General features: G+C 65.9%; 55 protein-coding genes and 1 tRNA gene (2 of these 56 only partly in view). 37 read left to right on the forward strand and 19 right to left on the reverse strand.

Translation table 11 applies throughout. The annotated features are described in order from the left end of the window. Both purC and E3C22_RS17575 read right to left on the reverse strand, forming a co-directional pair. Positions 1-73, reverse strand: partial view of a phosphoribosylaminoimidazolesuccinocarboxamide synthase gene (gene purC, locus E3C22_RS17570; protein ID WP_134760837.1) — the beginning only. Its footprint begins 692 nt before the window's first position; only the first 73 of its 765 coding nucleotides appear in the window; it begins with the start codon at positions 71-73; its stop codon lies beyond the left edge, outside the window. Positions 74-362: 289 nt separating this feature from the next. Then, positions 363-436: transfer RNA gene (locus tag E3C22_RS17575), tRNA-Cys, on the reverse strand. Positions 437-770: 334 nt separating this feature from the next. Between E3C22_RS17575 and E3C22_RS17580 the strand changes: the two genes are divergently transcribed. From E3C22_RS17580 to E3C22_RS17620, 9 genes are all read left to right on the forward strand, one after another. After that, complete coding sequence (locus E3C22_RS17580) at positions 771-3,959, forward strand: beta strand repeat-containing protein (RefSeq protein ID WP_134759196.1); 3,189 nt, start codon at positions 771-773, stop codon at positions 3,957-3,959. A 193-nt stretch (positions 3,960-4,152) separates the two neighbouring features. Continuing rightward, positions 4,153-5,076 (forward strand): D-alanine--D-alanine ligase, encoded by a 924-nt coding sequence (locus tag E3C22_RS17585; RefSeq protein ID WP_134759199.1) that lies wholly within the window; start codon positions 4,153-4,155, stop codon positions 5,074-5,076. Next, a complete protein-coding gene (locus E3C22_RS17590; protein WP_245514691.1) occupies positions 5,064-5,972 on the forward strand; it encodes a cell division protein FtsQ/DivIB in 909 nt (302 codons plus the stop codon). Before E3C22_RS17585 ends, E3C22_RS17590 begins: the two co-directional genes overlap by 13 nt. Further along, positions 5,969-7,297, forward strand: coding sequence for a cell division protein FtsA (gene ftsA, locus E3C22_RS17595; RefSeq protein WP_134759201.1), 1,329 nt, complete (start codon positions 5,969-5,971; stop codon positions 7,295-7,297). The genes E3C22_RS17590 and ftsA overlap by 4 nt, the downstream gene beginning before the upstream one ends. A gap of 179 nt (positions 7,298-7,476) precedes the next feature. After that, positions 7,477-9,042, forward strand: coding sequence for a cell division protein FtsZ (gene ftsZ, locus E3C22_RS17600; protein ID WP_134759203.1), 1,566 nt, complete (start codon positions 7,477-7,479; stop codon positions 9,040-9,042). A 305-nt stretch (positions 9,043-9,347) separates the two neighbouring features. Then, positions 9,348-10,286 carry a UDP-3-O-acyl-N-acetylglucosamine deacetylase gene (gene lpxC / locus E3C22_RS17605; RefSeq protein ID WP_134760842.1) on the forward strand — a complete coding sequence of 313 codons (939 nt, stop codon included), beginning with the start codon at positions 9,348-9,350 and terminating at the stop codon, positions 10,284-10,286. A gap of 293 nt (positions 10,287-10,579) precedes the next feature. Then, on the forward strand, positions 10,580-11,464 hold the full coding sequence (locus E3C22_RS17610; RefSeq protein WP_425364945.1) for an outer membrane protein assembly factor BamD: 885 nt from the start codon (positions 10,580-10,582) through the stop codon (positions 11,462-11,464). 187 nt (positions 11,465-11,651) lie between these two features. Next, the gene (gene recN, locus E3C22_RS17615; RefSeq protein WP_134759205.1) at positions 11,652-13,331 is read left to right on the forward strand and encodes a DNA repair protein RecN; all 1,680 of its coding nucleotides are present in this window, start codon (positions 11,652-11,654) and stop codon (positions 13,329-13,331) included. Positions 13,332-13,396: 65 nt separating this feature from the next. After that, positions 13,397-14,509, forward strand: coding sequence for an FAD-dependent oxidoreductase (locus E3C22_RS17620; protein WP_134759208.1), 1,113 nt, complete (start codon positions 13,397-13,399; stop codon positions 14,507-14,509). On the opposite strand, the gene E3C22_RS17625 is transcribed toward E3C22_RS17620, so the two are convergent. Beyond that, positions 14,504-14,818: a type II toxin-antitoxin system RelE/ParE family toxin gene (locus E3C22_RS17625; RefSeq protein WP_134759210.1), complete on the reverse strand. Its 315-nt coding sequence runs from the start codon at positions 14,816-14,818 to the stop codon at positions 14,504-14,506. The two genes, E3C22_RS17620 and E3C22_RS17625, sit on opposite strands and share 6 nt — an antisense overlap. After that, positions 14,815-15,132, reverse strand: a complete 318-nt coding sequence (locus tag E3C22_RS17630; RefSeq protein ID WP_134759212.1) for a ribbon-helix-helix domain-containing protein — start codon at positions 15,130-15,132, stop codon at positions 14,815-14,817. Before E3C22_RS17630 ends, E3C22_RS17625 begins: the two co-directional genes overlap by 4 nt. An 80-nt stretch (positions 15,133-15,212) precedes the next feature. Here E3C22_RS17630 and ligA point away from each other — a divergent pair, with 80 nt between their 5' ends. From ligA to E3C22_RS17650, 4 genes are all read left to right on the forward strand, one after another. Beyond that, positions 15,213-17,333, forward strand: coding sequence for an NAD-dependent DNA ligase LigA (gene ligA / locus E3C22_RS17635; RefSeq protein WP_134759214.1), 2,121 nt, complete (start codon positions 15,213-15,215; stop codon positions 17,331-17,333). A gap of 127 nt (positions 17,334-17,460) precedes the next feature. Next, the gene (locus tag E3C22_RS17640; protein WP_134759216.1) at positions 17,461-17,970 is read left to right on the forward strand and encodes a YbjN domain-containing protein; all 510 of its coding nucleotides are present in this window, start codon (positions 17,461-17,463) and stop codon (positions 17,968-17,970) included. Between the two features lie 111 nt (positions 17,971-18,081). Continuing rightward, positions 18,082-18,834, forward strand: coding sequence for an AzlC family ABC transporter permease (locus tag E3C22_RS17645; RefSeq protein WP_245514692.1), 753 nt, complete (start codon positions 18,082-18,084; stop codon positions 18,832-18,834). Then, positions 18,831-19,166 carry an AzlD family protein gene (locus E3C22_RS17650; protein WP_245514693.1) on the forward strand — a complete coding sequence of 112 codons (336 nt, stop codon included), beginning with the start codon at positions 18,831-18,833 and terminating at the stop codon, positions 19,164-19,166. The genes E3C22_RS17645 and E3C22_RS17650 overlap by 4 nt, the downstream gene beginning before the upstream one ends. 12 nt (positions 19,167-19,178) lie before the next feature. Here the strand turns inward: E3C22_RS17650 and E3C22_RS17655 are convergent, their stop codons facing one another. From E3C22_RS17655 to E3C22_RS17665, 3 genes are all read right to left on the reverse strand, one after another. Continuing rightward, positions 19,179-19,712: a cytochrome b gene (locus tag E3C22_RS17655; RefSeq protein WP_134759218.1), complete on the reverse strand. Its 534-nt coding sequence runs from the start codon at positions 19,710-19,712 to the stop codon at positions 19,179-19,181. A 193-nt stretch (positions 19,713-19,905) separates the two neighbouring features. After that, on the reverse strand, positions 19,906-21,096 hold the full coding sequence (locus E3C22_RS17660) for a vWA domain-containing protein (protein WP_134759220.1): 1,191 nt from the start codon (positions 21,094-21,096) through the stop codon (positions 19,906-19,908). A 144-nt stretch (positions 21,097-21,240) separates the two neighbouring features. Then, positions 21,241-21,462, reverse strand: a complete 222-nt coding sequence (locus E3C22_RS17665; protein ID WP_134759222.1) for a hypothetical protein — start codon at positions 21,460-21,462, stop codon at positions 21,241-21,243. Positions 21,463-21,773: 311 nt separating this feature from the next. Between E3C22_RS17665 and E3C22_RS17670 the strand changes: the two genes are divergently transcribed. Further along, positions 21,774-23,747 carry a methyl-accepting chemotaxis protein gene (locus tag E3C22_RS17670; protein ID WP_167591579.1) on the forward strand — a complete coding sequence of 658 codons (1,974 nt, stop codon included), beginning with the start codon at positions 21,774-21,776 and terminating at the stop codon, positions 23,745-23,747. A 209-nt stretch (positions 23,748-23,956) separates the two neighbouring features. Here E3C22_RS17670 and E3C22_RS17675 read toward each other — a convergent pair whose 3' ends face one another. From E3C22_RS17675 to E3C22_RS17690, 4 genes are all read right to left on the reverse strand, one after another. Continuing rightward, positions 23,957-24,169, reverse strand: coding sequence for a hypothetical protein (locus tag E3C22_RS17675; protein ID WP_134759226.1), 213 nt, complete (start codon positions 24,167-24,169; stop codon positions 23,957-23,959). 229 nt (positions 24,170-24,398) lie between these two features. Then, positions 24,399-24,881: a 30S ribosomal protein S9 gene (rpsI, locus tag E3C22_RS17680; protein ID WP_134759228.1), complete on the reverse strand. Its 483-nt coding sequence runs from the start codon at positions 24,879-24,881 to the stop codon at positions 24,399-24,401. Then, complete coding sequence (gene rplM, locus E3C22_RS17685) at positions 24,881-25,345, reverse strand: 50S ribosomal protein L13 (RefSeq protein ID WP_134759230.1); 465 nt, start codon at positions 25,343-25,345, stop codon at positions 24,881-24,883. The genes rpsI and rplM overlap by 1 nt, the downstream gene beginning before the upstream one ends. Positions 25,346-25,531: 186 nt before the next feature. Continuing rightward, a complete protein-coding gene (locus E3C22_RS17690; protein WP_134759232.1) occupies positions 25,532-25,996 on the reverse strand; it encodes a PaaI family thioesterase in 465 nt (154 codons plus the stop codon). Between the two features lie 103 nt (positions 25,997-26,099). Here E3C22_RS17690 and E3C22_RS17695 point away from each other — a divergent pair, with 103 nt between their 5' ends. From E3C22_RS17695 to E3C22_RS17705, 3 genes are read left to right on the forward strand one after another with little or no spacing between them, the layout of a single operon-like run. Beyond that, entirely contained in the window at positions 26,100-26,357 is a 258-nt protein-coding gene (locus tag E3C22_RS17695) for a hypothetical protein (protein ID WP_134759234.1), read from the forward strand. Beyond that, entirely contained in the window at positions 26,336-27,151 is an 816-nt protein-coding gene (locus E3C22_RS17700) for an enoyl-CoA hydratase (protein WP_134759236.1), read from the forward strand. The genes E3C22_RS17695 and E3C22_RS17700 overlap by 22 nt, the downstream gene beginning before the upstream one ends. After that, positions 27,148-27,729, forward strand: coding sequence for a CoA-binding protein (locus E3C22_RS17705; RefSeq protein WP_134759238.1), 582 nt, complete (start codon positions 27,148-27,150; stop codon positions 27,727-27,729). Before E3C22_RS17700 ends, E3C22_RS17705 begins: the two co-directional genes overlap by 4 nt. Before the next feature lie 11 nt (positions 27,730-27,740). Here the strand turns inward: E3C22_RS17705 and E3C22_RS17710 are convergent, their stop codons facing one another. Then, entirely contained in the window at positions 27,741-28,898 is a 1,158-nt protein-coding gene (locus E3C22_RS17710) for a GGDEF domain-containing protein (protein WP_167591580.1), read from the reverse strand. A 480-nt stretch (positions 28,899-29,378) separates the two neighbouring features. Here E3C22_RS17710 and E3C22_RS17715 point away from each other — a divergent pair, with 480 nt between their 5' ends. Continuing rightward, on the forward strand, positions 29,379-30,107 hold the full coding sequence (locus E3C22_RS17715) for a sulfotransferase-like domain-containing protein (protein ID WP_134759242.1): 729 nt from the start codon (positions 29,379-29,381) through the stop codon (positions 30,105-30,107). Positions 30,108-30,207: 100 nt separating this feature from the next. Here the strand turns inward: E3C22_RS17715 and E3C22_RS17720 are convergent, their stop codons facing one another. Next, positions 30,208-31,311, reverse strand: a complete 1,104-nt coding sequence (locus E3C22_RS17720; RefSeq protein ID WP_134759244.1) for a Gfo/Idh/MocA family protein — start codon at positions 31,309-31,311, stop codon at positions 30,208-30,210. Between the two features lie 212 nt (positions 31,312-31,523). Between E3C22_RS17720 and E3C22_RS17725 the strand changes: the two genes are divergently transcribed. The 4 genes from E3C22_RS17725 (at position 31,524) to E3C22_RS17735 (ending at position 34,099) form a co-directional block, all read left to right on the forward strand. Next, positions 31,524-31,982, forward strand: coding sequence for a hypothetical protein (locus E3C22_RS17725; protein WP_134759246.1), 459 nt, complete (start codon positions 31,524-31,526; stop codon positions 31,980-31,982). 162 nt (positions 31,983-32,144) lie between these two features. Further along, positions 32,145-33,422, forward strand: coding sequence for an O-acetylhomoserine aminocarboxypropyltransferase (locus E3C22_RS17730; protein ID WP_134759248.1), 1,278 nt, complete (start codon positions 32,145-32,147; stop codon positions 33,420-33,422). Positions 33,423-33,524: 102 nt separating this feature from the next. Further along, positions 33,525-33,668 (forward strand): hypothetical protein, encoded by a 144-nt coding sequence (locus tag E3C22_RS24520; RefSeq protein WP_167591581.1) that lies wholly within the window; start codon positions 33,525-33,527, stop codon positions 33,666-33,668. A gap of 83 nt (positions 33,669-33,751) precedes the next feature. Next, entirely contained in the window at positions 33,752-34,099 is a 348-nt protein-coding gene (locus tag E3C22_RS17735; protein WP_134759250.1) for a cupin domain-containing protein, read from the forward strand. 513 nt (positions 34,100-34,612) lie between these two features. Here E3C22_RS17735 and E3C22_RS17740 read toward each other — a convergent pair. The 3 genes from E3C22_RS17740 to E3C22_RS17750 all read right to left on the reverse strand — a co-directional run bounded on the left by E3C22_RS17740 (position 34,613) and on the right by E3C22_RS17750 (position 37,972). Further along, positions 34,613-35,899 carry a cytochrome P450 gene (locus E3C22_RS17740; protein WP_134759251.1) on the reverse strand — a complete coding sequence of 429 codons (1,287 nt, stop codon included), beginning with the start codon at positions 35,897-35,899 and terminating at the stop codon, positions 34,613-34,615. A 236-nt stretch (positions 35,900-36,135) separates the two neighbouring features. After that, entirely contained in the window at positions 36,136-36,858 is a 723-nt protein-coding gene (locus tag E3C22_RS17745) for a hypothetical protein (RefSeq protein ID WP_134759253.1), read from the reverse strand. Positions 36,859-37,009: 151 nt separating this feature from the next. Next, complete coding sequence (locus tag E3C22_RS17750) at positions 37,010-37,972, reverse strand: formate/nitrite transporter family protein (RefSeq protein ID WP_134759255.1); 963 nt, start codon at positions 37,970-37,972, stop codon at positions 37,010-37,012. Positions 37,973-38,165: 193 nt separating this feature from the next. Between E3C22_RS17750 and E3C22_RS17755 the strand changes: the two genes are divergently transcribed. From E3C22_RS17755 to E3C22_RS17805, 11 genes are all read left to right on the forward strand, one after another. Next, positions 38,166-38,474, forward strand: coding sequence for an FtsB family cell division protein (locus E3C22_RS17755; protein WP_134759257.1), 309 nt, complete (start codon positions 38,166-38,168; stop codon positions 38,472-38,474). 389 nt (positions 38,475-38,863) lie between these two features. Beyond that, positions 38,864-39,973: a pyruvate dehydrogenase (acetyl-transferring) E1 component subunit alpha gene (pdhA, locus tag E3C22_RS17760; RefSeq protein ID WP_134759259.1), complete on the forward strand. Its 1,110-nt coding sequence runs from the start codon at positions 38,864-38,866 to the stop codon at positions 39,971-39,973. A 176-nt stretch (positions 39,974-40,149) separates the two neighbouring features. Then, entirely contained in the window at positions 40,150-41,598 is a 1,449-nt protein-coding gene (locus tag E3C22_RS17765; protein ID WP_134759261.1) for a pyruvate dehydrogenase complex E1 component subunit beta, read from the forward strand. Positions 41,599-41,630: 32 nt separating this feature from the next. Next, positions 41,631-42,134, forward strand: a complete 504-nt coding sequence (locus tag E3C22_RS17770; protein ID WP_134759263.1) for an SRPBCC family protein — start codon at positions 41,631-41,633, stop codon at positions 42,132-42,134. A gap of 14 nt (positions 42,135-42,148) precedes the next feature. After that, positions 42,149-42,754, forward strand: a complete 606-nt coding sequence (locus E3C22_RS17775) for a Uma2 family endonuclease (protein WP_134759265.1) — start codon at positions 42,149-42,151, stop codon at positions 42,752-42,754. Between the two features lie 21 nt (positions 42,755-42,775). Further along, positions 42,776-44,221, forward strand: coding sequence for a pyruvate dehydrogenase complex dihydrolipoamide acetyltransferase (locus E3C22_RS17780; protein WP_134759267.1), 1,446 nt, complete (start codon positions 42,776-42,778; stop codon positions 44,219-44,221). 10 nt (positions 44,222-44,231) lie between these two features. Next, positions 44,232-44,879, forward strand: coding sequence for an SGNH/GDSL hydrolase family protein (locus E3C22_RS17785; RefSeq protein WP_134759269.1), 648 nt, complete (start codon positions 44,232-44,234; stop codon positions 44,877-44,879). Positions 44,880-44,994: 115 nt separating this feature from the next. Continuing rightward, positions 44,995-46,449 (forward strand): dihydrolipoyl dehydrogenase, encoded by a 1,455-nt coding sequence (gene lpdA, locus E3C22_RS17790; protein ID WP_134759271.1) that lies wholly within the window; start codon positions 44,995-44,997, stop codon positions 46,447-46,449. A gap of 199 nt (positions 46,450-46,648) precedes the next feature. After that, on the forward strand, positions 46,649-46,897 hold the full coding sequence (locus E3C22_RS17795) for a GlsB/YeaQ/YmgE family stress response membrane protein (RefSeq protein WP_134759273.1): 249 nt from the start codon (positions 46,649-46,651) through the stop codon (positions 46,895-46,897). Between the two features lie 103 nt (positions 46,898-47,000). Next, positions 47,001-47,975 carry a lipoyl synthase gene (lipA, locus tag E3C22_RS17800; RefSeq protein ID WP_134759275.1) on the forward strand — a complete coding sequence of 325 codons (975 nt, stop codon included), beginning with the start codon at positions 47,001-47,003 and terminating at the stop codon, positions 47,973-47,975. Between the two features lie 11 nt (positions 47,976-47,986). Next, complete coding sequence (locus E3C22_RS17805; protein WP_134759276.1) at positions 47,987-48,433, forward strand: type II toxin-antitoxin system RatA family toxin; 447 nt, start codon at positions 47,987-47,989, stop codon at positions 48,431-48,433. A gap of 128 nt (positions 48,434-48,561) precedes the next feature. Here E3C22_RS17805 and E3C22_RS17810 read toward each other — a convergent pair whose 3' ends face one another. From E3C22_RS17810 to E3C22_RS17820, 3 genes are all read right to left on the reverse strand, one after another. Further along, complete coding sequence (locus E3C22_RS17810; RefSeq protein WP_245514694.1) at positions 48,562-49,248, reverse strand: gamma-glutamylcyclotransferase; 687 nt, start codon at positions 49,246-49,248, stop codon at positions 48,562-48,564. Positions 49,249-49,375: 127 nt separating this feature from the next. Continuing rightward, on the reverse strand, positions 49,376-49,885 hold the full coding sequence (locus E3C22_RS17815) for a CinA family protein (protein ID WP_425364946.1): 510 nt from the start codon (positions 49,883-49,885) through the stop codon (positions 49,376-49,378). Then, positions 49,882-51,081: a bifunctional 2-C-methyl-D-erythritol 4-phosphate cytidylyltransferase/2-C-methyl-D-erythritol 2,4-cyclodiphosphate synthase gene (locus tag E3C22_RS17820; RefSeq protein WP_134759278.1), complete on the reverse strand. Its 1,200-nt coding sequence runs from the start codon at positions 51,079-51,081 to the stop codon at positions 49,882-49,884. Before E3C22_RS17820 ends, E3C22_RS17815 begins: the two co-directional genes overlap by 4 nt. A 131-nt stretch (positions 51,082-51,212) precedes the next feature. On the opposite strand from E3C22_RS17820, the gene dusB reads away from it, so the two are divergent. From dusB to E3C22_RS17840, 4 genes are all read left to right on the forward strand, one after another. Then, on the forward strand, positions 51,213-52,283 hold the full coding sequence (gene dusB, locus E3C22_RS17825; protein ID WP_134759280.1) for a tRNA dihydrouridine synthase DusB: 1,071 nt from the start codon (positions 51,213-51,215) through the stop codon (positions 52,281-52,283). 2 nt (positions 52,284-52,285) lie between these two features. Next, on the forward strand, positions 52,286-53,431 hold the full coding sequence (locus E3C22_RS17830; RefSeq protein ID WP_134759282.1) for a two-component system sensor histidine kinase NtrB: 1,146 nt from the start codon (positions 52,286-52,288) through the stop codon (positions 53,429-53,431). A gap of 8 nt (positions 53,432-53,439) precedes the next feature. Further along, positions 53,440-54,885 (forward strand): nitrogen regulation protein NR(I), encoded by a 1,446-nt coding sequence (ntrC, locus tag E3C22_RS17835; protein ID WP_134759284.1) that lies wholly within the window; start codon positions 53,440-53,442, stop codon positions 54,883-54,885. Between the two features lie 80 nt (positions 54,886-54,965). Then, positions 54,966-55,399 carry the 5' end (the start) of a sensor histidine kinase NtrY-like gene (locus tag E3C22_RS17840; protein WP_134759286.1) on the forward strand. The gene runs 1,801 nt beyond the window's last position, so only the first 434 of its 2,235 coding nucleotides appear in the window; it begins with the start codon at positions 54,966-54,968; the stop codon falls past the right edge of the window.

Below are 55,399 nucleotides of genomic sequence, written 5' to 3' on the forward strand. Positions count from 1 at the left end.
CGAGGGTGCCGGGCTCCGGGCCCTCGTAAAGAATCTTGCCTTTGCCTTCGTAGATGCGGCGGCGACGTGTCATCATGAAAACTCTATCATGGTAAGGCTATGCCCCGGCGGGAATCGCCTGAGCAATGAGCACTGTCGAGCGGGTGAATAGACCAAAAGCCCCTGCATCACAATCGGCCCAGCCGTCGTGACATGCATGTGGTGTGTCGCCAGCCGAATGCCAGACGAGCCCGCTGCGTTCGGGCGCGCTTCCTGCCGCGACGGGCCAAACCGTCATCGGAACGTCGCAAGGGCCAGAGCATAAGCTCGGCCGTGCCCTGGCGGTCTTTTCAGCTGCCGGCGGCGAAACGCGCGGGGATGGCTGGAGGCCTCGGCCGGAATCGAACCGGCGTGCAAGGATTTGCAGTCCTCTGCGTAACCACTCCGCCACGAGGCCTCACCGGCGCTCTACCTACTGATACGGCTGTCGTTTCGCAAGGGGCGAAAACCGCCAAATGTCGATAAGCCGTTGCAGGCCGCCGAGGCGCCCGGACGGACGCCAGCGGACGCCGCCGAGCCGCCTGTTCTCCGCACACCAGACTGGCCGTGACCCATGGACGGAGTGTGGGCGGCTCACAAACTATTCTCCCAAGCCTTTGGAATTATGAAAGAAAGTTTTCCCATAAAGCTCCCTCGACAATTAGCGGGGCGGACGGAAGGCGGGTGCCTCGGATCGTTCGACCGGCCTTGACGAGGCCGGCCCCGACACGGCGGTTCGAGAGAGGAATTTCATGGCAGAGGTCATTTCAGCCAGTCAGGACACGACCCTGACGATCGACGAGGCACGTGTCGGGGACGGCACCTTCTACGGCCTTTCGAGTGTCTATGTCGCGTCGTCGGCAGGCCTTGATGCGGTGACGATCACCGCGTCGACGAATGTCACGCTGAACTGGACGGGGATGCTGATCGCCGATGCGGCGGGCCTGCGGCTGAACGGCGACGACAGCTTCCTGCTGACCTCCAGCGGCTCGATCTTCGCCGACGTCGGCGTTGCCGACGACGGTACCGCGGGCAACGAGGTGCAGATCCACGGCGACGTCTCGGCGGACCGGATCGGCCTCGACCTGACGGGCGCCAATGTCGTCGCGACGGTCGGCGGCAGGATCGACAGCCAGGGGATCGGCGTCGTCCTCGGCGGCGCGGGCGCGACGCTTCTCGTCGGCGGGGCGATCACTGCCGCAGAGACTGCCATCGTCGCTTCGGGCGACGGAACGACGATCACCGTCGGCGGCGGCGGCCAGGTCACCGGCGGTGACACCGATGCTTCAGCCCCCGGCCAGAGCGCCGCGATCCACACGGGAGCGGCCGGAACCGGTGCGACGAGCCTTTCGAACAGCGGCAGCATCACCGCCGAGATCGACGGCGACACCGGCCTGCGGGTGGCCGTCCTCGATGGCGACGCCTCAGATCTGAACGGCTCGACCTCGCAGCTGACCTTCGAGAATTCCGGCTCCGTCGAGGGCAGTGTCTGGCTCGGCGGTGGCGCCGACAGCTTCACCAATTCCGGCAGCGTCTTCGGCGACGTCGATCTTGGCGACGGCGACGACGTCTATGCCGCGAGCGGCAACGGTTCTGTTTCCGGCGCCGTTCTCGGCGGCGGCGGCGATGACGGTTTTGCCGGCGGCAATTCCGACGAGATCTTCAGCGGCGGCGAGGGCGACGACACCCTTGCTGGCGGCGGCGGCCAGGACGTGCTGCTCGGAGATGCCGGCAACGACCTCTTCGTCGCCGAGGCCGACCTTGCGACCGACCGCTATGTCGGCGGCGAAGGCTCCGACACCATCTCCTTTGCCGGCACGAGTTCCGGCGTCTACGTCAATCTCGGCTGGGGCCTTTCCTTCGGCTTTGAATCGGGCCTTGACATCCTGTCCGGCATCGAGAGCGTCGTCGGCTCGACCGGCGACGACATCCTGATGGGAAGCAGCTCGTCGATCGGTCTGGACGGCGGCGCCGGCAACGACCGGGTCCGTGGCGGTTCTGCCGGCGAGACGATCTCCGGGGGCATCGGCGACGACATTCTCGACGGCGGCGAGGGAGACGACAGCGTCGAAGGCGGCGACGGCAGTGACGGGCTCTTCGGCGGCGCCGGCAGCGATGTTCTCGACGGCGGGGCGGGCAACGACGTCCTCTTCGGTGGTGACGGCGCCGACGTCATGGACGGCGGCGACGGCATCGATACGGTCAATTATCGCGCCTCTGCCGCGGCGGTTGCCGTCAGCCTTGCCACCGGCACCGGCAGCGGCGGCGATGCCGAGGGGGACACTCTGACGGATGTCGAGCGGGTCTTCGGTTCGAGATTCGGCGATACCCTCGAAGGCGATGCAGGCGCCAACGTCCTCTTCGGCCTTGGCGGCGCCGACACGCTGCTGGGCCTTGGCGGCGACGACTGCCTGCTCGGCGGCACCGGTGACGATGTTCTCGACGGCGGCGAAGGCGACGACGCGCTGCTCGGCGGCGAGGGCGCCGACGTCATCGATGGCGGGGACGGCATCGACACGGTCAACTACCGCGCCTCCTCGGCCGGCGTGTCCGTTAGTCTCGCGACCGGCATCGGCAGTGGCGGCGAGGCCGAAGGCGACACGCTGGTAAATGTCGAGAGGATCGCAGGCTCGGCCCATGACGACGTGATCGAGGGCGACGGCAACGACAACGTCCTCTTCGGCCTCGACGGCGCCGACAGCCTGCAGGGGCTCGCCGGCAGCGACAGCCTCTATGGCGGCGCCGGCGAAGATCTCCTCGACGGCGGTGCCGGAGCCGACGCTCTCGACGGGGGCGATGGCTTCGACGTCGCGAGCTATCAGGATTCGGCAGCCGCCGTCACGGTCCGTCTGACATCCGGCACCGGCAGCGGCGGCGACGCCGAAGGCGACAGGCTGACGGCGATCGAAGGGCTGATCGGGTCGGCGCGCGGCGACGTTCTCGCCGGCGACGACGGCGCCAATACTCTCTCCGGCCTTGCCGGTGCCGACGTGCTGTGGGGGCTTGCCGGCGACGATACGCTCGAGGGTGGGGCCGGCAACGACGCGCTGCTCGGCGGCGCCGGAGCAGATATCCTCGACGGCGGCGACGGCATCGACACGGCGAACTACCGGAACTCCGACGCCGCCGTTTCCGTCAGCCTGGCGACCGGCACCGGCAGCGGCGGCGATGCCGAGGGCGACACGCTGACCGGCATCGAGCGGTTGGCGGGGTCGGCCCATGACGACGTGCTCGAGGGAGACGACAGCGCCAACGTCCTCTACGGCCTCGACGGTGCCGACACGCTCAGCGGCCTCGGCGGCAACGACAGCGTGCTCGCGGGAGCCGGCAACGACAGCCTCGACGGCGGCGAGGGCAATGATGTCCTGACCGGCGGCGATGGGGCCGACGCGCTTGTCGGTGGCGACGGCGCGGACGCGGCAAGCTACCGCAACTCCAGCGCCGCCGTGTGGGTGAGCCTGACGACCGGCACCGGCAGCGGTGGCGAGGCCGAGGGCGACACGCTGTCCGGCATCGAACGGATCATCGGCTCGGCGCATGGCGATACGCTCGAAGGCGACGCGACGGCCAACGTCTTGTCCGGGCTTGGCGGCGCCGACGCGCTGAGCGGCTTTGCCGGCAACGACCGTCTCTCCGGCGGCGGCGGTGACGACAGCCTTTCGGGCGGTGCCGGCAACGACATTCTGGAAGGCGGCAGCGGATCGGACGTCTTTGTCTTTGCCGACGGCTTCGGCAGCGACGTGATCACCGACTTCGACGCACGCGATGCCGCCGAGGCGATCAGCCTGTCGGCCGTCACCGGCATCAGCGACTTTGCCGATCTTTCGGCGAACCACCTGTCGCAGGTGGGCGACGACGCGGTCATCACCGTCGGCGGCGACACCATCACGCTCGTCGGCGTCGACGTCACCGATCTCGACGCGGGCGATTTCCTGTTCTGACGATCGCCTCTCGAGCCGGGAACATCAGGGGCTGCGCCGGGCGCGGCCCCTTTTTCATTGGTGCGGCAAAGTCGCCGCCAAAGCCCGACCCTTTCAAATTTCTTGCTTTCGCCACAGTCGGTTAACCGATGCTTAACCATCGATCTGCGAAAGATTGAATCAAACCCTTTGTTAATTTTGAGCGGCAGTCGCAATGGCAAAGCATGTGGCGGTCTTGATGGGCGGCTTCTCGTCGGAGAGACCGGTCAGCCTCTCCTCGGGCAATGCCTGCGCCGACGCCCTGGAGGCGGTCGGCCACACCGTCACGCGGCTCGATGTCGGCCGCGACGTCGCGGCACGGCTTGCCGAGATCGCCCCCGATGCAGCCTTCAACGCGCTGCACGGCCCCTATGGCGAAGACGGCACCATTCAGGGCATCCTCGAATATCTGCAGATCCCCTACACCCATTCGGGCGTCCTTGCCTCGGCCCTGTCGATGCACAAGGAGCGGGCGAAGATCGTCGCGAAGTCCGCCGGTGTTCCGGTGGCCGAGGCGCGCGTCCTGCACCGCCTCGATGCGGCGCCCGCCCATGTCCTGTCGCCGCCCTACGTCATCAAGCCCGTCGCCGAGGGGTCGAGCTTCGGCGTTCTGATCGTGCGCGAGGACCAGTCCAAGCCGCCGCAGGAACTCTACTCGGCCGACTGGCCCTATGGCGACCGGGTGATGGTCGAGCGCTACGTCCACGGCCGCGAACTGACCTGCGCGGTGATGGGCGACGTCGCCCTCGACGTCTGCGAGATCGTGCCGGAAGGCCACGCCTTCTACGACTACGAATCGAAATACGCCGCCGGCGGCTCGCGCCACGTCGTGCCGGCGGAGATACCGAAGAGCGTCGCCCGCCGCGTCCAGGAGCACTCGCTCGCCGCCCACAAGGCGATGGGCTGCCGCGGCGTGACGCGCTCCGACTTCCGCTATGACGACCGCTTCGGCGAAGGCGGCGAACTGATCTGGCTGGAGATCAACACCCAGCCTGGCATGACGCCGACCTCGCTGGTTCCGGATATCGCGCGGGTCGCGGGCCACAGCTTCGAGGAACTCGTCGGCTGGATGGTGGAGGACGCCTCGTGCGACCGCTGAACCCCAACCATATCCCCGCCGATCCGCACGGCCCCGGCCGGCTTGCTCGTGCGAGGGCCAAGGCGACCCGGCGCATCGTCGGCCTCGTTGCGACGGCCTCCGATCTGCCGCTTCCCGGCTTCGGCCAGATGGCCTTTGCCGTCGTCGCCGGCAGCGTGATCTACGGCATCGCCGTCGGCGGCCACACGGGCGAAGTGCTCGACGGCGTCGGCCAGCCCCTCGGCTTCTCGATCGACAAGGTCGCGGTGCATGGCAACAGCGAGACCTCGGAGATCGACGTTCTCCAGGCGCTCTGGCAGACCGGCTCGCAGACGCTTTTGTCGCTCGATCCGACGGATGCCCGCCAGACGCTGGAATCCATGCCGTGGATCGACCGCGCCTCGGTCTCGAAGATCTTCCCCGACCGGGTGGAGATCGATCTCGAGGAGCATCGGCCCTACGCCGTCTGGCAGACCGGTCAGTCGTTCTTCGTGGTCAATCGCGAGGGCAAGAAGATCGTCCCCTACATGCCGGGCCGGTTCGACGCCCTGCCGGTCGTGGTCGGCGAGGGCGCCGGCAGCGCCGCGGCGAGCATCATCGATGACATGGAAAGTTTTCCTGAGCTTCGCGCAAGGGTGAAGGCGTATGTCCGGGTTGGCGGCCGTCGCTGGGACCTCGAGCTGAACAACGGGGTCATCGTCCGGCTGCCGGAAGTCAAACCGATGGAGGCGGTGGCGGAAGTCGTGCGTTTGGATCGGCAGAACACTTTGCTCGAACGCGAGATCGCGGCGGTGGACCTGCGGCTTTCCGATCGCGTCGTGGTCAGGCTGACGGACGGTTCCTTCACGCGGCGCAAGGAGCGTCTCGAAGAGCGGGCCAAGCTGATCAAGCGCCTTGGCAAGGATAAGCCGGTATGAGTCTGTTCGGTTTCGGCAAATCCGATCTGCCGAGGATCAAGGGCCTGTCGCCTCGCAAGGCGCGGGTGATCTCCGTCCTCGACGTCGGTTCGGAAAAGATTTCCTGTCTGATCGCCAGGCTGCGTCCGCGCATCGCCGGCGAGATGCTGCCCGATCGCACCCACACGATCGAGGTGATCGGCGTCGGCCATCACCGCTCCCGCGGCATCCGGTCGGGCGCCGTCGTCGATATCGCGGCTGCCGAACTGGCGATCCGCCAGTGCGTCGATGCGGCCGAGCGCATGGCTGGCCTCTCCGTCGAGTCGCTGATCGTCTCGGTTACCGCCGGCCGGCTGAAGAGTGTCCGGCGCCGGGCCGAGACCGAGGTGGTCGGCGAAGTCTCCCAGGCCGATCTGTCGCGTGTCACCGGCAATGCCGCCAAGATGCCGCTCGACGACGAGCGCGTGGCGCTGCATTCGACGGTCTACGACCTGCAGCTCGACGACGATGCCGGCCTGGAAAATCCGGTCGGCATGACCGGCGACCGCCTCTCGGCGAATCTCCATATGCTGACCGCCGAGGTCGCGCCGCTGCGCAACCTCGAAGCCGCGATCAACCGGGCGCAGCTGGTCGTCGAGGCCTTCGTCGCCACCCCTTACGCCAGCGCGCTCTCGACCATGGTCGAGGACGAGGCGGCGATGGGCTCGGCCTGCATCGACATGGGCTCCGGCGCAACGACCATCGCGATCTTCCAGAACGGCCGCTTCGTCTATGCCGACCAGATCGCCATCGGCGGCGCCAACATCACCATGGATCTCGCCCGCGGCCTGTCGATCAGCCCGGCCGACGCCGAGCGGATCAAGGTCATGCACGGCTCGACCCTCGCCGAGCTTCTCGACGACACCGGTGAGCCGCTCAGCGTCGCCCCGCTCGGCGACAGCGGCGACGCCCATCCGATCGTCGTCAAGCGCTCGCTGGTCACCAAGATCATCCGGCCGCGCGTCGAGGAGACGCTGGAGCTGGTACGCGACCGGCTGAACGCCTCCGGCCTCGGCCACGTCATCGGCAAGCGCGTTGTGCTCACCGGCGGCGCGAGCCAGCTGGCCGGCCTCGCCGACACCGCCCGCATGGTGCTGCAGCGCAACGTCAGGCTCGGGCGACCGCTGGGTGTTACGGGACTCAATCCATCGAGCAAGGGGCCGGGGTTTTCGACCTCCGTCGGTCTCTTGATCTATCCGCAGGTCGCTCACCGCGAATACGTCGCGGAGCGTTCGCTCGCCGTCCAGGCGATCGACAAGGCGATGGAGGGAGGCCGTTTCGGCTCCTGGCTGCGCCGGGCGCTGTGAGGAAAGGAATTCCGGCGGGACGATGATCGAGCTTCGGATCGTCACGCCAGACCGGGATCAGGCGCCGCGGGGGCGCTGCGCCAGGGACGGGAAAACGGTGCGCGCCGCGCGCCTTTGAGAATTGCAACAAACGGCCGCGCGGCGAGACGGCCTGAGCGAATTGGAAGAGGAATGAGGGCATGAGTGTTACCTTGAAGAAGCCGGACATCACCGAACTGAAGCCCCGCATCACCGTCTTCGGTGTCGGCGGAGGTGGCTGCAACGCCGTCAACAACATGATCAGCGCCGGCCTCGAAGGGGTCGACTTCGTGATCGCCAACACCGACGCCCAGGCGCTGCGTTCCTCGCGCGCCGAGCGCATCATCCAGATGGGCGTCGCCGTGACCGAGGGTCTCGGCGCCGGTTCGCAGCCCGAGGTCGGCCGCGCGGCCGCCGAGGAATCGATCGACGAGATCTGCGATCACCTTCTCGGCTCGCACATGTGCTTCGTCACCGCCGGCATGGGCGGCGGCACCGGCACCGGCGCTGCCCCGGTGGTCGCCCGCGCCGCGCGCGAAAAGGGCATCCTGACCGTCGGCGTCGTCACCAAGCCGTTCCACTTCGAGGGTCAGCGCCGGCTGCGGATCGCCGAGCAGGGCATCGAGGAACTGCAGAAGAACGTCGACACGCTGATCGTCATTCCGAACCAGAACCTCTTCCGCATCGCCAACGACAAGACCACCTTCGCCGACGCCTTCGCGATGGCCGACCAGGTGCTCTATTCGGGCGTCGCCTGCATCACCGACCTGATGGTCAAGGAAGGCCTGATCAACCTCGACTTCGCCGACGTCCGTTCGGTGATGCGCGAGATGGGCAAGGCGATGATGGGTACCGGCGAGGCCTCGGGCGAGGGCCGTGCCATGGCCGCCGCAGAAGCGGCAATCGCCAACCCGCTGCTCGACGAAACCTCGATGAAGGGCGCCAAGGGCCTGCTCATCTCGATCACCGGCGGCCGCGACCTCACGCTTTTCGAAGTCGACGAAGCGGCGACCCGCATCCGCGAGGAAGTCGACCAGGACGCCAACATCATCCTCGGCGCCACCTTCGACGAGAATCTGGAAGGCGTGATTCGCGTCTCGGTCGTCGCCACCGGCATCGACAAGAGCGACGTCGAGATGGCCCAGCGCTCGTCGATGGCCAGCCACACGGCTGCCGTGGCGCAGCACCGCGCCGCCCAGCCGGCCGCTGCCTTCGTTCAGGCCGCGCCGCAGCAGCCCGTTGCCGCGACGATGCATGAGGCTCCGGCCGAGGCCGAGGAAGACGACGCCGAGATCGAGGACGCCTTCACCGTCGCACTCGCCGCCGAGATCGCCCAGGTGGCTCCGCAGCCGGCGGCCCGTCCGAGCGTCTCCAGCGCCGAAACGGCGATGGAGCCGATCCAGCCGGCGCGCATGCCGCGGGTCGAGGACTTCCCGCCGGTGGTGCGCGGCGAGATGGAGCAGCGCCAGGCCGCCAACCACGAGCAGGCTGCCGACGAGCGCGGCGCCATGGGCCTTCTGCGGCGGCTGACCACCGGTCTGTCGCGCCGCGAGGAGGACGAGCAGCAGGCCGCCGAGCCGGCGCGCCGCGCCCATGTCGAGCCGAATCCCTACGCCCCGCGTCGCTCCGCGGCGGAATCGGCTGCCCGTCCGGCGACCGCCTCCCGCCCGGTCAGCGAAGAGGAACAGCTGGAGATTCCTGCGTTCCTCAGGCGTCAGGCCAACTGATCTCGCGTCATTGTTGCGGTTTCGCGACACTGCCCGTCGGAGCAATCCGGCGGGCATTTGCGTTTAAGTCACTGAATTTATGGGCTTGCAGCCATTCGTTCACGGATTGTTGGTAACAGTGGGTAAGAAAGCGTGATTTTGCCAAAACCGCTTGCCGATTTACCAACGATCGCAACGAAAGGGGAACCATTGCGGATTCCCCGGCCGGTCTCAACCGGGTGAATCAGTCGACTGGATGTGTGTGTAGGCGGCCGCGGCGCGGGGGTGCCGAAGGCTGGACGGGGAAAGGTAATCCTGACGTGTTGATGTTTCAGCAGACGATAGCATCGCGTATCGATTTCGACGGCGTGGGTGTGCACAGTGGTCTGCCGGTGCGACTCGCACTGCTTCCGGCCGAGGTCGACACCGGCATCGTCTTCCATCTCGTCCGTCCCGACGGCAGCATTCGTCAGATCCCCGCCGTTTCGGCGAATTCCTCGCTGACCGATCTTTCCACCGTCGTCGGCGATCTTGCCGGTGCGCATGTCTCGACCATCGAGCATCTGATGGCCGCGCTCTACGCCATGGGCGTCGACAACGTCGCGGTGCGGATCGATGCCCGCGAGACGCCGATCCTCGACGGCTGCTCGGCGGAATATGTCCGCGGCATCAACGAGGCCGGCGTCGTCAGCCAGGGTGCCAAGCGCCGCTATCTGCGGATCCTGAAGCCGGTGGCGATCGAGATGGGCAAGGCGAGGGCGGAATACCGGCCCTATGCCGGCACCCGCTTCGAGATCGAGATCGATTTCGCCAATGCGGCGATCGGCCGGCAGACCTACCGGGCCGACCTCACGGCCGCCCGTTTCACCCGGGATCTCGCCCGGGCGCGCACCTTCGGCTTCATGGCCGATGTCGAACAGCTCTGGGCGGCCGGCTATGCGCTGGGCTCCTCGCTCGACAATTCGGTGGTGCTCTCCGACGACGGCCGTGTGGTCAATCCGGAAGGGCTGCGCTTCGAGGACGAATTCGTTCGCCACAAGGCGCTCGACGCCGTCGGCGACCAGGCTCTCGCGGGCCTGCGCATCCTCGGCTGCTACAGCTCCTATCGCGGCGGCCACCGGCTGAACGCCATGGCGCTGCAGGCGCTCTTCGCCGATCCGACGGCCTACGAGATCGTCGAGATGCCGGCCCGCCGCGTCGACCCGGTGCGCCATGCGCCGCTGGTCGCGGTTGCCGCGCCGGCCTTTGGTCCGCAGATCCTCTGAGGTCCGACATCTGCGTCGCATCCGCTCGACAAGGCGGCGAGCCTGTCCGGTGTCCGGACGGGCTCGTTTCTGCGTCACTTGCCCGCTTTCGGCCGACGATCCACCCTCACGCCGAGTGCGGGTCAGATGGTGACGCTGCGGCAACAGGCGGTGGGTGAATGATGGCGTGCAAGGGGTTTCACGTCGCCCGGCCACAAAAAAGGCACCTTACTCGGGCTTCGGCATTGTTCGAGCCTCGCTCGGGGGGTAGTGATGCCGGCCGGAGGCTGAATGGGGTAGGGGACCCGCAGAACATGATCGAAGCGACAAGGCAGTCCGCCGGACCAACGAAATGGGCGCAGCGCATGGCGCTGACCGGCGCGGTCCTTGGTGCCGCACTCGGACTTGGCGGGTGCATGTCGGGGGGCGACAACGACGTCGACGTCCTGGCGCTCGCCGCCGAGACCGATCCGCCGGACGTTCTCTACAATCAGGGCCTCGCCAATCTCGAAGGCGGACGGCTCGGCGAGGCGGCCAAGAAGTTCCAGGCGATCGACCGCCAGCATCCCTATTCGGAATGGGCCCGCAAGGCGCTGATCATGCAGGCCTTCGCCAGCTATCGCGGCGGCGACTACGAGGAAGCGACGACGGCGGCCAAGCGCTACATCTCGCTCTATCCGAATTCCGAAGATGCGGCCTATGCCGAGTACATCATTGGCCTGTCGCACTTCCGCCAGATCCCCGACGTCACCCGCGACCAGAAGCAGGCGGCCTACACCGCGACGGCGATGCGGGCGCTGATGGAGCGCTTCCCCGACACCGCCTATGCCGAGGACGCCAAGGGCAAGCTGCGCATTGCCCGCGACCAGCTGGCCGGCAAGGAGATGCTGGTCGGCCGCTACTATCTCGAGCGGCGCGACTATCTCGCCGCCATCAACCGCTTCAAGAACGTCGTCGACGTCTATCCCGACACCCGCCAGGTCGAAGAGGCGCTGGCCCGCCTGACCGAGGCCTATTACGCCATGGGGCTCATCCGCGAGGCGCAGGCCTCCGCCTCGGTGCTCGGCCAGAACTATCCCGACTCGCCCTGGTATCGCGACTCCTACGCTCTGCTGAAGGGCCACGGGCTGGAGCCGCAGGCCGGCGCGTCGGACTCCTGGTTCGCCGCGGCGACGAAGAAGATCACCGGCGCGTCCTGAGGCCGGGAGATCGGCTGAAGGCGGCGGCCATCCCGGCCGCATCGGCAAGACAAGGCGGCGCGCAAGCGCCGCTTTTTGCAAGAAGCGACGCGCCGCCGCCCGCATTGTCCGCCGAGCCGGCTTGCGAAACCACTGCCAGCGACCGACATTGTCTGCGCCGCATCCTGCCCTGACCGACGAACCGGACATGCTGGTCCATCTTTCCATTCGCGACATCGTCCTCATCGAACGCCTCGACCTGACGCTCGGGGCGGGTCTCTCGGTGCTGACCGGCGAGACCGGCGCCGGCAAGTCGATCCTGCTCGATTCGCTCTCCCTGGCCCTCGGCGGCCGCGGCGACGGTTCGCTGGTCCGTCACGGCGCGAAGCAGGGCGAGGTGATCGCCGCCTTCGACGTCGCCGCCGATCATCCGGCGAGGCAGCTTCTTACCGACAATGGTTTCGACGACGACGGCGACGTCGTGCTGCGGCGTGTCCAGACCGCCGATGGGCGCAGCCGCGTTTTCGTCAATGACCGGCCCTCCAGCGTCGCGCTGATGCGCCAGATCGGCCTGTCGCTGGTCGAGATCCATGGCCAGCATGACGACCGGGCGCTGGTCGATGCCGCCAGCCATCGCATGCTCCTCGACGAGTTCGGCGGGCTGGAGCACGAAGCCGAATCGCTCGCAAGGCTCCATGGCGAGTGGCGCGGCGCTCGCGAGGCCCTCTCGGCGCATCGCGCCAAGGTGGAGGCGGCGGCGCGCGAGGCGGATTTTCTGAGGAGCGCGGTCGAGGAGCTTTCCGAACTCCAGCCGCTCGCCGGCGAGGAAGAGGAACTCGCCGAAAGGCGTCAGGTGATGATGCGATCGGAAAAGATCGCCACCGACGTCAACGACGCCAATGAGGAACTCTCCGGCCCGACCTCACCGATCCCGGGGCTGGCGAATCTCCTGAAGCGGCTCGACCGCAAGCGCGACGAACTCCCCGGTCTGCTCGACGAGGCGATCGAACGGCTCGATACCGCCCTCGATGCCTTGTCCGATGCCCAGACCAGCCTTGAAGCAGCGCTCCGCAGCCTCGAATTCGATCCGCGTGCCCTGGAGGCGACCGAGGAGCGGCTTTTCGCGCTGCGCGCCGCCGGCCGCAAGTTCAACCTTCCCGTCGACGATCTGCCGGAACTGACGGCACGGATGATCGGCGATCTTGCCGATCTCGACGCCGGCGAGGAGAGGCTCGTCGCCCTTCAGGCGGAGGTCGAGGCAAAGCGCGAGCGCTATGATGCCGAGGCGGCCGTCCTGTCGGAAAGGCGCGCCGTGGCGGCCCGCATGCTGGAAGCTGCGGTGATGGCCGAACTCCCGGATCTGAAGCTCGAGCGGGCGAGCTTCATGGTGGAGATCGCGAGCGACGCCGAGCGGCGCGATCCCTCCGGCATTGATACAGCCGAGTTCCATGTCCGCACCAATCCCGGCACCCGAGCCGGGCCGATGATGAAGGTCGCTTCGGGCGGCGAGCTGTCGCGCTTTCTGCTGGCCCTGAAGGTGGCGCTCGCCGATCGCGGCTCGGCGCCGACGCTGGTCTTCGATGAGATCGACACCGGCGTCGGCGGCGCCGTCGCCGATGCGATCGGGCGGCGTCTGGCGCGTCTCGCCGGCTCCGTGCAGGTCCTGGCGGTGACCCACGCGCCGCAGGTCGCGGCAAGGGCCGCGACGCATCTCCTGATCTCCAAGGCGAGCGTCGGCAGCGAGGTCGAGGACCGTGTGGCGACCCGCGTTGCGACCATCGACGTCGAGGGTCGGCGCGAGGAGATCGCCCGTATGCTGGCCGGCGAGAGCGTCACGGAAGAGGCAAGAGCGGCCGCCGCCCGGCTGATCGGGGCGGGGCGCTCCTGAGGACCGGTCGGCAAGGCCGCGCCGGCGCCCTATAATCGTCCCCGTCGGACAGGATGGGGGTGAACATGGCGCGCGACGGGATCGTATTGATTGCCGGGGCCGGGCCCGTCGGGCTTGCGGCGGCGGTGGAACTCACGCGGCGCGGTGTTGCCGTCCGCATCGTCGATGCCGGCGAGGGGCCGACGCCCGCCGACCAGTCCCGCGCGCTCGCCGTCCTGCCGACGACGCTGCGGATCTTCGAAGCCTCGGGGATCACGACGAAGCTTCTGGCGGCCGGAACGAAGATCACCGGTGCCGACATCGCGCTCGACGACAAGCCGGCCTTCGCCTTCGATTTCTCCGACGCCGACACGCCCTATCCCTTCATCCTCGCCTTCCCGCAAGGCGGCACCGAACGGCTGATGATCGAATGGCTGGCGGCGCATTCGGTGCCGGTGGAATGGTCCGTCGGCCTCGACACCGTCGGCGAGACCCATCGCCCGACGGCGATGCTGTCCAACGGCGAACGCGTCGAGGCGGCGGCGATCCTCGGCTGCGACGGCAGCCATTCGCGGGTTCGCCAGGAGCTCGGCGTGCCCTGGAGCGGCGAGGGCTATCCCGGCGCCTTCGCGCTTGCCGACGTCGTCTTCGACGAGCCGATCGACGCCCACCGGGGCAAGCTCTCGATCGGCTCGTCGCGGGAGAAGTCCCACGCCCTTTTGCCGATGGGCGAGAACCGGGCGCGGCTGATCGGCTTTCACGATTCGCCCGAGGCGCTCGTCGAGGCGTTTCGCGCCAGCATCGCCGAGGTTACCTGGAAGTCGACCTTCCACGTCTCGTTCCGCCATGCCGAGCGGATGTCCCGCGGCAAGGTGTTCCTCGCTGGCGACGCGGCCCATGTTCATTCGCCGGTCGGCGGGCGGGGCATGAATCTCGGCATCTGGGATGTCGCGGCATTCGCCCATCTCTATTGCGAGCACCGCGAAACCGAATATGAAACGCAGCGGCTGCCGGTGGCGAGAGCCGTCATCGACCAGACGCGCGAGATGACCGACCGGCTCGGCCGTCCGCCGGCCTATCTCGGCTCGATGCTGAAATACGCCATGCCGATGGCGACGATGCTGGCGCCGGTGCGGCGCAAGATTGCCGAACGCGTTCTGGCGCTCGACCTGCCACAGCCAGAGTGGCTCCATTCATGATTTTCGAAGCATGATCGCATTGTAGTCGCGGCCGCCATAGATGACGTCGATGATTTCGACGTGATCTTCCAACGTCCGATACAGGATCACCGCCGACCGCTCGAACGGAACAAGGCGGACATCGTCCCCAAGATCAGCGCGCGGAGAGCCGCCATTCGGCGCCCTGCCGATCTTCGTACAACGCCGTTCGATGCGATCGGTGAATGATAGTGCGACATCGAGTGATCCAGTCGACGTCGCGATGTAGGTCGCAAGGTCCGCAAGGGAGGATATTGCCGCTTCCGATAGTCGGACCGGCAGAACTTTCACGACGAGCGATGCCGTCGTGAAACTTCCCGTCGGACCCTTTCGAATGCCTCCTTAACGGGTACGGAGGGGCGCGGGTCTCTCCGTGCCGCGTCCACTCGTGCCCGCACAGCTTCGATGCGCGCCGCTCGGTCCATCTCGAAATAGGTTGCCAGCGCCTGGCGTATCAATTCGTCAGGCGTCGGAACGGCGCCGGATTCGACCTCGGCGGCGATTTCCTGCATCAGGTCTTCCGGCAGTGTGACTTGGAGGGGCTCGGCCATATCTGGTTCTGTCCACGCGGTCATCTTCATGAAAAATGCGGTATCGGTCACCATAGAGCAAGCTCGCGCCGAGTCTTGAGCAATCAGTCCGCGCCGAGCCGCCGGTCGCCGAGCGAGACGGAGCAAGTTTTGACATGGCCGACAGACCGGTCGAAGAGCTGAACGAAGCCGAAGCCGCCGAGGAGCTGGAGCGGCTCGCCGGCGAAATCGCCGAGCATGACGCCCGCTACTACCGCGAGGACGCGCCGAGCGTCTCCGACGCCGAATACGATGCGCTGCGGCGGCGCAACAGCCAGATCGAGGCAAGGTTTCCTGCCCTGATCCGCGAGGATTCGCCCTCCGTCAGGGTGGGCTCGGAGGTTTCGGAAAAGTTCGGCAAGATCCGCCATGCGCTGCCGATGCTCTCGCTGGACAACGCCTTTTCCGACGAGGATGTCGCGGATTTCGCCAAACGCGTGCGCCGCTTTCTCAAGCTTGCCGAGGACGCGCCGCTGGCGATCACCGCCGAGCCGAAGATCGACGGACTGTCGCTGTCCCTGCGCTACGAGGCCGGAGAGCTCGTCTCTGCCGCGACGCGCGGCGACGGCACGACGGGCGAGGACGTCACCCGTAATGCGCGGACGATCGGCGACATCCCGAACAAGCTGAAGGGCAAGGCGCCCGAAGTCTTCGAGGTACGCGGCGAGGTCTATATGAGCCACGAGGCGTTCCAGGCCCTCAACGCCCGCCAGGCAGAAACCGGCGGCCCGGTCTATGCCAATCCGCGCAACGCTGCGGCCGGCTCGCTGCGCCAGCTCGATGCCGGCATCACCCGCTCGCGGAAGCTGCAATTCTTCGCCTATGCCTGGGGCGAGACGAGCGATGTGCCGGGCGCCACCCAGACGGAGGTGGTCGCCGCGCTCGGCAAGATGGGCTTCTCGGTCAATCCGCTGATGCAGCGCTTCGAGACGATCGACGCGTTGATCGAGCACTACCATAAGATCGAAGAGCAGCGATCGAGTCTTGGCTACGACATCGACGGCGTCGTCTACAAGGTCGACGATCTGGAGCTGCAGAAGCGGCTCGGCTTCGTCTCGCGCTCGCCCCGCTGGGCGATCGCCCACAAATTTCCCGCCGAGAAGGCGACGACGCTCCTTCACGACATCGAGATCCAGGTCGGTCGCACCGGCGCGCTGACGCCGGTCGCCAAGCTCGAACCGGTTACCGTCGGCGGCGTCGTCGTCACCAATGCGACGCTTCACAATGCCGACGAGATCGCGAGGCTCGATGTCAGGATCGGCGACACAGTGGAGATCCAGCGGGCCGGCGACGTCATTCCCCAGGTGCTCGGCGTCGTCGAAGCGAAGCGGCCGAAAGGAGCCGAGCCCTTCGCCTTCCCGGCGGTCTGTCCCTGCGAGCTCTCGACCGAAGTGGTGCAGGAGGAAACGGCCTCGGGCGCGAAAAGCGTCGTCAGGCGCTGCACCGGCGAGTTCGCCTGCCCGTTTCAGCGCCGCGAGCACCTGAAGCTCTTCGTTTCGCGCAAGGCCTTCGACATCGACGGCCTCGGCGACAAGCAGATCGACTTCTTCTATGACGACCCGGACTTCCCGGTCCGCACCCCTGCCGACATCTTCACCCTGAAGCGCCGCAACGATGCCGGCATGAAGAAGCTGAAGGACAAGGAGGGCTTCGGCGAGCTCTCGGCGAAGAACCTCTTCGAGGCGATCGAGGCACGGCGGCCGATCGGCCTCGACCGGCTGATCTTCTCCTTCGGTATCCGCCATGTCGGCGAGGCGACGGCGCGGGTGCTGGCAAGGGCCTATGGCAGCTTCGAAGCCTTTCACGAGGCGGGCCTGAAGATTGCCGCCGGCGACGAGGAAGCCGCCACCGAGATGGATGCGCTGGAGGATATCGGCGGAGCGGTGATCACCGCCGTCACGCGGTTCTTCTCCGAGGAGCACAATCTGAAACTCGTCGAGGCGCTGGTCGCCGAGCTTCAGGTGGAGGAAGTGGAAAAGCCCGCCGAGACCTCGCCGGTCGCCGGCAAGACGGTGGTCTTCACCGGTTCTCTCGAAAAGATGACCCGCGACGAGGCGAAGGCCATGGCCGAGGGGCTGGGCGCGAAGACCGCCGGATCGGTATCGAAGAAGACCGATCTCGTCGTTGCCGGCCCCGGTGCCGGCTCGAAGCTGAAGAAGGCCGAGGAACTCGGCATCGAGGTGGTCGACGAGGATGGCTGGTTCACGCTGATCGGCCGCGAACCCACCGTAACGTAAGGCGTTTTTGCCGCGGTGCAGAACCGCCACGGCGGCCGGCGAAAGCTTCTACCTCGTCCGGCCGGCTCTTGCGTCGGCGAGGCGCGGGCGGCAGCGTCGCGCGAAACGACGACACACGGGACTGCCCATGACCGACCGACCGGCGCGCGGCCTGCGCTCAGCCATTCTTCTCGCGGCGCTCCTGTCGCTCTTTGCCGGCCCGGCGCCCGCCACCGAGGCGAGGGCCGCCGCCGAGACCATCGACCGCAACGATTTTCCGGCGATGCTGGACCTTGCGAGGGGCTATGGCGAGGCGGAACTGACCAAGACCGAGACCGGCGATCCGGTGATCGCCGGCGACATCAACGGCACCGCCTATCAGCTGTTCTTCCTCGACTGCCGGAACAATCGCGACTGCCGCACCCTGAACTTCTACGCCATATGGGACGGCGCCGGCGTGTCGCTCGATCTCGTCAATCACTGGAATTCCCTTGGCGCCTACAACAAGTCCTACCTCACCGAAACGGGAATGCCAGTCGTCGAGCTCAACGCCTCCTCATTCGACCTGACCAGGCGGCGGCTCGCCGATCTCTTCGACCGCTGGACGGTCACGCTGGCCGAATTTCCCCGCGAAGTGCTCGACAAGGCCGATCAGTAGGGCTTGCGGCCCGCACCGCAGGAAAGCGGTTGGGGCTCGCCCGACTTGCTGTATCGTCACCGAACGGTCGAATCGGTCGCCTTGCCCCATCACCCTTTCCGGCAGTCCCCATTGAACATCGACGCCCCATCGAGCGACAGGCCGGCGGATGCCGCGAGCGAGCGCAGGGATGCCTTGCGGGCGCTGCTGCCGGTGCTGCTCGCGGTCCTGCCCTTCGGCATGGTCTATGGCGCAGTCGCGGTGCAGAAGGGGCTGACGACCGCCGAGGCGCTCGGCTTTTCCGGCGCGATCTTCGCCGGCGCCTCGCAGCTCGCGGCGCTCGAACTGATGGGCATCGGCGCGCCGATCTGGTCGATCCTTTTGACGGTCTTCGCGCTGAACTTCCGCCATGTGCTCTATTCGGCGTCGATCAGCCGGCATCTGGGCGGGTTTTCCCCGGTGCAGAAGGCGCTCGCCTTCTTTCTGCTGGTGGATCCGCTGTTCGGATCGGCGGAGGTACGCGCGGCACAGCGGCGGCTGACGCCGACATTCTACTTCACCTACGGCGTCACGCTCTATTGCAGCTGGCTGCTGGCGACCCTTGCCGGGGCGAGTTTCGGGCGGCTGATCGAGGACCCCGACGCCTTCGGTCTCGATTTCGTGCTGCCGGTCTATTTCCTCGGCCTCGTCATGAGCTTTCGCCGGCGGGCATCCTTCTATCCCGTTGCCGGCACCAGCCTCGTCGTCTCGGTCATCGCCTACTGGCTGGCCGGGCCGCCCTGGCATGTCAGCCTCGGCGGGCTCGCCGGCATTGCCGTCGCCGCGGTCATCGGCCCGCCCAAACGCCAGGCCGGGCGCGAGACGCGGCGGGGAGTGGCGTCGTGAACGGCGAACCTCTGCTCTCCGAGGGCGCCTGGTCGGTCGGCTCGATCTGGTTCATCATCCTCGCCGCCGGCGCTCTGACCTATGTGACGCGCTTCGGCGGCCACATCCTGATCCAGCTTCTCGGCACCATCCCGCCCCGCGCCTCGGCAGCGCTCGACGCTGTCCCTGCGGCGGTGATGACGGCGATCGTCGCACCGGTGCTCGTCTCCGGCGACTGGGCCGAGCGGGTCGCCATCGTCGTCTGCACGGTCCTGTCCTTCCGGTTGCCGCTGATCGTCGTCGTCGTCATCGGCACCGTCATGGTCGCTGCGGCGCGGGCGCTGTTGACGTGAGCTGACGGCCATTCACACCGTGCCCGGCACGAAGATCCGCTTCAGGACGTTGGTCTTGAACCAGAACTGCTGGGCCAGCGCGCCCACCACATGCAGCCCGATCAGAATCAGGAGCGGCGTCCACATGAGTTCGTGGACCTCGCCTGCCTCGCCGATGACAAGGAACCAGGCAACCAGACCGGCGATCGGCATGAGGATCAGGATCGCGTAGATCAGGCCGTGGGTGATCCTGGCGAGCCAGGACGCCCAGGTCGGTTCTTCGGCGGGGTAGGGCGGCCGGCCGTGGGCGAAGCGGTCCCACAGCCGGACCAGCGCCGCGACGAGCACCAGCGTTCCGGCAATGATGTGCACCCAGCCCCAGGTCTCGGTCGCCGCGTCGATCTCGGTGCCGCGACGCGTGGCGCGCCACATGTCGACCATCCATTCGTGGTCGATGAACTGGACGATGATCAGCACGACGATCGTCCAGTGCAGCGCCACGCTGAGAGAGGACCAGCCCGTCGAACGCGGGGCTGAGACGGGAGTGGGGTTGGCTGAAGCAGTCATTCGCCGGCGATCCTGTAGAGACAGTTCTGGAGGAGGCCGCGGCTGCGGATGCTGACGGCCTGTCGATAGCGCCGCACTATCTGTGCAGCGAGCTCATCAGGCAAAATAAGAATCGTTACAATCTGCACCAGTGGCAAGGTGCCGCGCCTTGCGTCCCGGCGATCTGCCCGAAAAGCGGCGGTGCGCCTGGCTTTCAGCGCGCGAGTTCGCGCGTCGCCGCCTCGATGCCGGCAAGCGTCAGCGGAAACATCCGTCCGTCCATCGCCTCGCGGATCATGCCGACCGACTGGGTGTAGTCCCAGTAGCGCTGGTTCGACGGGTTGAGCCAGGCGGCCTTCGACCACTTGGCCGTCAGCCTGTCCAGCCAGACGCCGCCAGGCTCGGCGTTCCAGTGCTCGACCGAGCCTCCGGGCATGGCGATCTCATAGGGGCTCATCGCCGCGTCGCCGACGAACAGCGCCTTGTAGTCCGGGCCATAGGTGCGGATCACCTCCTCGGTCGGGGTGACCTCGGCGTGTCTGCGGCGATTGTCCTTCCACAGCCGCTCATAGGGGCAGTTGTGGAAATAGAAGAAGTCGAGGTGCTTGAACTCGGCCCGTGCCGCGGAAAACAGCTGCTCGACCTCGCGCACGTGATCGTCCATCGAGCCGCCAACATCGAGGAAGAGCAGGAGCTTCACGGCGTTGTGGCGCTCGGGGCGGGTCTTCACGTCGAGATAGCCCTTGCGGGCGGTGGAATCGATCGTCGCGTCGAGCGCGAATTCCTCTTGCGAGCCCTGGCGAACCCAGCGTCGCAAGCGCTTCATCGCGATGCGGATGTTGCGGGTGCCGAGCTCGACGTCGTCGTCGAAATCCCGGAATTCGCGCTTGTCCCAGACCTTGACGGCGCGGCGGTGCCGGCTTTCGTTCTGGCCGATGCGCACTCCCTCGGGATTGTAGCCATAGGCGCCGAAAGGCGAAGTGCCGCCTGTGCCGACCCATTTGTTGCCGCCCTGATGGCGGCCTTTCTGCTCTTCCAGCCGCTGCCTCAGCGTCTCCATCAGCTTGTCGAAGCCGCCGAGGCCCTCGACCAGCTTTTTCTCCTCCTCGGTGAGATGCTTCTCGGCGAGCCGGCGCAGCCACTCTTCGGGAAGCTCACGCGCGGCGATCTCGCCCTCCGCCGCCCCCGAGACGGCCTCGACGCCCTTGAAGACATCGGCGAACACCCGGTCGAACCGGTCGACGAAGCGCTCGTCCTTCACCAGGCACGCGCGGGCAAGGAAATAGAAGGCCTCGACGTCATAGGCGACGAGATCGGCCTGCATCGCTTCGAGCAGCTGCAGGTGCTCGCGCAGCGTCACCGGGACGCCGACGGCCTTGAGCTTGAGGAAGAAGGTCAGGAACATGGCGCCGATGGTAGTGCGTTCGTTGTCCCAAGGCGAGCGACGAAAGACCGGATCGAAAAGGCCTTGATTCAGAAAGGCCGGGCCACCTTCTCGGTTGGCCCGGCCCATCGGATTGTAGTCAAGAGGTATGCCCGCAAACGGATCTTACCTCGATGGTTCGTCCGCTTCCTCATCGCCATCGACAGCCTCGGCCGGCCGTCGCTCTGGCTCGCCGCCAAGGCGGTCGATGCTGCCCGGCCGGTCGAAGGCGTTGTCCTCGCTCGGCCGCGCCTTGGGTGCGTCGCGGCGGTAGCCGAGATCCTGGTCGCGATCCTGCGCGTCGGGATTGTTCTGCTGGTTGTCGAATTTGTCCGGCGCGTTGCTCATCGTCCGGTCCTTTCCCTGCCACTGGTTGCCGCACCGTCGCAGATTCCTGCGGCCCGGTGCCTCAGCGCTAACCAACGGCTGCAGCCTTCGTTCCGCTCCCTTATATGCGCACCAGCGTAAGAATGTCATTTTAACTTATAAATTGCGCGTACTTTACGTAAATGCAACTATTGCCGATGACACCAAATCTTAAATCACGCCGATTTATTGCCTTGGCTAAAGTTGGACTGAACGCAAGTGAAATCCCGGTAAGGCTTCAGATATATTGGAGCCTCGAATTTCTGTTTCGCCAAAGAGACGAGGGACGACGCATGAGCGCCAGATCGAAGCGCCTTCAGAAGACCATCTCGATCGCCATCGTTTCGGCGATCGCCGCAATTCTCTGCGGCGAAATCGTCGTCGACCGGATGCATGAAGCGAACATCGCCCGCCTGCGGGAGACGACGGCTTCCGAGCTCGCATTCGCGCGCAAGTCTCTCGATCTCGCGGTCCTGCAGAAGGAAATTCAGATCGACGTCGTCCAGGTGCAGCAGTTCCTGACCGACGTTTCGGCGACGCGCGGCCTCGACGGTCTGGCGGACGGTTTCGATCTGGCCAAGGAACATGCCGAATCCTTTGCCGGCAATCTCGCCGCCGCACGCGATCTCGCGACGGGCCTCGACGCCAGGGAGACGCTGGCGACCCTCGACGAACTTCAGACGGCGTTCCCGCCATTCTACGCCCTCGGCCAGAAGATGGCACAGGCCTATGTCGCCGAGGGCCCGGCCGGCGGAAACCTGCTGATGGGCGACTTCGACGAAACGGCGCAGCGTCTCGGCGAGGCGGTCGACAAGTCGAAGGCCAGCATCGACGCTCTCCTCGAAAGGCTCGCCTCCCAGCAGAACGACGTTGCGTCCGACGCTGCGGTGAAGGCCGAAATCGCCTCCGCGCTGTCGATCGCCATGGGCGTGATGACGATCGTCGCCGGCCTTGCGCTCATCCTGTTCACGCGCCGCCGCCTGATGGCGCCCCTCGACCATGTCACCGACGCCCTCGACCGGCTCGCCCGCGGTGAGCAAGTGGACGATCTGGGCGAGGCCGGGCGCCGCGACGAGGTCGGTGATCTCGCCCGGGCCTTCCAGGCTTTCAAGCGCGCCGCCGAAGAGAAGGCACGGCTCGAGAGCGAGGCCAATGCCCGCCGGGACGAGGCCGATGCCGAGCGCGGCCGCGCGGCCGAGTTCCAGGCCGTGACCGCCCGGGAACAGGCGATGGTCGTCGCGGAGATCGGGCAGGGGCTCTCGGCAGTCTCGGCGGGCCGGTTGGCCTACCGGATCGAGGCGACGTTCCCGGCCGCATACGAAGGCCTCAAGGCCGATTTCAACTCGGCCGTCGCGACGCTCGACCGGACCATGGCGACGATTTCGCTCAGCGGCGAACAGATCCGCGTCGGCTCGCGCGAGATGTCCCAGGCGACCGACGACCTGTCGCGACGGACCGAACAGCAGGCGGCGAGCCTCGAGGAGACCGCTGCAGCGCTCGGCGAGGTGACGGACGGCATTCGGCGCACGGCCGAAAGCGTCGGCAACGCGCGCAACGCCGTCGCCCGCGCGAAGCAGGAGGCCGAGCAGTCCGGCAGCGTCGTCGACGGGGCGATCGCGGCGATGGGCAACATCGAGAATTCGTCGCAGCAGATCTCGCAGATCATCGGCGTCATCGACGAGATCGCCTTCCAGACCAACCTCCTGGCGCTGAATGCCGGCGTCGAGGCGGCGAGGGCCGGCGAGGCCGGCAAGGGTTTTGCCGTCGTCGCCCAGGAAGTCCGGGCGCTCGCCCAGCGCTCCGCCGAGGCCGCCAAGGAGATCAAGGCGCTCATCAGCCGTTCGGCGGATCAGGTGGCGGACGGGGTTCACCTCGTCGGCGAAGCCGGCGAGTCGCTGAAGGCGATCGCCGACCACGTTGCGACGATCAACGGCATCGTCCGCGAAATCGCCGCCTCGTCGGAGGAGCAGGCTGCGAGCCTTTCCGAGGTCAATACCGCGGTCACCAACATGGACCAGATGACCCAGCAGAACGCCGCGATGGTCGAGGAATCGACGGCTGCGGCCAACCATCTGTTGAGCGAGGCCGATGAACTGGCACGGCTGATCGGCCAGTTCGAACTCGCCTCTGCGCCCCGCCGGGCCGCGGTCGCGACGTCGCCGCGCAAGTCGAAGCCGGCCGCCGCCCCCCGGCTGCAGTCGGTCGGGAGCGCCGCGCTGAAGCCGGTGGCCGAGGCGAGCGAGGCCGCCGACTGGCAGGACTTCTGAGCGGCTTGGCGGCGGTTTTTGCCGCCGCTCGTTCAAGATTGCCCGAACTGTCGAGGGAGCCGACGAAAAAAGACCCGTCGCGGACCACCCCCGCGCCGGGTCTCGTCGTTTCGGGAGCGGCGTTCCCACTTGCGTCGCCGCGCCGACGGGAGGAAGGCAAGCGGCCGTGCCGACGCTGCGCGGTCCCGTCGGCGAGTTGCCTATGGCCGTCAGGCGAAGCGGCGGCGGACGAGTTCCTCCAGCACATTCGGGTCGACCTTGTCGCAGGCCATGAGCAGGCGGGCGATCGGCTCGTCAAGCAGTTCATCGAGGCTTGGCTCGCCTTTCAGGCAGTCCGCGGAGAGGGATTGCCGATTGCCGCCGCGCTCTTTGATCCAAGTGAAGAAACTTTCAAAAGTTTCTGAACTCGATAGGGAATCCATCGTCTTCGTCCTCGTTGATGGCAGCCGATATGTGCCAGATTCGAACGGCGGGAAGATGACAATCGCAATATATCGGCTGCCCTCACCGAAGGGTGACGGGAGCCTTGCCGGGAGGAACCGCCCAGCCGACGGCGGGGTCCGCAACCGGACCGGCGGGGCATGAAAAAAGCCGCCGGACGATTGCCCGGCGGCCGCTGCAATGGCGATCGCTTCGACCGGACGGTCGCGATCAGCGCTTGGAGAACTGGAAGGACCGGCGGGCCTTCGCCTTGCCGTACTTCTTGCGCTCGACCGTACGCGAGTCGCGTGTCAGGAAGCCGCCCTTCTTCAGAACCGAGCGAAGGCCCGGCTCGTAATAGGTCAGCGCCTTGGAGATGCCGTGGCGCACCGCGCCGGCCTGGCCGGAGAGACCACCGCCGGCGACCGTCGCGACGATGTCGAACTGGCCGTCACGATCGGTCGCAACGATCGGCTGGCGCAGCACCATCTGCAGGACCGGCCGCGCGAAATAGGCGGTGAAGTCCTTGTCGTTGACGATGATCTTGCCGGAGCCGGGCTTCACCCAGACGCGGGCGACGGCGTCCTTGCGCTTGCCGGTGGCATAGGCGCGGCCGAACTTGTCGAGCTTCTGGACATGGACCGGGGCGTCGGCCTGCGGGGCAGGGACGTTCGCGGCGGTGCCGAGGTCTTCGAGTGACGAGAGCTGGGACATCAGGCTGCCCTCACATTCTTGGAGTTCATCGCCCGGACATCGAGCGTTTCGGGAGACTGCGCCTCGTGCGGATGGTTCGGTCCGGCATAGACGCGGAGATTCTTCAGCTGGCGACGGCCGAGCGGTCCGCGCGGCAGCATGCGCTCGACGGCCTTCTCGACGACGCGCTCGGGAAAGCGCCCCTCGAGGATCTCGCGCGCCTTGCGCTCCTTGATGCCGCCGGCATAGCCGGTGTGCCAGTAATAGGTCTTGTCCCAGTATTTCTTACCGGTCAGGACCACCTTGTCGGCATTGACGATGATGATGTTGTCGCCATCGTCGACATGCGGCGTGAAAGTGGCCTTGTGCTTGCCCCTGAGGCGAAGCGCGACGAGGGAAGCCAGGCGACCGACGACGAGCCCTTCGGCGTCGATGACGATCCACTTCTTCACCACCGTCTCGGTCTTCTGCGAGAAGGTTTTCATGGGTTGCCCCTGGATGTTGGTCTTGTTCTCGAGGCAAGCCTTCGGGGCCGCCATACGAAAAGGGCGGCCGACGGGCCGCTCTTCGTGGGGGCTTCCATACGGGCAGCCGATCACCGTGTCAACGCCGAATGGCTGCGGTGGCCGGGCGCAATCCTCTGACATGCAGGGGATTGGGCGATAGTGGTATTATTTTACCGCAATATTCCCGGCGCCGTCCTTGGCCTCTCGCGTCGGCGGGATCGAGTAGGTCGCGACGGCATGGCAGACGGTGGTGCCGTCGTCTTCGCCGGAAATCGCCACCTCCACCACTGCCAGCCGTTTGCCGAGCTTCAGGATCGAGGCTCTTGCCTCCAGCGTCCCCGGCGGCGGCTTGATCAGGAAGTTGATCGACATGTTGGTGGTGACCGCCAGTGCCACCGGTCCGATATGGGCGAGGATCGCGACATAGGCCGAGACGTCGGCGAGGGTGAAGAGCGTCGGTCCGGAGACGGTGCCGCCCGGGCGCAGATGCCGCTCGGCGGCGACCAGCTTCATGGTGACGAAGCCTTCGCCGATCGCTTCGACGGAAAAGCCGCTCTCCGGCCCCATCACCTGGGGAAACCCCTCGCTGAGAAACCTGCGCAGTTCCTCGACATGCATGACCGGTTTCATGCGACGCCCTCCCACAATCCCCGGACCGCGATGCATTGGCTCGGGCCGGTCTCCCGACTATGTTCAGATCAGGAACCGCCGGCTGCGGCAAGGAGGCACGCGCATGGCGCCGATGATGAGTTCACTCACCGACGCTCTCAGTCAGGCCAGTCTCGACGACGAGAAGGCGCGCAAGGCTGCTGAGGAAGCTGCCGACTGCGCAGAGAAGCTGAACCAAAGCGACGAGGGGTTCACCGCCCTCGACCGCCGCTTAAAATCTCTTCCAGTGAATGGTCGTTTTCAGTCTCGGGAAGACGCTGGCGGTCCTGTTCCATCACCCGACAAAAAGCTGAAAGCCGCATGGCCGAAATTCTCGAAATGACCCCCGCGCCACATCCGATCGAGGTGCAGAAGGCTCCCGGCATCACCCGGATCGCTCTGTCCAGCCCGCCGGCGAATGCGCTGTCGATCGCCACGATGGATGCACTGTCCAAGGCATTGACTGCAGCAGCGAAGGACACCGACTGCCGCGTCGTGGTGCTCGCCGCCAACGGCAAGGTGTTTTCCGCCGGCCACGACCTCAAGGAACTCACCGCCCATCGGGCGGACGAGGACCGCGGCCGGGCCTTTTTCGAAAAGACGATGCGCCAGTGCTCGGCGCTGATGCAGCAGATCGTCCGCCATCGCTGCCCGGTGATCGCCGAGGTGAACGGTCTTGCGACCGCCGCCGGTTGCCAGCTCGTCGCCTCCTGCGATCTCGCCATCGCCTCGGAAGAGGCGCAGTTCCAGACGCCAGGCGTCAATATCGGGCTGTTCTGCTCAACGCCGATGGTGGCGCTGTCGCGCAATCTCACCCGCAAGCACGCCATGGAGATGCTGCTCACCGGCGAGCGGATCGACGCGCGGACCGCCCGCGAGTTCGGCCTGGTCAATCGCGTCGTGCCGCCGGAATATCTCGGCACCGTCGTCGGAAAATACGCGACCACCATCGCCTCAAAATCGGCGGCGACTGTCCGGATCGGCAAGGAGGCCTTCTACGCCCAGGCCGAAATGGGCCTCGCCGAGGCCTACGACCATGCCGCCGCGGTGATGGTGGAAAACATGCTGGCCCGCGATGCGGAAGAAGGGATCGGCGCCTTCCTCGACAAGCGCCAGCCGGAATGGACCGGACGATGAACGATCTGACCGCCAGCGATCAGGTGGCAGCCGGCGATGCCACATCGAAAGACGCGGCGCCGCTCTCCTATCCGGATGCGCTGATCCAAAATATCCTTTCCGAGACGAAGACCATCGCCATGGTCGGCGCCAGCGCCAAGGAAATCCGGCCGTCTTTTTTCGTTCTGAAATATCTCCTCGCCAAGGGCTTCGAGGTCATTCCGGTCAATCCGGGTTTGGCCGGCAAGACAATCCTCGGCCAGACCGTCTATCCGGATCTCAAATCGATCCCGGTTGCGATTGACATGGTCGACGTCTTTCGCGGCTCCGATGCCGTCCCCGGCATCGTCGAGGAGGCGCTCAGCCTCGCCCCGCTGCCGAAGGTGATCTGGATGCAGCTCACCGTCCGCCACGACGAGGCTGCGGCGGAGGCGGAGGCCGCCGGCATCACGGTGATCATGGATCGCTGCCCGAAGATCGAATATGCCCGGCTGTCCGGCGAGATCGGCTGGAACGGCGTCAATTCGCGGGTGCTGTCGTCGAAAAAGCCCAAGCTTGGCAAGGGCTATCAGAGCTTCGGCCTCAACACCCGCCGCTGACGGGCGCCCGTTCACGCGGCATGCGGCGCCGTGTTGGGGACGATGAGGCCGCTCGGATGGATCGCGACGCGGTCTCGGCCGGCATTCTTGGCGCGGGAAAGCGCCTCTTCCGCCGCCGAAAGGGCGTCGCGGATTGGCTCCTGCGGCGAGAAGGCTGCGACGCCGAAGCTTGCGGTCAGCCGATGCTTGGCGTCGAGGCCCGGATGATCCACGGAGCCGATGGCGGTGCGGATCGTCACCGCCAGCGACACGCCCTCGGCGACCGAGGTGGATGGCAAAAGCAGCGCGAATTCGCCGCGGCCGAGCCGGGCTGCCGATACGTGCGCATCGAGCAGGATCCTGCCAGCCGCCTGGATCACCGCATCGCCGACGTCGCGGCCGTAGCGATCGTTGATCCGCCTGAAGTGGTCGATGTCGCAGAGCACCACGACACCGCTCTGCTGGCGCATTCCCGCTGCCATCCGGTCGAAGGCGCGGCGGTTGAAGAGGCCCGTCAGCGGATCGTGTTCGGAGCGGTCGTGATAGCTCGCAATGACGCCGCCGAGAACCTTCGCGACGATGAGGAAGGCCGCGATCGGTGCCAGGAACGCGGTGATCGCGACGAGCAGGCGCTCGATTTCGAGACGCGTGAGACCGTAGACCGACAGCTCCTGCGGCTCCATTGCCGGATAGACCGGGATCCGCAGGATAAAGACGACTGCCAGCATGACGATTGCCGCAAGCAGCGCGTAGTCGAGAGGGCTCTTGCGGTGCAGCCGGCCGAGGCAGAGCAGCATGTCGATGAGCGCCAGGGCGGCGGCCGTCTTGAACGGCAGCGTCTGATAGACCGTCTCGATGCCCATTCCGGCGATGACCAGCGAGACACAGACCAGAACGGCGATCGTCGCGACGAAGGGAACGCTCGAGGGACTGCGTCCGATGGCGAGCCGGATCGTCTGGCTGGCGCAGAGATATTTCAGCGGCATGAGGACGGTGGCGCCGGTGATCTGCAGCCAGGTCTCGTAGCCGAAGGTGAGCACGACAATTTCGAGGCCGGAACAGAGCAGCGTCGCGGCGAGCCAGAGGAGCGAGGACTGGCTGCGCATTCCGCAATAGATCAGGGCACACAGCAGCGCGAGGGCGATGACCAGCCCGAAGACCGCACCGAAGATGCCGACAGTTTCGCCCACCTCAAGTCCTCGCCGCCCGTCTGGCGTTGCCTTACGACCGCGTGGCCATCGAGGTTGCCGGCGCGCCGTCAGCTGTTCGGCGCAACCGGACCCGCAGCCTTCCGACGGCCTCATTCCCATCTGATCGCCGGCCCGCCTGAGAATGCCGTCCGTCTCTTCGGCGGTGCCGCTTGCCCGGTCGTCACCCCCGCCAGATTGGAAGGCTGCTCCGGGCCGCGCCGGTTAGCGCGATACGATCAGGGAATCCCAAGCGCCGATGATTTGCAATATAATTTTCGGTAGAGAAACCAACCGTTTTGTCTCGCCTTCTGAAAAGCGTTGAGAATCCCGTCGGCTAGGAGAGCTGGGGACGACAGCCGATTTTCGGATCTGGCGCTTGAGCTTGCCTGGCCGAGGGCGAAGACTCGGCCATCCTCGCTGGCGGCTGCAGCTGAAACCCCCAGCGTCCGCTGCCTTGAGTCGATCGACAGGAGAATACCGATGACGGTTCGCATCGCCATGTGGTCCGGGCCCCGCAACATCTCGACGGCGATGATGCGCTCCTTCGGCGCGAGACCCGACGCGGCCGTTTCGGACGAGCCGTTCTTCGGCGCCTATCTCAGGCTGACGGGCGCGCCGCATCCGATGTCGGCGGAAACCATGGCTTCCATGGACTGCGACTACCGCTCTGTTCTCGCCGCGATCAGTGGCCCGGTGCCAGGCGGCGCGGACGTCTGGTATCAGAAGCATATGGCCCATCACATGGTTTCTGACGTCGGCATTGCTGACATGCCGGGCCACCGCCACGCCTTTCTCATCCGCACACCGGAGCGGGTCGCGGCGAGCTACGCCGCCAAGAACGCGCTCGATCGGCCCGAACTGCTCGGCTACGGCATCCTGCGGCGATATTTCGAATGGGAGGCGGAAAGGCTCGGCCGGGCGCCGGCGGTGATCGATGCCGACGACCTCTTGGCCCGGCCGGCCGAGACGCTGCAGGCGCTCTGTGAGGCACTGGAGATCCCCTGGAGCGAGGCGATGCTCTCCTGGGAGAAGGGGCCACACCCGGAAGACGGCGTCTGGGGCGCCCACTGGTACGCCAGCGTCAACCAGTCGACCACTTTCGCGCCGCCGCCGACCGCCATGCCGCGGCTGTCGCCTGCCCATCAGGCCATCGGCGACGCCTGCCGTGCCGATTACGAGGCGCTTCATCGCTACCGGCTGGGAGGGTAACGGACGAGGCGGCCGCGAACAGGCCCTCGCGTCCCTCGGCGACGACCGGTTGCGGATACTTTCGCCAGACCGGCCGTGATCACCATGCCACTGGTCGCGACTATTCCATCGGCACATCGATGCCGACGAGATCCGGGCTTTTTGCCAGTTTCAGCTCGCGCGTCTGGTCGGGGCCGATGCGGCGCTGGCGCGAGCGAGGCTCGAGTTTCTGCGCCTCGCCCGTCTCGATCGCCCGTTCGATCGCGGCCAGCACGATCATGTCGAGCACGCCTTCCTCGCCGTTCGGCTCGGGATCGCGACCTTCGAGGATGCAGTCGGAGAAATACTCCGTCTCGCCGGCGAACTGATCGACGACCGGCGCTTCGTGATGGGTCGTCTCGCCGTTCGTGATGAGGTCGTAGGTGATCGCGGTGCCGGCGCCGAAGCCGAAGGCCGGGGCGATGTTCATCGCGCCTTCCGTGCCGACCAGATAGGCCTGGTCGACGCCTTCCGACGAATAGGAGAGGGTGAAGCTCGCTTGCCGCGCTTCGGTGAATTTCAGGATGACGCTGACGGTGTCGTCGCAGCCGAGGCCGCGGTCGGTGCGCGAGGCGAAGGCCATGACCTCGACCGGCTCGGCCTCGAAGAGGTTGCGCACGGCATTGATCGGATAGGTGCCCATGTCCGGCACCGGCCCCGCCCAGTAGCCGCTGGTGGCGCGATGGTTCGACGCCTTGACCGTCTGCGAGAAGGTCGAGGTGAAGAAGCGCGGCTTGCCGATCTCACCCTTCCTTACTGCCTCGACCATGGCGACGGTGCCGGGTTCGCAGTGCAGCCGGTAGGCGATCATCAGCCTCGCGCCGGAAGCCTTTGTCGCCGCCTCGATGGCCTCTGCGTCCTCGACGCTGACCTCCATCGGCTTTTCGAGAAGCACATGGATGCCCGCCTTCAGGGCCGGCTCGGCGAATTCCCGATGACGGAAGTTCGGCGTCGCGACATAGACCGCGTCGACCTTGCCGCTTTTCAGCATCGCCTCGTAGTCGTCATAGCCGTAGACGTCGAGGCCGTAGTGCTTGCCGAGTTCCTCGCCCTTGGCCCTGTCGCCCGTGACGATCGCCGTCATCAGCGAATTGGAGGTCTGCCCGACGCCCGGCATGAAGGCGGCCTGCGAGATCCAGCCGCCGCCGACGACGCCGTAGCGGATTTTTCCTTCGAGGCTCGCCATGGCAATTCCCGCGTCTCGGACTGAAGTGACTGTTCGTCGGCGAAGTAGCACCGTCCCGAAATTCGTCGAGATCGGAGGATTTCGGATGGGCGGCGTCGTTGTCGTCTTTAGGTTGTGTATAATTGATGATACAATCAAAATCTCAAGCGGTACGCGCGCACAGCCTTCGGCGAGACCGGGCGTCGCGGGTGATCAAGACGGAGTTGACGACAATGGAATTCGTCGAAGAGCGCGTGCGCACCGCAAAGGCGTATGCCGAAGCATTCGGCGGAGTATCGCGGGTTTTCGCCAATAAGGCGGCCGTCCACGCGCTGAACGAGAGAATCAAGGCGAATTGGTTTCAGTCGGCGCTCCGAGAAAAACGTTCGAAGCTCAAACTCGGAGACGGCATTTTGATCGTCGTTTCATTTCATCAGCGTGAAACATTTGTCGGAACGGTGATCAAGGATGCTTGGCCTGACGTCGGACCTATAGCGTCCAATCCCGCTTTGGCCATCCACTGGTATAGGCAAAGTCCGAAGCTATACGCTGCCCCGAGTGGGGGATTTCGGCGAGAGGAAAGTTATCACTGGGACCGTGGGGGTTCGGCCGGCCAGTCCATCGACGACTTCCCGCAGCTGATCGGCGCGGAGCCACGCGCAGACCGCTGTTATATGCCGCAACATCCCTGAGACTTCGCCGTCGCGGCTGGGGCTTTGTCCGTTGAGTGGCAACGCCTTTGGCAAGACCGAATTCACCGCCATGTGAGATGCCGATACGGGCTTGCCAGATGTATCCACTGGGTGGTGCACGTGTTACTTCCTCCCTGAATTCGAGCATCAGGGAGGTACACAATGAGCGAACCGAAATTCGAGACGCTGGCGATCCATGCGGGCGCCCAGCCGGACCCCGCGACCGGGGCGCGTGCGACGCCGATCTACCAGACCACGTCCTTCGTCTTCGACGACGTCGACCACGCCGCCTCGCTGTTCGGGCTCCAGCAGTTCGGCAACATCTACACCCGCATCATGAATCCCACCCAGGCGGTGCTGGAGGAGCGGGTCGCGGCGCTGGAAGGCGGCACTGCGGCGCTGGCTGTCGCCTCCGGCCATGCCGCTCAGATGATCGTCTTTCAGGCGCTGATGCGGCCGGGCGAGGAGTTCGTTGCCTCGCGCAAGCTCTATGGCGGCTCGATCAACCAGTTCGGCCACGCCTTCAAATCCTTCGACTGGCGGGTGAAATGGGCCGATCCCTTCGATCTCGCCGACATCGAGGCGCAGATCACCGAGAAGACCAAGGCGATCTTCATCGAGTCCATCGCCAATCCGGGCGGCGTCGTCCTCGACATCGCTGCGATCGCTAAGATCGCCCATCGCCACAAGCTGCCGCTGATCGTCGACAACACCATGGCGACGCCGTATCTCTGCCGGCCGCTCGAGCATGGGGCCGACATCGTCGTCCATTCGCTGACGAAGTTCATGGGCGGCCATGGCAACTCGATGGGTGGCGTTATCGTCGACGGCGGCAGCTTCGACTGGTCGGCCGACGACCGCTATCCGATGCTGTCGGAGCCGCGGCCGGAATATAACGGCATCGTCCTCCACGAGACCTTCGGCAACTTCGCCTTCGCCATCGCCTGCCGGGTGCTCGGCCTGCGCGATCTCGGCCCGGCCATCTCGCCGTTCAACGCCTTCATGATCCTCACCGGCATCGAGACGCTGCCGCTGCGCATGCAGCGGCACTGCGACAACGCCTTGACGGTCGCCGAGCACCTGCAGGGCCACGAGCAGGTCGCCTGGGTCTCCTATGCCGGGCTGCCGGGCGATCTCTCCCACGAGCGGATGCAGACCTACTGCCCGAAGGGCGCGGGCGCCGTCTTCACCTTCGGTCTCAAGGGCGGCTACGAAGCGGGCGTCAAGTTCGTCGAGGCGCTGGAGCTGTTCTCCCACCTTGCCAATATCGGCGACACCCGCTCGCTGGTGATCCACCCGGCCTCGACCACCCACCGCCAGCTTGCCGACGACCAGAAGACCGCCGCCGGCGCCGGGCCGGACGTCGTGCGCCTGTCGATCGGCATCGAGGAGGTCTCCGATATCATCGCCGATCTCGACCAAGCGCTGGCGAAGATCTGACGGTGTGAGCGGCCCGGTGCATCACCTTCGATGCGCCGGGCGCTGCCTGCGGCAACGGCCGGTCCCAAAGGCGTCGCGATGGCGCTCCGACGGCCGCCAACGATGCGCCGCGACAAGCTTCCCCGGCCAGGCAGGGCTGCCATGCGGGAACGGCTGCGCCGGCTGCGCATTCCCGCCCGTCTGCCGATCGTCAAAAGCATCGGCCCGAAAATCGGAACCGATTTTCTCGAAAGCACGATGCGGTGATTCAATGACTGAGAGCGTTCTCCGTGCGTCCATTCGGACGCGCGGCGCTCCAGCGGCGAGCGGCACCGGACCAAGGAGCGACCATGACCGACCATCTGATCCGTTTCGACAAGGCGGGCGTCGAGCCCGAAACGGCATCGCCGGACAAGGAGAAGGTGAAGAGCGGACGGCCGACCAACAGGACCTGGAACCTCGAGGACGACGGCAACGGGCTCTATGCCGGCATCTGGGAATCCACCGCTGGCGAGTGGGATGTCGACTATACCGAGTGGGAGTTCTTCCACATTCTCGAAGGCGTCTCGATCCTGACCGAGGAGGGCGGCGAGCCGCTCAAGCTGATGGCCGGCGACAGCTTCGTCATCCGGCCCGGCTTCAAGGGGCGCTGGAAGGTCGTCGAGCCGACGAAGAAGCATTACGTCGTGAAGGTGTGAGGCTGCGGGCTGTACCGCTGGCGCCCTCGCACCTTCACCCTTCGAGGCTCGCTTCGCTCGCACCTCGGGATGACGAGGCTCTTCGGCCCTGTGCTTAAAGAATGGATGCCAGGCTTTCCGACGCCTTCGGGCGGTAAACGGGCGAGGACGCCGCGTGATATTTGATGCGGCGATACGGCCGGGCTCCCGACACATGGGCAACAGCGACCGCCGCGCCAATGAAAGCCCCTCATCCTGAGGTGCGTAGCCGCTCGGAGAGTGGCGGAGCCTCGAAGGGCGAGGGGCTCCGACACCGAAGCGGCATGCGCCGAACGCCTCCAAGACCGGCATCCGCACGCTCGCCCTTCGAGGCCGCCTGCGGCGGCACCTCAGGGTGAGGGTGCTTGGGTTGCGACGCTGCAGCTCGACGAATGATGAGCGGGTTCAGTTCTTTTTGGCCCGGCAGCGCGGCCGAGCGCGCGATACGCAGAGTTGTCCCGACGGGCCGGGAACGACAAAGCGGCGGGGCCGCCCTCAGGTCGAGCGACCAGGCGCGGCGTCCAGCCGCTTCAGCCCATGAAAGTGCCAGCTGTCGCGGTAACGCGGGCGCGTCGCAAGGCGCAGCCCCGGACACCGTGCGAACAGCCGCGTCAGAGCGATCTGCAGCTCCAGCCGAGCAAGCGGAGCGCCGATGCAGAAATGGATGCCGCCGCCGAAGGCGGTGATCGTCTTTGCCGAGCGGTCGAGAAAACGGCCGGGCAGGAAGACGTCCGGATCGTCATAGGCGGCGGGGTCGCGATTGGCCGCGGCAAGCAGCAGCGCCACCTTGTCGCCGCGGGCCAGCCGGACACCGCCCGACAGCTCGACCGGTTCCAGCGCATAGCGCTCGAAGAGATGCAGTGGCGGGTCGAAGCGGAGGGTCTCCTCGACGGCGGCTTCGGCCGCCGCATCGCTGGCAAGGAGCGAAGCCGGATCGGCACCGGTCGCCGCACTCCATTCCAGGATGGTCGTTACCGCATTGCCGATCTGGTGAACCGTCGCCTCGTGCCCGGCATTGAGAAGCAGCACGACCAGCGAGATCAGCTCGTCCCGTTCGAGCCTGCCGGCCTCGCTTTCGGCGGCGATCAGCGCCGAGACGAGATCGTCGCCGGGTCGCTTCGATTTCGCCTGGACGACGTCGCGCAGAAAGGACGCGAAGTCCTTGGCTGCATCGTTCGCAGCCATCTCGGTCTGCGGGGTGCGACCGGGCGTGTACATCGCCACCATGCGGTGCGACCAGTCGAGCAGCCGGTCGGCGGCCTCTCGCGGCACGCCGATGAGATCGGCGATTACCAGGACGGGCAGAGGCGCCGCATAGGCCGTGACGAGATCGACCGTGTCCGACGTCTCGAAACCGTCGATGAGCCGGTCGGCGATCGCCGCGATCTTCGGCGCCAGTCGCTCGATCTGGCGCGAAACGAAGGCCTTCGTCAGCAGCCCCCGCAGCCTCGTATGGGTCGGCGGCTCGAGCTCCAGCAGCGAGTTCGCCTCGAGCGCGTAGAAGGCCGCAAGATGCGCCGGCTTGCCGGAAAAATCCGGCCGCCCCTCGACATTATCGGGAACGATCCGTCCGAAGCGGCGGTCCCTCAGGATCGACGAGACCAGATCGTGCCTCGCGACGGCGAGGGCGCCGACCGCCTCCCACCGCGCCATGCCGCCGGCCCGGAGGAACGCGGCATAGGCGGGGTAGGGGTTCTGGAAGAAGGCCGGGTCGCGCGGATCGAGCGTGAGTTCGCCGGCGGCGAGGCGAAAGTCTGGGGGGAGGGCGAGATCGTCGGACATGCCGCTTCATCGCGCCGGCTTTGCTCCGACGCAATGGGCCTGTCCGCAATAGGCCAGTGCGCAATAAGCTATTACGGATGGCTCGGGGCCGACAACTCCGCAGGAGAAGAGCCAGCGAGCCGCGGCATGGGACAAGGCGCGTCTGCGGCTAGCCGCTGGGGCGTTTTGCCGACCGGAGACGCACAAACTCGCCGAAAGCCGTCAATTCCCGCTGATGGCTGTCGAGATTGCGTTACTCAGCAGGAGCCGCGCAGATGCACCTGCTTCCAGCCGCTGCGCTCGCCGCGGACCTTCACGGTTACCTGCCTGGTGCCGTATTCCGCCGGGATGACCCGCGCGACCTGATGCTCCGGCTCGATCACGCCCCATTCGCGGACGGTCTCGTAGCGAGGCGCGACGACATAGCGTTCGACCGTCGCTTCGCGCACCAGCACCCTTTCGCGGGAGATGCCGTACCGGGCGGGGATCACCTCGGTCCATTCCCGGCCGGGCACGACGATGGCGCGGGTGCTCGAGCCGTAGCGTGGCGCGACGGCGATGCGGCAATAGACCCGCTTGCCGTTGACGATCCGCCATTCGAAGCGATCGCCTCCCGGCTCGAGCAGCACGGGCTCGGACACCGTCTGATAGGTCGACGGCGCGGCTCGGCGGATGACCTGTGCCGGTTCGAGGACGATCTGCTTCTCGACGTAGCGATATTCGGCCGGGACGTGGCGCTCCGTGACGCCCCCTGGCTCGACCAGCACCTCCCGGGTGACCCAGCCGTAGCGGGCGGGGACGACGTCATAGACCCGTTCCGCCGGGCGGACGACATAGGTCTCCTCGACCGTCGCATAGGCCGCCGGTTCCACCACCGGCTGATAGCAGGCAGTCGGGCTGCCGCCGGCGCTCGCCGGGGCGATGGCCAGCGAGAGACTGCTCGCGGCGGTCAATAGAGCGATGAGCGGTCTTGCAGCCATACCCGTTCTCCCGGATCGATACCTCGTCGAAACCAGGATAACGCGCTTTCCTTCAAAGCGTATCGAAGTAGAACGGTCTGACTGCGGCTAGGGTTAAACTCGCATAATTGAATGAAATGCCGTGTATCACTCTTGAGACGGTGCCCGGTCTTCAGTGCCGATGCTTCTTCTCGATGCCGATCAGCCAGTCGCGCCAGTTCAGCCGTTCGCCATAACGCTCGAACAGACGGGAGTCCTTGTGTTCGGCAAAGAGCGCGTAGTTGAGCACGGCAACGAAGGTGACGCCGCCGATCGTATTGCCGAGCAGCACCGGCAGGACGAACTCCGGAAACAGTGGCAGGAGATCGACGTCGGACTCGCGGAAGGCGAGGAAGAACACCTCCACGGACGAGGTAATGACGTGAAAGAAGGCCCCGACGCCGATGAAATACATCAGCAGCCAGACGACCAGGATGCGCGAGACGGTGTCCTTGCAGGCATGCACCAGCCAGACCATGGCGGCGACGATCCAGCCGGCGATGATCGCCTTCGAGAAGATCTTGAACCAGCCGGTCTCATGGGCATGCCGGCCGATCTCGATGGCCTTTTCGAGCCGCGGCGCGTCGAGTACGTCGAAATAGGCGAGGAGGGCGGCGACGCCGACGGCGCCGACCATGTTGGCGACGAGCACCACCAGCCACAGCCGCGCGAGATTGGCGACACTGGCAAGCTTCGTCAGCACCAGCACCACCGGTGTCAGGGTGTTCTCGGTGAAGAGCTGGTAGCGGCCGAGAACGATGATCAGGAAGCCGACCGGATAGAGCAGGTTGCCGACGACGCCGGGCGTCGCCTCGTGGGCCGTCTCGGCGAAGATGACGCGGGCGAGAAAGGTCAGGCCGAGCGCACCGCCGGCGCCGAGGCCGCTCCAGAACAGATAGCGGTTCGTCGCGTCGAGTTCGTGGTCGGCGACCGAGAGGACGCGGGCGAAGATCTCCTCGAAGGAGAAGAAGTCGCGGATCGTCGAGCCGTCGGAGGGGGCATTGTCCAGCGACTCTTCCGGATCCCGCCGGGCCTTTTCCGCCTCGTCGGCGTCTTCGTTGAGGTCGTCCCGAGCGATATTGGCCTCGCGCACCATCGACGTGTTTTCCGCGCCTGACGTCCCGGACCCTTTCCGGGATCAATCGCCGGCCGATGAGAGGATAGGGTGGCAAGGGCCTGAAAGAATGGGCGCAATCGCTACCGCGTGCATTTTGCTTCGCCTGCAGGCGCGGCGGGTTTACGCCGGCTTAACCAAGCCCGTGCGAATCTGGCGGTCCCCGGAGGCCTCCATGCACACGATCCAGAAACGCAAGTCGTTTTTCGGCAAGCTGATCATTCCCGCGCTCACCTCGGCGGTGCTCGCCTATTTCGTGCTGCACGCCAAGACCGGGCAATATGGCAGCGAGGCGAAGCAGGCCTTTTCCCGCCAGCTGGCCGTGCGCAATGCCGAATATGCCGAGCTGCTGGCCGAGCGCGACGCGCTGGAACGGCGTGTCAAGGCGATGAAGGACGGCACCCTCGAAAAGGACATGGTCGACGAGAATGCCCGCCGGGCGCTGAATGTCGCCCGCGAGGACGAGATCGTCATCCTGCGCTGAGCGCCGCGATTCGCTATCCCATCATGTGATTAACGCCGCGATCTTGCCATCGGCCGGGGCCATCCTAGCTCCGATGGCGACGTCGCTCGTCATCCGGGCCTCTCAGTGGGAGGTTTGTCGGGGCGAAATATTGCGGGCGCGAACGGGCTCGCCAGAGGGCGGCGCCCCGGCGAAGCGGACGCGGCGACAAAAGATTTCTCCCGCATTGCACCATGAAACTGCCGCGCTTTTTCAACTGATCGACGGTTAAACAGCCGGTCTGAGATGTGTTTAACAGAAATTCGGTTAAAGTATCGGGCCGCGCTTGAAGAGGGGTGGTCCTCCAATATAGTTGGCTGCAAACGAGAGACGTGGAACGTCGAAGCCACCGGTCAAGAAGGGGAGTCGCCATGGCGGCAAGGCCACGCAAATCTGCTGCGAATTCGTCCGGCGCCAAGACCGCGAAATCTGCGCCCGAGAGCTCGGCGCATGAGATCGTCAAGACGCTCGAACATTTCGACGCTCCGAAGCCGGCGAAGTTCGCCAAGGACGAGGACGTCCGCGCCTATCGCGACATGCTCCTCATCCGCCGCTTCGAGGAAAAGGCCGGTCAGCTCTACGGCATGGGCTTCATCGGCGGCTTCTGCCACCTCTATATCGGCCAGGAAGCCGTCGTCGTCGGTATGCAGATGGCGATGAAGGAAGGCGACGAGGTCGTCACCGGCTATCGCGACCACGGCCACATGCTTGCCACCGGCATGGAAGCGCGCGGCGTCATGGCCGAGCTCACCGGCCGTCGCTCGGGCTATTCCAAGGGCAAGGGCGGCTCGATGCACATGTTTTCGAAGGAGAAGAAGTTCTTCGGCGGGCACGGCATCGTCGGGGCGCAGGTGCCGATCGGCACCGGGCTCGCCTTTTCCAACAAGTACAACGGCGCCGACGCGATCGCGATCACCTATTTCGGCGACGGCGCCGCCAATCAGGGGCAGGTCTACGAAAGCTTCAACATGGCCTCGCTGTGGAAGCTGCCGGTCGTCTACGTCATCGAGAACAACCGCTACGCCATGGGCACTTCGGTGAGCCGCGCCTCGGCCGAGACCAACTTTTCCCACCGCGGCGTGTCGTTCAAGATCCCGGGCTTCCAGGTCGACGGCATGGACGTCAGGGCAGTCAAGGCGGCCGGCGATCTCGCCGCCGAGCACTGCCGCTCCGGCGACGGTCCGATCATCCTCGAAATGATGACCTACCGCTATCGCGGCCATTCGATGTCGGATCCTGCGAAATACCGCAGCCGTGACGAGGTCCAGAAGATGCGGTCGGAATCGGATCCGATCGAGCAGGTGAAGAAGCGACTCGTCGGCGATCACGGTATGTCCGAGGACGACGTCAAGGCGATCGACAAGGAAGTCCGGGACGTCGTCGCCGACGCTGCCGATTTTGCCCAGAACGATCCCGAGCCCGATGTCTCCGAGCTGTGGACCGACGTCTATGCCGAGGACATTCCGCAGGCGGCGGAATAAGGCCGTGACGGATTTTAGGGCTGGCGCCTGCCGCCGGCCCGCAAGCTGGCGCGAGGAGTTCGCGCCGCCCCATGTGAAGACAGGCTGGCGGTCAGCCCGCGGTGCCGAAGGCGGCATCCGGGTACTCCGCCCAAAAGACCAGCCAAACGACCCGTTTGTCAGGAGGAAACACCTTCATGCCGACTGAAATCCTGATGCCGGCGCTGTCCCCGACCATGGAGGAGGGGACGCTCGCCAAATGGGTCAAGAAGGTCGGCGACAGCGTCGCGCCGGGCGACGTCATCGCCGAGATCGAGACCGACAAGGCCACCATGGAAGTCGAGGCGGTCGACGAGGGCACCCTCGGCAAGATCCTCATCGACGAAGGCTCCGAGGGGGTGAAGGTCAACACGCCGATCGCCCTCCTGCTCGAGGAGGGCGAGGACGAGAGCGCGCTTCAGAACGGCGCGGCCGGCGCGGCGAAATCATCCAAGCCGGATGAATCCGGCAAGACCGAGGAAAAGCCGGAGCCCGCCGAAAAGCCCGCGGCTTCGTCTGTCGAGGACATGTCGGCCCGCCGCGTGCCGGCCGAGGGCAAGACCCATCCGGACCCGGACGACGTCGAGGGCGAACTCGCCCAGGAGATCCCCGAGGGCACGGAGATGGTCTCGACCACCGTGCGCGAGGCGCTCCGCGACGCCATGGCCGAGGAAATGCGCCGCGACGAGAAGGTCTTCGTCATGGGCGAGGAGGTCGCCGAGTATCAGGGCGCCTACAAGATCACGCAGGGGCTGCTCGACGAATTCGGCGCAAGGCGCGTCGTCGACACGCCGATCACCGAACACGGCTTTGCCGGCCTCGGCGTCGGTGCGGCCTTTGGCGGACTGAAGCCGATCGTCGAGTTCATGACCTTCAACTTCGCCATGCAGGCGATCGACCAGGTCATCAATTCGGCGGCGAAGACCCTCTACATGGCCGGCGGCCAGATGGGCTGCCCGATCGTCTTCCGTGGCCCGAACGGCGCGGCTGCCCGCGTTGCCGCCCAGCACAGCCAGGACTATGCCGCCTGGTACAGCCACGTGCCGGGGCTCAAGGTCGTCCAGCCCTACACGGCATCGGACTTCAAGGGACTGCTGAAGTCGGCGATCCGCGACCCGAATCCGGTGATCTTCCTCGAGAACGAGATCCTCTACGGCCACTCCTTCGAGATCCCGAAGCTCGACGACTGGACGGTGCCGATCGGCAAGGCGCGCATCCACCGCAAGGGAAAGGACGTCACCATCGTCTCCTTCGGCATCGGCATGACCTATGCGGTCAAGGCCGCCGAAGAGCTTGCCAAGGACGGCATCGACGCCGAGGTGATCGACCTTCGCACCATCCGCCCGATGGATCTCGATACGGTGATCCGTTCGGTGAAGAAGACCAATCGATGCGTCACCGTCGAGGAGGGTTTCCCGCAGAGCTCGGTCGGCGCGCACATCGCCTCGGAGATCATGGTCCGCGCCTTCGATTATCTCGATGCCCCGGTCCTCAAGGTCGCCGGCAAGGACGTGCCGATGCCCTATGCGGCGAATCTAGAAAAGCTGGCGCTCCCCTCGGTCAAGGAGGTGATCGACGCGGTGAAGGCCGTCACCTACTCGGATTGAGCTGAAGACCTTTCGAAAGGACCGCCGCCGCAATGATGCCCGCCGGCTCGCCAGACCTGACCGAAGATGGCGCGCTCGTCCTGACCAGGGACGTGGCGCGGCCCCGCGAGCATGTGTGGCGCTGCCTGACCGACCCCGCCTGCTTCAAGGTATGGTGGCGCGACAACCTCGAATTCGAGGCAAGGCTCGGCGGACGTTTCGTCGAGCCCTGGGTCGACCCGTCGGGCCGCCAGCGCAGGACGCAGGCCGAGGTGACGGCGTATCAGCCGCCGGAAGGGCTGGTGATGATCTGGGCCGACGAGGATTGGGAGTTCGACACCGTCGTCTCCGTCACGCTGACGCCGATCGACGGCGGCACCCGCGTCACGATCGAGCATCAGGGCTGGGAGCGGGCGGCAGAACCCGATCGCGCGACCTATCTTCTCGACCACCATGGCGGGTGGGGGCGCCATCTCGACAATCTCGCCGCCTTCGCCGAGGATCTCGTTGCCGACGAGGCCGAGCCGATGCTGCGCGCCGGTGGCGCCAGGCACTGATGAGGGAGGCGGCGATGTCCAGAGCTGAGCAGCTTTCTCCCGGGCCCCGCAAGGCGACCTATGCCGATCTCGAGGCGGCCGATCCGCTGCTCGTCGCCGAGATCATCGACGGCGAACTGGTGACCCATCCGCGGCCGGTGCCGAAGCATGCTGCAGCGGCTTCCTATCTCGGAGCCGAGATCCTCGATGCATTCGGACGCGGCCGTTCAGGCCCGGGCGGCTGGATCATCCTGGATGAACCAGAATTGCATCTAGGCCCCGACGTGATTGTCCCTGACATTGCCGGCTGGCGGAAGGAGCGTTTGAGCGCGCTGCCGGATAGGGCTTATTTCGACATCGCCCCGGACTGGGTCTGCGAGGTCATCTCGCCCTCGACCGAGCGCTACGACCGGAACGCCAAGCGCCGGATATACGCCGAGGCCGGCGTGAAGCACATGTGGCTTCTCGATCCGCGCGCCGAGCTGCTCGAGACCTTCGCTCTCGCCAATGGCCGGTGGATCGTCGGCCCGACCTTCGACAACGCCGCGGAAGTCAGGGCCGAGCCCTTCGACGCCATTGCCTTTCCGCTGACCATTCTCTGGCCGCTCGACCCGGCCCCCGACACTCAAAACGCGCAGTAAGACGCTTTCGGAGACGCCCATATGCCGATCAACGTCACCATGCCCGCCCTGTCTCCGACGATGGAGGAGGGCAATCTCGCCAAATGGCTGATCAAGGAGGGCGACGAGGTCTCCGCCGGCGACATCATCGCCGAGATCGAGACCGACAAGGCGACGATGGAGGTGGAAGCCGTCGACGAGGGCACCCTCGCCAAGATCGTCGTCCCGGCCGGCACCGAGGGCGTCAAGGTGAACGAGGTGATCGCGATCCTAGCCAGCGAAGGCGAGGACGTCTCCGATGCCGCTGAAAGCGGCGGCAAGGCGGAGAAGGCCTCCGCCGGCGACGACAAGGGCGGCGCCGTGGCGCCCGACCCGAAGGCGGACAACGCTTCGACCGGCAGCAAGGCAGACGCCGAGAAGCCGGAGATGCGCGGCGACAGCCGCAGCAGCGACGAAGCGGCGAAAAGCGGCGCCAATGGTGCCGCCTCGTCCAGGGCCGGGTCGGCGCCCTCTGACGGCAAGGGCGGCCGCGTCTTCGCCTCGCCACTCGCCCGCCGGCTCGCCAGGGAGGCCGGGATCGAGGTTTCGGCCGTCGAGGGCTCCGGCCCGCATGGCCGCATCGTCAAGGCCGACATCGAGGCTGCGCAGAAGGACGGCGGCGCGAAGAAGGCTGCGGCCGACAGGCCTGCCGAGGAGAAGAAGGCGCCCGAGGCCGCCGCTGCTCCGATGGCCAAGGCCGCCAGCGACGAATCCATTCTCAAGCTTTTCCCCGAAGGCTCCTACGAGAAGGTGCCTCACGACGGGATGCGCAAGACAATTGCCAAGCGCCTCGTCGAGGCCAAGCAGACGGTCCCGCATTTTTACCTCACCCTCGACTGCGAGATCGACGCGCTGCTGGCGCTGAGGAAGCAGCTCAACGACGCCGCGCCGATGACCAAGACCGATGCCGGCGACAAGCCGGCCTACAAGCTCTCGGTCAACGACATGATCATCAAGGCGCATGCTCTGGCGCTGAAGGCGGTGCCGATGGCCAACGCCTCCTGGACCGAGGGCGCGATGCTGATCCACAAGCATGCCGATGTGGGTGTCGCCGTCTCGATCGAGGGCGGGCTGATCACTCCGATCATCCGCCGTGCCGAGGAAAAGACCCTGTCGACGATTTCCAACGAGATGAAGGATCTCGCCAAGCGGGCCCGCGCCCGCAAGCTGAAGCCGGACGAGTATCAGGGCGGCACGTCCGCGGTCTCCAATCTCGGCATGTTCGGCATCAAGGACTTTTCCGCGGTCATCAACCCGCCACACGCAACGATCCTCGCGGTCGGCTCGGGCGACCAGCGGGCGGTGGTGAAAAGCGGCGCCGTCACCGTCGCGACGATCATGACGGTGACGCTCTCGACCGACCACCGGGCCGTGGACGGCGTCCTCGGCGCCGAGCTGATCGCGGCGTTCAAGAATTTCATCGAAAACCCGATGTCGATGCTGGTGTGAGGACGCGGCGATGAAGACCGTCCTCGCCTATGGCGACTCGCTCACCTGGGGCTACAACCCCGAGACCGGCCTCAGGCATGAGTTCTTCGACCGCTGGCCGAACGTCGTCGCCAAGGCGCTCGGCCACAATGTCCGGGTGATCTCCGAGGCATTGAACGGCCGGACGACCGTGTTCGACGACGAGATGGTCTTTGCCGAGCGCAACGGCGCGAGGATCCTGCCGACGGTGCTTGCCAGCCACCAGCCGCTCGACCTCGTGGTCATCATGCTCGGCACCAACGATCTGAAGTTCCACACCGGCGGCGGCCGGGTCTTCGAAAGCCGGCAGGGGCTGGAGCGACTGGTCGAGATCGTCCAGACCTTCCCTTACCAGCGCGGCTACCAGCCGCCGAAGCTGCTGCTCGTTGCGCCGCCGCATTTCACCGCGACGACGGAGCCGGATTTCTCGCTGCTCTTCGGCCATGCCATCGAGGAGAGCCAGCACTTCCGCTCGGCGGTGACCAAGGTCGCCGAGGAATACGGCTGCGAGATGTTCGACGCCGCCGAAGTCTGCGAGGCCTCGTCGGCCGACGGCGTCCATCTGACGGCGGAACACACGCGCGCCCTCGGCGAGGCGCTGGTCGAGCCGATCCGGGCGCTGCTGGCGGACGACGCGTGACCGGGTCACGGACCGGCCCCGCAGCAGGCGAGTGGCTGCCTTCCCGCAGCCGGGCTTTTCGCCGCGCCATAAATCACTGACATCAAAAGAACAGATCGACCGAGGGAACGACGATATGGCTGACACCTACGACATCCTGGTCATCGGCGGCGGGCCGGGCGGCTACGTCGCGGCGATCCGCGCAGCCCAGCTCGGCTTCAAGACCGCCGTCGTCGAGCGCGAGCATCTCGGCGGCATCTGCCTCAACTGGGGCTGCATCCCGACCAAGGCGCTGCTGCGCTCGGCGGAGATCTTCCACTATGCCGAGAACGCCCAGAACTATGGCCTGAAGATCGAGAAGCCGAGCTTCGAGATGGAAGCGGTGGTCAAGCGCTCGCGTCAGGTCTCCGGCCAGCTCTGCGGCGGCGTCGGTTACCTGATGAAGAAGAACAAGATCGACGTCATCTGGGGCGAGGCGAAGCTGACCAAGGCCGGCAAGGGCGGCCCGGTCGAAGTGACGGTCGGCAAGTCGAAGAAGCCGGTCGTCGAGCCGCAGAACCCGGTGCCGAAGGGAACGCTCGGCGAGGGCACCTACAAGTCAAAGCACGTCATCGTCGCGACCGGTGCACGGCCCCGTGTGCTGCCGGGCATCGAACCGGACGGCGACCGCATCTGGACCTATTTCGAGGCGATGAAGCCGAAGGCGATGCCGAAGAGCCTGATCGTCATGGGCTCCGGCGCCATTGGCATCGAGTTCGCCTCCTTCTACCGGACGATGGGCGCCGACGTCACCGTCGTCGAACTCCTGCCGCAGATCATGCCGGTGGAAGACGCCGAGATCGCCAAGATCGCCCGCAAGCAGTTCGAGAAGCAGGGGCTGAAGATCCTGACGGACGCCAAGGTGGCGAAGGTCGAGAAGGGCAGGGACGGCGTTACCGTTTCGGTCGAGACCAAGGGCGGCAAGTCCGAGACGCTGAAGGCCGAGCGGCTGATCTCGGCGGTCGGCGTTCAGGGCAATATCGAGGGCCTCGGCCTCGAGGAACTCGGCGTCGAGACCGAGCGCGGCTGCATCAAGATCGACGGCTTCGGCAAGACCAATGTCGAGGGCATCTATGCCATCGGCGACGTCGCCGGGCCGCCGATGCTCGCCCACAAGGCCGAGCACGAGGGGACGATCTGCGTCGAGAAGATCAAGGGGATGGACGTCCATCCGATGAAGAAGACCGAGATCCCCGGCTGCACCTATTGCCAGCCGCAGGTCGCCTCGGTCGGCCTCACGGAGGCCAAGGCGAAGGAAGCCGGCCACGAGGTCAAGGTCGGCCGCTTCACCTTTAACGGTAACGGCAAGGCCATTGCGCTGGGTGAGCCGGAGGGCATGGCGAAGACGATCTTCGACGCCAAGACCGGGGAGCTTCTCGGCGCCCATCTGGTCGGGGCGGAGGTGACCGAGCTGATCCAGGGCTTCGTCATCGCCATGGGCCTGGAGACCACCGAGGAAGAGCTGATACACACCTGCTTCCCGCATCCGACCCTGTCGGAGACGATGCATGAGAGCGTCCTCGACGCATACGGCAAGGTCATTCACCTCTGACGAGTCTTGGGAGGGTAGGGCTGGTTTCGCCCGCTCCGCCAGTCTCGCCGCCAATGCAACGTCCGGGCGGCGCGGCGCATCGTCGGCCACGCCATTTCCCGCGAATAGTTCGCGCGATCGGCGAGAAAACCTCTTGCCCGACTTCTGAGAGCCCTAACTACTTCGGCAACCCGATCAATCGTCCTCAGGAGTCAACATCATGGGTTTTCTTGCAGCCATAATCGTCGGCGGCCTTGCCGGCTGGCTTGCCGAACAGGTCATGCGAAGCGACATGGGCTTCATCATGAACATCATCCTCGGCGTCGTCGGCGCGCTGATCCTCAGCTTCGTCCTCAGCCTGTTCAACATCGGCGTGCCGGCCGGGGCGGAATTCTCTTGGGCCTACCTGCTCACCGGCTTCGTCGGCGCCTGCCTTCTGATCTTCATCGCCCGCGCCGTTCGGCGCTGACGCGATCTTAACACCCTTGCATGACGGTCAAGGCCGTCATGCACCTTCCCCCGCGGGTGCCGAGCCGATTGCATCGCCAAAACCGGAGGCTTAAGTAGGCCCCATGGTCACCATCCTCGACACCCGCCTCGCCGAAGCCGACAAGCCGAAGCTTCGCCATCCCGAAAAGGCCCATCGCCCGGATGCCGTGGCGAGCCCGCCGAAGCCGGACTGGATCCGTGTCAAGGCGCCCGTTTCGAAAGGCTATTTCGAGACCCGCGAGATTGCCCGGGAAAACAGGCTGGTGACGGTCTGCGAGGAGGCCGGCTGCCCCAATATCGGCGGCTGCTGGGAGAAGAAGCACGCGACCTTCATGATCATGGGCGGCATCTGCACCAGGGCCTGCTCCTTCTGCAATGTCGCAACCGGCATGCCCCACGCGCTCGATCAGAGCGAGCCTGAGAGCGTCGGTCGCGCCGTCGCCAAGATGGGCCTCAACCACGTCGTCATCACCTCGGTCGACCGCGACGATCTTGCCGATGGCGGCGCCGAGCATTTCGTCCGCACCATCCGGGCGATCCGCGCCGCAGCGCCCGGCACCACGATCGAGATCCTGACGCCCGACTTCCTGCGCAAGCCCGGCGCGCTGGAGCGGGTGGTCGAGGCGAAGCCCGATGTCTTCAACCACAATCTCGAGACCGTGCCGTCGAAATATCTCACAGTACGCCCCGGCGCCCGCTATTTCCATTCGATCCGGCTGCTGCAGCGGGTGAAGGAACTCGATCCGACGATCTTCACCAAATCTGGCATCATGGTCGGGCTCGGCGAGGAGCGGAACGAGGTGCTGCAGTTGATGGACGATCTTCGCACCGCGGATGTCGATTTCCTCACCATCGGCCAGTATCTACAGCCGACCAAGAAGCACCATGCGGTGATCCGCTATGTGAGGCCGGAGGAGTTCCAGTCCTTCGAGAAGGTCGCCCTCACCAAGGGCTTCCTGGTCGTGTCTGCGAGCCCGCTCACCCGTTCATCCCACCATGCCGGCGAGGATTTCGAACGCCTCAAGGCAGCCCGTCTGGCCCGTCAGTCCGCCGCGTAACCCGCCTCGCCATGCCGAAATTCGAAACGACCCGCCACGTCCATCACACCGCCGACGAGATGTTCGCCCTCGTCGCCGATGTCGAGAAATATCCCGAGTTCCTGCCGCTTTGCCAGGCGCTGACGATCCGTCAGGAACGCGAGAAGGAGGGCAAGCGGCTGCTCGTCGCCGACATGACGGTGGCCTACAAGATGGTCCGCGAGACCTTTACCTCGCAGGTGCTGCTGAAGCCCGAGGAGCGGCGGATCGAGGTGTCCTACGTCAACGGCCCGTTCAGGTTCCTCGACAATCGCTGGGACTTCGTGCCGACCGGCGAGACCACCTGCGACGTGAAGTTCTTCATCGAATACGAGTTCAAGAGCCGCACCCTCGGCATGCTGATGGGCTCGATGTTCGATTACGCCTTCCGCCGCTTCGCCACCGCCTTCGAGGAGCGGGCGGACAAGGTGTATGGGTGAGATAGTGCAGCGGGCAAAAAGCCCGCTGAAATATGCCGTCACTGTTGGCAGCCGTCTCTCAACCCAATCTGAAACAGGATGCAAGAAAAGCGTTTCAGACACGAGAAATCGAGCCGCCGAGTGGGTGATCAGCTGACCTGTTGGCGCTGGCTTTCCCATATTTGTTCTGCCATCAGCTTCTGTATTTTCCACAGGTTGCGATCTCTAATCCCATGCTCTTCCAGTTTCGTGATTGTGTTGAAAGCATACTGCGCGGATGAGCCCCAATGCCCGGCGGCGCGGCTGAGCACGCTCGCAACTTCAGGCAACGGGCGCTTCCCCGCATAGGCGCCGCCTGTCCGAAGCGCCACGAATGCCAAGGTCTTCAGGCGTCCGCTCGTGGTCGACACATTTATCCACTTGGCGATATTCGTTGGAGGCTTCGCGTCAAGTTCGCGCTTGAGCAATCTCACGATCTGTCCGTGCATGTCGTCTTCGGGCGATCGATAGGCAATCCCGAGACAGGTTCCGCCCCTATCGAGCGCTAGCATCAGGGCAGGCAGTTCGCGCGTGCCCCGCCACCTTGTCAGCTTCAGGCAGAACGAGCGATGCCATCCCGCAGCGACCGCGGGTCTTTGCTCGTCAGCTTGAAACTCCGGATTCCAGATCAGAGAGCCGTAGGCGAAAACCCAGAGATGCTTGGGATTGTATTCTGCGAGCAGAGCGGTTGCCATATCGTGCAAGTCAGCGTCGGTATGGTCACTCGTTCCGGGTTCGGGGCCTGGATCAGGCTCCATCCTATCGACCAAAGCTACGAGTTCGGCTGTCAGATCCATGTTGCGCATCGGCATGCCTCAAAGTTGAGACTGGCAACATTCAGCCTCACCGAGCCGAAGTCCGCAATGGGTGGAAACCCGCCGAACGCTTTTCAGTGGTTTCCGACACCGAATTGGTACGTCTGTTTCAGCTCTTCAGCGCAACCGCCAGCATCTCCAGCGCCACCAACACCGACGCTTCGCGTATTCCCCTTCGACCAATGTCGCCGAAGCGTTCTTCGCGGTGCACCGTCCCATTCGGCCCCGCACAGGCGAAATGCACCAGCCCGACCGGCTTTTCATCCGAGCCACCACCCGGCCCGGCGATGCCGGTGATCGACACCGCAACGCTGACGCCAGCCCTCTGGCGCGCGCCTTCGGACATCTGCCGCGCCACCGTCTCCGACACGGCGCCGTGTGCGGCGAGCTCCGCCGGATCGACGCCGAGCATGTCGATCTTCGCCTGGTTGGAATAGGTAACGAAGCCGCGGTCGAGGACGGCGGAGGAGCCGGCAATGTCGGTGATCGCGCCGGCGACGAGACCGCCGGTGCAGGACTCCGCCGTAGCGATCGTCCAACCGGCGGCGGTGTAGCGCTCGACGACTTCGCGGGCGAGGGCGGCGATCCGCTTTGCGGTGTCCTGCTGCTCGCCTGTCACGCCGTCTCTCCATAGACCACCGAGGCGGTGGCAATCGCCGCAATGCCTTCCTTGCGGCCGACGAAGCCGATCGCCTCGTTGGTCGTCGCCTTGACCGAGACCCGGTCCAGCGTCAGCCCGGTCATCGCCGCGATCGCCTCGCGCATCGCCCGGCGATGTGGCGCGATCTTCGGCGCCTCGCAGATCAGCGAGACGTCGGCATTCATGATCCGGCCGCCCTTCGCGGAAATGATCTCCACCGCCTTTTCGACGAAGATGTGCGACGCAGCGCCCTTCCATTGCGGATCGCTCGGCGGAAAATGGTCGCCGATGTCGCCGGCGCCGCAAGTGGCGAGCAAGGCGTCGGTGAGGGCGTGGAGGCCGACATCGGCGTCGGAGTGGCCGTCGAGCCGCCTGTCATGGGGGATGCGCACGCCGCAGAGGGTCACATGATCGCCCGCAACGAGACGGTGGACGTCGTAGCCGTTTCCGGTGCGAACATCGATCATCGGCGGTGTCTCCTTCAGTCTCGCATCGGCCGTCAGAATGTCTTCGCGGGTGGTCAGCTTGACGTTGCCCGCAGCGCCCTCGACCAGCATCACGGCAAGCCCCGCCCATTCGGCGATCGAGGCGTCGTCGGTAAAATCCGTCCGGCCCGAGCCGGCCGCCGCCGCCGCATGGGCGTCGCGGATCGCCGCGAAGCGGAAGCCCTGCGGCGTCTGGGCGCCATAGAGGCCACTGCGGGGCACGGTCTCGGCGATCGCGCCGCCGGCCGCCGCCCGCTTGATCGTGTCGGCGATGGCGACGGCGGGGATGGCGCCGCCATGGCTGGCCGCCGCGGCGATCACCCGGTCGATGGTCGCGGGATCGGTGAAAGGCCTGACGGCGTCGTGGATGAGGACGATCTCCGGCAGCGTGCCCGAAGCCGCTAGGGCTTCCAGGCCGCAGCGCACCGAGATCTGCCGTTCGGCACCGCCGGTGACGATCTGGACGTCGTCGGCCGCATCGCCGAGCGCGTCCCGGCAGAGCACGGCGTCGTCGGCATGGATGACGACGACAATCGGGCCGACCCGCGGATGGCTGCGGAAGATGTCGAGCGCATGGGCGAGAACCGCTCGCCCGCCGATCCGGCGATACTGCTTCGGCCCATCGGTCAGGCCGCCGGCCCGCTCGCCGCGGCCGGCCGCCACCAGGATCGCCGCGACGCTCTGCGTCATCTGAGCCGTCCTTTCGAAAGTTTTCCGGGGAGGAGCACGAAGGGCGGGGCAAAAGCAAGCACCAGCTTGCTTGTCATTTGAGCATGCTCCGATTAGATACAGCACAGGTGCTGCAAGAATCGACAGTTGCGATGATCGCTCAGAGTTTAGGCGTATTGCAAAGACGGGGAGACGTTTCCGAACCCTTGCGGATCGGCGACCGGACTCTGGCAAATCGCGTTCTGCTTGCGCCGATGTCCGGCGTCAGCGACGTGCCCTTCCGCCGCCTCGCGAGCCGCTTCGGAGCCGGGCTGGTGATCTCCGAAATGGTCGCCAGCGGGGAATATCTGCGCGGCGTCGCCGAATCCAACCTTCGAGCCCTGCGTGCAGGGAATGGCATCCATGCGGTGCAGCTTGCCGGGCGCGAGCCCGAGGTAATGGGCGAGGCCGCAGCGCGGCTCAGAGATGCCGGCGCCGACATCATCGACATCAATTTCGGCTGCCCGGCCAAGAAGGTCGTCGGCGGGCTGTCCGGCTCGGCGCTGATGCGCGAGCCGGACCTCGCCCTCGCCATCGTCGAGGCGGTGGTCGCCGGTGCCGGCGACGTGCCGGTCACCGTCAAGATGCGGCTCGGCTGGGATCGCTCTTCGATGAATGCTGCCTGGCTTGCCAGACGGGCGGAGGAGGCCGGCGTGCGGATGGTGACGGTGCATGGCCGCACCCGCATGGATTTCTACGACGGGACCGCCGACTGGCGGGCGATCGGCGCGGTCCGCGAGGCGATCGACGTGCCACTCGTCGCCAATGGCGACCTCGTCTCGTCGGAGCGCCTGGCGGAAATGCTGCGGTCGAGCGGCGCCGATGCGGTGATGGTCGGCCGCGGCTGCTATGGCCGGCCATGGCTCGCCGGGCTGATCGCCGGCGCCATCGGCATCGCCGACCTGGCGCGGCTCGATCTCGCCGATCTCGTCCTCGAGCACTACGAGGCGATGCTCGATCATTACGGGCCGGCCACGGGCATCCGTCATTCGCGCAAGCATCTCGGCTGGTATCTCGACCGCTTCGCGGCGGCGGGCGCCTTCGTGCCGCCGTCCGAGCGAAAGGCGATCATGACCGCGACCGATCCGACCGATGTGCGGCGGAAGATCGCCCGCCTCTTTGCGGGCACCACGCTCGCCTCCGTCGAGACTGCTGCCGCAACCCCGGACGCCGAGGCTGCCTGACCATGACCGATTCACCCGACGAAGACACCGCGCTGCCGGGCGATGCCGCCCAGATCCTGAATGCGCTGCCGCATCCGGTCATCGTCGTCGATCCGACCGGCCGTTTCCGCTTTGCCAATTCCGACGCTGAACAGTTCTTCTCGGCGGGCTTTGCCTATCTCGCCCGCAAGAGGCTGCAGGATTTCGTGCCGGGCGACAGCCCGCTGTTCTTCCTCATCGAGCAGGCCCGCGAGCAGCAGGCGCGGATCAGCGAATATCGTGTCGACATCTCCTCGCCGCGGCTCGGCGGCGAGCGGCTGGTCGATCTCTACGTCTCCGGCATGAACGAGGCGCCGGAGCTGGTGGTGGTGATGATCCAGCAGCGCTCGATCGCCGAGAAGATGGATCGCCAGCTCACCCATCGCTCCGCCGCGCGGACCGTCACCGGCCTTGCGGCGATGCTCGCCCACGAGATCCGCAATCCGCTTTCCGGCATCAAGGGGGCAGCGCAGCTGCTCGCGACCTCGGCCAGCGACGAGGACCGGACGCTGACCCGGCTGATCCAGGAGGAGAGCGACCGCATCGTCAAGCTGGTCGACCGGATGGAGGTGTTCTCCGATCAGCGGCCGATCGAGCGGTCGGCGGTCAACATCCATTCCGTGCTCGAACATGTGAAGACCCTCGGCCGCAACGGCTTTGCCCGCGACATCAGGATCGTCGAGCTCTACGACCCGTCGCTGCCGCCGGTCTTTGCCAACCGCGACCAGCTGGTGCAGGTGTTCCTCAATCTCCTGAAGAACGCCGCCGAGGCGGTTCGCGGCAAGGAGGATGGCGAGATCCGCCTCACCACCGCCTTCAAGCCCGGCGTGCGGCTGTCGGTGCCCGGCACCAAGGACCGCGTCACCCTGCCTCTGGAATTTGCGGTCGAGGACAATGGCGACGGTGTGCCGGACGATATCCGCGAGCACATCTTCGACCCGTTCGTCACCACCAAGCCGAGCGGCTCCGGCCTCGGCCTCGCGCTGGTCGCCAAGATCGTCGGTGACCATGGCGGCGTCATCGAATGCGAGTCCCAGCCGGGTCACACCATCTTCCGCATCCTCATGCCGGCCTGGCGCGAATTGTCCGTGCCGGGCGAGACACTCGCCGAGACCGACGAACAGGGCTGATTTCACACATGGCAATGCAGATTATCGTAGCCGACGACGATGCCGCGATCCGCACGGTCGTCTCCCAGGCGCTGATGCGCGCCGGCTTCGAAGTGCGTGTGACCTCCAACATCGCGACGCTGTGGCGCTGGATCTCGGCGGGCGAGGGCGATCTCGTCATCACCGACGTCCTCATGCCGGACGGCAATGCCTTCGACACACTGCCGAAGATCAAGAACTCGCGGCCCGAGCTGCCGGTCGTGGTGATGAGTGCCCAGAACACCTTCATGACGGCGATCAAGGCGTCCGAGCGGGGCGCCTACGACTATATCCCAAAGCCCTTCGACCTCACCGAACTCGTCTCGATCGTCCGCCGCGCCTTGTCCGAGCCCAAGCAGGGGCCGCGCCCGGGCGCCCAGGACGACCTGCAGGAATCGATGCCGCTGGTCGGCCGTTCGCCCGCCATGCAGGACATCTACCGGGCGCTCGCCCGGATGATGCAGACCGACCTGACAGTGACGATCACCGGCGAATCGGGCACCGGCAAGGAGCTTGTTGCTCGGGCGCTCCACGACTACGGCCGCCGCCGCAAGGGGCCATTCGTCGCGATCAACATGGCGGCGATCCCCCGCGACCTCATCGAATCAGAACTCTTCGGCCATGAGAAGGGCGCCTTCACCGGTGCCCAGGCGCGCACCAGCGGCCGCTTCGAACAGGCCGAAGGCGGCACTTTGTTCCTCGACGAGATCGGCGACATGCCGATGGAGGCGCAGACCCGGCTGCTGCGCGTCCTGCAGCAGGGCGAATACACCATCGTCGGCGGGCGCACGCCGATCGCCACCGACGTCAGGATCGTCGCCGCGACCAACAAGGACCTGCGCCAGCTGATCGCACGCGGCCAGTTCCGCGAGGATCTGTTCTATCGGCTCAACGTCGTGCCGCTGCGCCTGCCGCCGCTGCGCGAGCGCATCGAAGACCTGCCGGATCTCGCCCGCCACTTCTTCGCCCAGGCCGAGAAGGAAGGCCTGCCGCGCAAGGCGCTCAGCCAGGGCGCACTCGACGTGATGCGGCGCTATGCCTGGCCCGGCAATGTCCGCGAGCTGGAAAACCTGATCCGCCGGCTCGCCGCGCTCTATCCGCAGGACGAGATCTCCACCGAGATCGTCGAGCACGAGCTCACCAACGATCCGATCAAGAGCCCCGGCCTCGAGGCCGACGGCAACAAGCCGATCGATCTCAGCGCCTCGGTGGAGCGCTATCTCGCCGAGTATTTCTCGTCCTTCGGCGACGACCTGCCGCCGCCGGGGCTGCACGGCCGGATCCTGCGCGAGGTGGAATATCCGCTGATCGCCGCAGCGCTCGCGGCGACCCGCGGAAACCAGGTCAAGGCGGCCGATCTCCTCGGGGTGAACCGCAATACCCTGCGCAAGAAGATCCGCGATCTCGACATTTCCGTCGTCCGCTCGATCCGCTGACTCGCTTTTTTCGGCATTTCGTTGCAGTTTAGACACATTCCGTTGCTCTGTGGCAACGAAATCAAAACTGCACGCAGAGCATGACGACGCACCCGATTCAGTCCGAAACCGAAGTCCCGTTCCTGATGGAACGACGCCGGTTCCTGTTGTTCCCCGGCCTCTTCGCCGTTGCCGGGGCGCTGATCTCCGGCGCGATCTCCTTCGTCGTGCTGATGGGCCTGACGCCCATCGAGCCGACCGATACGATCGTCACCATCGCGACTGTGGTGAACGGCGGCTTCGTGCTCCTCCTCTGCGTGCTGATCGGCCGCGAGGTGATGCGCATGGTGCGCGCCCGGCGGCAGGGCAGGGCCGCCTCGCGGCTGCATGTGCGCATCGTCGTCCTGTTCTCGATCGTCGCGATCCTGCCGGCGCTCCTGGTGGCCATCGTCGCCAGCGTCACCCTGGATCTCGGCCTCGACCGCTGGTTCGGCATGCGTACCCGGGCGATCGTCGAATCCTCGATCAACGTCGC

It is taken from the genome of Jiella endophytica (genome assembly GCF_004519335.1).
Taxonomy (GTDB): Bacteria; Pseudomonadota; Alphaproteobacteria; order Rhizobiales; family Rhizobiaceae; genus Jiella; species Jiella endophytica.

Excerpts from the sequence above, each read along its gene's own strand:
- E3C22_RS17580 (WP_134759196.1), top strand. The coding sequence starts at position 771 with ATGGCAGAGGTCATTTCAGCCAGTCAGGACACGACCCTGACGATCGAC.
- E3C22_RS17585 (WP_134759199.1), top strand. The coding sequence starts at position 4,153 with ATGGCAAAGCATGTGGCGGTCTTGATGGGCGGCTTCTCGTCGGAGAGA.
- ftsA (WP_134759201.1), top strand. The coding sequence starts at position 5,969 with ATGAGTCTGTTCGGTTTCGGCAAATCCGATCTGCCGAGGATCAAGGGC.
- ftsZ (WP_134759203.1), top strand. The coding sequence starts at position 7,477 with ATGAGTGTTACCTTGAAGAAGCCGGACATCACCGAACTGAAGCCCCGC.
- lpxC (WP_134760842.1), top strand. The coding sequence starts at position 9,348 with ATGTTTCAGCAGACGATAGCATCGCGTATCGATTTCGACGGCGTGGGT.
- E3C22_RS17610 (WP_425364945.1), top strand. The coding sequence starts at position 10,580 with ATGATCGAAGCGACAAGGCAGTCCGCCGGACCAACGAAATGGGCGCAG.
- recN (WP_134759205.1), top strand. The coding sequence starts at position 11,652 with ATGCTGGTCCATCTTTCCATTCGCGACATCGTCCTCATCGAACGCCTC.
- E3C22_RS17620 (WP_134759208.1), top strand. The coding sequence starts at position 13,397 with ATGGCGCGCGACGGGATCGTATTGATTGCCGGGGCCGGGCCCGTCGGG.
- E3C22_RS17630 (WP_134759212.1), bottom strand. The coding sequence starts at position 15,132 with ATGGTGACCGATACCGCATTTTTCATGAAGATGACCGCGTGGACAGAA.
- ligA (WP_134759214.1), top strand. The coding sequence starts at position 15,213 with ATGGCCGACAGACCGGTCGAAGAGCTGAACGAAGCCGAAGCCGCCGAG.
- E3C22_RS17640 (WP_134759216.1), top strand. The coding sequence starts at position 17,461 with ATGACCGACCGACCGGCGCGCGGCCTGCGCTCAGCCATTCTTCTCGCG.
- E3C22_RS17655 (WP_134759218.1), bottom strand. The coding sequence starts at position 19,712 with ATGACTGCTTCAGCCAACCCCACTCCCGTCTCAGCCCCGCGTTCGACG.
- E3C22_RS17660 (WP_134759220.1), bottom strand. The coding sequence starts at position 21,096 with ATGTTCCTGACCTTCTTCCTCAAGCTCAAGGCCGTCGGCGTCCCGGTG.
- E3C22_RS17665 (WP_134759222.1), bottom strand. The coding sequence starts at position 21,462 with ATGAGCAACGCGCCGGACAAATTCGACAACCAGCAGAACAATCCCGAC.
- E3C22_RS17670 (WP_167591579.1), top strand. The coding sequence starts at position 21,774 with ATGAGCGCCAGATCGAAGCGCCTTCAGAAGACCATCTCGATCGCCATC.
- E3C22_RS17675 (WP_134759226.1), bottom strand. The coding sequence starts at position 24,169 with ATGGATTCCCTATCGAGTTCAGAAACTTTTGAAAGTTTCTTCACTTGG.
- rpsI (WP_134759228.1), bottom strand. The coding sequence starts at position 24,881 with ATGTCCCAGCTCTCGTCACTCGAAGACCTCGGCACCGCCGCGAACGTC.
- rplM (WP_134759230.1), bottom strand. The coding sequence starts at position 25,345 with ATGAAAACCTTCTCGCAGAAGACCGAGACGGTGGTGAAGAAGTGGATC.
- E3C22_RS17690 (WP_134759232.1), bottom strand. The coding sequence starts at position 25,996 with ATGAAACCGGTCATGCATGTCGAGGAACTGCGCAGGTTTCTCAGCGAG.
- E3C22_RS17695 (WP_134759234.1), top strand. The coding sequence starts at position 26,100 with ATGGCGCCGATGATGAGTTCACTCACCGACGCTCTCAGTCAGGCCAGT.
- E3C22_RS17700 (WP_134759236.1), top strand. The coding sequence starts at position 26,336 with ATGGCCGAAATTCTCGAAATGACCCCCGCGCCACATCCGATCGAGGTG.
- E3C22_RS17705 (WP_134759238.1), top strand. The coding sequence starts at position 27,148 with ATGAACGATCTGACCGCCAGCGATCAGGTGGCAGCCGGCGATGCCACA.
- E3C22_RS17715 (WP_134759242.1), top strand. The coding sequence starts at position 29,379 with ATGACGGTTCGCATCGCCATGTGGTCCGGGCCCCGCAACATCTCGACG.
- E3C22_RS17720 (WP_134759244.1), bottom strand. The coding sequence starts at position 31,311 with ATGGCGAGCCTCGAAGGAAAAATCCGCTACGGCGTCGTCGGCGGCGGC.
- E3C22_RS17725 (WP_134759246.1), top strand. The coding sequence starts at position 31,524 with ATGGAATTCGTCGAAGAGCGCGTGCGCACCGCAAAGGCGTATGCCGAA.
- E3C22_RS17730 (WP_134759248.1), top strand. The coding sequence starts at position 32,145 with ATGAGCGAACCGAAATTCGAGACGCTGGCGATCCATGCGGGCGCCCAG.
- E3C22_RS24520 (WP_167591581.1), top strand. The coding sequence starts at position 33,525 with ATGCGCCGCGACAAGCTTCCCCGGCCAGGCAGGGCTGCCATGCGGGAA.
- E3C22_RS17735 (WP_134759250.1), top strand. The coding sequence starts at position 33,752 with ATGACCGACCATCTGATCCGTTTCGACAAGGCGGGCGTCGAGCCCGAA.
- E3C22_RS17740 (WP_134759251.1), bottom strand. The coding sequence starts at position 35,899 with ATGTCCGACGATCTCGCCCTCCCCCCAGACTTTCGCCTCGCCGCCGGC.
- E3C22_RS17745 (WP_134759253.1), bottom strand. The coding sequence starts at position 36,858 with ATGGCTGCAAGACCGCTCATCGCTCTATTGACCGCCGCGAGCAGTCTC.
- E3C22_RS17750 (WP_134759255.1), bottom strand. The coding sequence starts at position 37,972 with ATGGTGCGCGAGGCCAATATCGCTCGGGACGACCTCAACGAAGACGCC.
- E3C22_RS17755 (WP_134759257.1), top strand. The coding sequence starts at position 38,166 with ATGCACACGATCCAGAAACGCAAGTCGTTTTTCGGCAAGCTGATCATT.
- pdhA (WP_134759259.1), top strand. The coding sequence starts at position 38,864 with ATGGCGGCAAGGCCACGCAAATCTGCTGCGAATTCGTCCGGCGCCAAG.
- E3C22_RS17765 (WP_134759261.1), top strand. The coding sequence starts at position 40,150 with ATGCCGACTGAAATCCTGATGCCGGCGCTGTCCCCGACCATGGAGGAG.
- E3C22_RS17770 (WP_134759263.1), top strand. The coding sequence starts at position 41,631 with ATGATGCCCGCCGGCTCGCCAGACCTGACCGAAGATGGCGCGCTCGTC.
- E3C22_RS17775 (WP_134759265.1), top strand. The coding sequence starts at position 42,149 with ATGTCCAGAGCTGAGCAGCTTTCTCCCGGGCCCCGCAAGGCGACCTAT.
- E3C22_RS17780 (WP_134759267.1), top strand. The coding sequence starts at position 42,776 with ATGCCGATCAACGTCACCATGCCCGCCCTGTCTCCGACGATGGAGGAG.
- E3C22_RS17785 (WP_134759269.1), top strand. The coding sequence starts at position 44,232 with ATGAAGACCGTCCTCGCCTATGGCGACTCGCTCACCTGGGGCTACAAC.
- lpdA (WP_134759271.1), top strand. The coding sequence starts at position 44,995 with ATGGCTGACACCTACGACATCCTGGTCATCGGCGGCGGGCCGGGCGGC.
- E3C22_RS17795 (WP_134759273.1), top strand. The coding sequence starts at position 46,649 with ATGGGTTTTCTTGCAGCCATAATCGTCGGCGGCCTTGCCGGCTGGCTT.
- lipA (WP_134759275.1), top strand. The coding sequence starts at position 47,001 with ATGGTCACCATCCTCGACACCCGCCTCGCCGAAGCCGACAAGCCGAAG.
- E3C22_RS17805 (WP_134759276.1), top strand. The coding sequence starts at position 47,987 with ATGCCGAAATTCGAAACGACCCGCCACGTCCATCACACCGCCGACGAG.
- E3C22_RS17810 (WP_245514694.1), bottom strand. The coding sequence starts at position 49,248 with ATGGATCTGACAGCCGAACTCGTAGCTTTGGTCGATAGGATGGAGCCT.
- E3C22_RS17820 (WP_134759278.1), bottom strand. The coding sequence starts at position 51,081 with ATGACGCAGAGCGTCGCGGCGATCCTGGTGGCGGCCGGCCGCGGCGAG.
- dusB (WP_134759280.1), top strand. The coding sequence starts at position 51,213 with ATGATCGCTCAGAGTTTAGGCGTATTGCAAAGACGGGGAGACGTTTCC.
- E3C22_RS17830 (WP_134759282.1), top strand. The coding sequence starts at position 52,286 with ATGACCGATTCACCCGACGAAGACACCGCGCTGCCGGGCGATGCCGCC.
- ntrC (WP_134759284.1), top strand. The coding sequence starts at position 53,440 with ATGGCAATGCAGATTATCGTAGCCGACGACGATGCCGCGATCCGCACG.